At 67.7% G+C, this 55,327-nt stretch carries 56 protein-coding genes and 1 pseudogene (2 of these 57 only partly in view); 45 read left to right on the top strand and 12 right to left on the bottom strand.

Going from position 1 to position 55,327, the window contains the following annotated elements:
* Positions 1 to 14 carry the final stretch of a LysR family transcriptional regulator gene (locus tag AC5JCN_RS09585; RefSeq protein ID WP_495754961.1) on the top strand. Its footprint begins 889 nt before the window's first position, so 14 of the gene's 903 nt are visible here — the last part of the coding sequence; the start codon falls outside the window, past its left edge; it ends in the stop codon at positions 12 to 14.
* Between the two features lie 27 nt (positions 15 to 41).
* Here the strand turns inward: AC5JCN_RS09585 and AC5JCN_RS09580 are convergent, their stop codons facing one another.
* Positions 42 to 953, bottom strand: coding sequence for a LysR family transcriptional regulator (locus AC5JCN_RS09580; protein ID WP_495754804.1), 912 nt, complete (start codon positions 951 to 953; stop codon positions 42 to 44).
* Between the two features lie 111 nt (positions 954 to 1,064).
* On the opposite strand from AC5JCN_RS09580, the gene AC5JCN_RS09575 reads away from it, so the two are divergent.
* From AC5JCN_RS09575 to AC5JCN_RS09560, 4 genes are read left to right on the top strand one after another with little or no spacing between them, the layout of a single operon-like run.
* On the top strand, positions 1,065 to 2,129 hold the full coding sequence (locus AC5JCN_RS09575) for an SDR family oxidoreductase (protein ID WP_495754803.1): 1,065 nt from the start codon (positions 1,065 to 1,067) through the stop codon (positions 2,127 to 2,129).
* Positions 2,126 to 2,941 carry an SDR family NAD(P)-dependent oxidoreductase gene (locus tag AC5JCN_RS09570; RefSeq protein ID WP_495754802.1) on the top strand — a complete coding sequence of 272 codons (816 nt, stop codon included), beginning with the start codon at positions 2,126 to 2,128 and terminating at the stop codon, positions 2,939 to 2,941. The genes AC5JCN_RS09575 and AC5JCN_RS09570 overlap by 4 nt, the downstream gene beginning before the upstream one ends.
* A gap of 10 nt (positions 2,942 to 2,951) precedes the next feature.
* Entirely contained in the window at positions 2,952 to 3,338 is a 387-nt protein-coding gene (locus tag AC5JCN_RS09565; RefSeq protein WP_495754801.1) for a cupin domain-containing protein, read from the top strand.
* Between the two features lie 11 nt (positions 3,339 to 3,349).
* Entirely contained in the window at positions 3,350 to 4,132 is a 783-nt protein-coding gene (locus AC5JCN_RS09560) for an SDR family NAD(P)-dependent oxidoreductase (protein ID WP_495754800.1), read from the top strand.
* Positions 4,133 to 4,182: 50 nt separating this feature from the next.
* On the opposite strand, the gene AC5JCN_RS09555 is transcribed toward AC5JCN_RS09560, so the two are convergent.
* Positions 4,183 to 4,326 (bottom strand): hypothetical protein, encoded by a 144-nt coding sequence (locus AC5JCN_RS09555; RefSeq protein ID WP_495754799.1) that lies wholly within the window; start codon positions 4,324 to 4,326, stop codon positions 4,183 to 4,185.
* A 42-nt stretch (positions 4,327 to 4,368) separates the two neighbouring features.
* Here AC5JCN_RS09555 and AC5JCN_RS09550 point away from each other — a divergent pair, with 42 nt between their 5' ends.
* The 27 genes from AC5JCN_RS09550 (at position 4,369) to AC5JCN_RS09420 (ending at position 29,806) form a co-directional block, all read left to right on the top strand.
* Entirely contained in the window at positions 4,369 to 5,025 is a 657-nt protein-coding gene (locus AC5JCN_RS09550; protein WP_495754798.1) for a bifunctional 4-hydroxy-2-oxoglutarate aldolase/2-dehydro-3-deoxy-phosphogluconate aldolase, read from the top strand.
* 47 nt (positions 5,026 to 5,072) lie between these two features.
* On the top strand, positions 5,073 to 5,906 hold the full coding sequence (locus AC5JCN_RS09545) for an SDR family NAD(P)-dependent oxidoreductase (protein WP_495754797.1): 834 nt from the start codon (positions 5,073 to 5,075) through the stop codon (positions 5,904 to 5,906).
* Between the two features lie 4 nt (positions 5,907 to 5,910).
* Entirely contained in the window at positions 5,911 to 6,969 is a 1,059-nt protein-coding gene (locus AC5JCN_RS09540) for a zinc-dependent dehydrogenase (protein ID WP_495754796.1), read from the top strand.
* Positions 6,966 to 8,015 carry a galactitol-1-phosphate 5-dehydrogenase gene (locus AC5JCN_RS09535; RefSeq protein ID WP_495754795.1) on the top strand — a complete coding sequence of 350 codons (1,050 nt, stop codon included), beginning with the start codon at positions 6,966 to 6,968 and terminating at the stop codon, positions 8,013 to 8,015. The genes AC5JCN_RS09540 and AC5JCN_RS09535 overlap by 4 nt, the downstream gene beginning before the upstream one ends.
* Before the next feature lie 20 nt (positions 8,016 to 8,035).
* Positions 8,036 to 9,535: a glycerol kinase GlpK gene (gene glpK, locus AC5JCN_RS09530; protein WP_495754794.1), complete on the top strand. Its 1,500-nt coding sequence runs from the start codon at positions 8,036 to 8,038 to the stop codon at positions 9,533 to 9,535.
* Positions 9,536 to 9,542: 7 nt separating this feature from the next.
* Positions 9,543 to 10,490 carry a shikimate dehydrogenase family protein gene (locus AC5JCN_RS09525; RefSeq protein ID WP_495754793.1) on the top strand — a complete coding sequence of 316 codons (948 nt, stop codon included), beginning with the start codon at positions 9,543 to 9,545 and terminating at the stop codon, positions 10,488 to 10,490.
* A gap of 18 nt (positions 10,491 to 10,508) precedes the next feature.
* On the top strand, positions 10,509 to 11,084 hold the full coding sequence (locus tag AC5JCN_RS09520) for a glucose-6-phosphate isomerase family protein (protein ID WP_495754792.1): 576 nt from the start codon (positions 10,509 to 10,511) through the stop codon (positions 11,082 to 11,084).
* 11 nt (positions 11,085 to 11,095) lie between these two features.
* Positions 11,096 to 12,019 (top strand): phosphoglycerate dehydrogenase, encoded by a 924-nt coding sequence (locus AC5JCN_RS09515; RefSeq protein WP_495754791.1) that lies wholly within the window; start codon positions 11,096 to 11,098, stop codon positions 12,017 to 12,019.
* The gene (locus AC5JCN_RS09510) at positions 12,016 to 13,284 is read left to right on the top strand and encodes an MBL fold metallo-hydrolase (RefSeq protein WP_495754790.1); all 1,269 of its coding nucleotides are present in this window, start codon (positions 12,016 to 12,018) and stop codon (positions 13,282 to 13,284) included. The genes AC5JCN_RS09515 and AC5JCN_RS09510 overlap by 4 nt, the downstream gene beginning before the upstream one ends.
* Positions 13,285 to 13,299: 15 nt before the next feature.
* A complete protein-coding gene (locus AC5JCN_RS09505; RefSeq protein WP_495754789.1) occupies positions 13,300 to 14,085 on the top strand; it encodes an SDR family NAD(P)-dependent oxidoreductase in 786 nt (261 codons plus the stop codon).
* Positions 14,086 to 14,101: 16 nt separating this feature from the next.
* On the top strand, positions 14,102 to 14,980 hold the full coding sequence (locus AC5JCN_RS09500) for a sugar phosphate isomerase/epimerase family protein (protein WP_495754788.1): 879 nt from the start codon (positions 14,102 to 14,104) through the stop codon (positions 14,978 to 14,980).
* Between the two features lie 116 nt (positions 14,981 to 15,096).
* Positions 15,097 to 15,996, top strand: a complete 900-nt coding sequence (locus tag AC5JCN_RS09495; RefSeq protein ID WP_495754787.1) for a MurR/RpiR family transcriptional regulator — start codon at positions 15,097 to 15,099, stop codon at positions 15,994 to 15,996.
* Between the two features lie 336 nt (positions 15,997 to 16,332).
* The gene (locus tag AC5JCN_RS09490; RefSeq protein WP_495754786.1) at positions 16,333 to 17,475 is read left to right on the top strand and encodes an ABC transporter ATP-binding protein; all 1,143 of its coding nucleotides are present in this window, start codon (positions 16,333 to 16,335) and stop codon (positions 17,473 to 17,475) included.
* A gap of 69 nt (positions 17,476 to 17,544) precedes the next feature.
* Positions 17,545 to 18,972, top strand: coding sequence for an ABC transporter substrate-binding protein (locus AC5JCN_RS09485; RefSeq protein WP_495754785.1), 1,428 nt, complete (start codon positions 17,545 to 17,547; stop codon positions 18,970 to 18,972).
* Between the two features lie 65 nt (positions 18,973 to 19,037).
* Positions 19,038 to 20,000, top strand: coding sequence for a carbohydrate ABC transporter permease (locus AC5JCN_RS09480; protein WP_495754784.1), 963 nt, complete (start codon positions 19,038 to 19,040; stop codon positions 19,998 to 20,000).
* 11 nt (positions 20,001 to 20,011) lie between these two features.
* Complete coding sequence (locus AC5JCN_RS09475; RefSeq protein ID WP_495754783.1) at positions 20,012 to 20,869, top strand: carbohydrate ABC transporter permease; 858 nt, start codon at positions 20,012 to 20,014, stop codon at positions 20,867 to 20,869.
* A gap of 24 nt (positions 20,870 to 20,893) precedes the next feature.
* Positions 20,894 to 22,039, top strand: a complete 1,146-nt coding sequence (locus AC5JCN_RS09470) for an ABC transporter ATP-binding protein (RefSeq protein WP_495754782.1) — start codon at positions 20,894 to 20,896, stop codon at positions 22,037 to 22,039.
* Entirely contained in the window at positions 22,036 to 22,278 is a 243-nt protein-coding gene (locus AC5JCN_RS09465; RefSeq protein WP_495754781.1) for a hypothetical protein, read from the top strand. The genes AC5JCN_RS09470 and AC5JCN_RS09465 overlap by 4 nt, the downstream gene beginning before the upstream one ends.
* Before the next feature lie 3 nt (positions 22,279 to 22,281).
* Entirely contained in the window at positions 22,282 to 23,292 is a 1,011-nt protein-coding gene (locus AC5JCN_RS09460; RefSeq protein WP_495754780.1) for an ABC transporter ATP-binding protein, read from the top strand.
* The gene (locus tag AC5JCN_RS09455) at positions 23,256 to 24,044 is read left to right on the top strand and encodes an SDR family NAD(P)-dependent oxidoreductase (protein WP_495754779.1); all 789 of its coding nucleotides are present in this window, start codon (positions 23,256 to 23,258) and stop codon (positions 24,042 to 24,044) included. Before AC5JCN_RS09460 ends, AC5JCN_RS09455 begins: the two co-directional genes overlap by 37 nt.
* A 20-nt stretch (positions 24,045 to 24,064) precedes the next feature.
* Positions 24,065 to 24,883: an ABC transporter permease gene (locus AC5JCN_RS09450; RefSeq protein ID WP_495754778.1), complete on the top strand. Its 819-nt coding sequence runs from the start codon at positions 24,065 to 24,067 to the stop codon at positions 24,881 to 24,883.
* Positions 24,880 to 26,127 carry a hypothetical protein gene (locus tag AC5JCN_RS09445; RefSeq protein ID WP_495754777.1) on the top strand — a complete coding sequence of 416 codons (1,248 nt, stop codon included), beginning with the start codon at positions 24,880 to 24,882 and terminating at the stop codon, positions 26,125 to 26,127. Before AC5JCN_RS09450 ends, AC5JCN_RS09445 begins: the two co-directional genes overlap by 4 nt.
* 219 nt (positions 26,128 to 26,346) lie before the next feature.
* Positions 26,347 to 26,721, top strand: a complete 375-nt coding sequence (locus AC5JCN_RS09440) for a hypothetical protein (RefSeq protein ID WP_495754776.1) — start codon at positions 26,347 to 26,349, stop codon at positions 26,719 to 26,721.
* Positions 26,718 to 27,581 (top strand): alpha/beta fold hydrolase, encoded by an 864-nt coding sequence (locus tag AC5JCN_RS09435; protein WP_495754775.1) that lies wholly within the window; start codon positions 26,718 to 26,720, stop codon positions 27,579 to 27,581. The genes AC5JCN_RS09440 and AC5JCN_RS09435 overlap by 4 nt, the downstream gene beginning before the upstream one ends.
* An 11-nt stretch (positions 27,582 to 27,592) precedes the next feature.
* Positions 27,593 to 28,438: a 3-oxoadipate:acetyl-CoA acetyltransferase gene (locus tag AC5JCN_RS09430; RefSeq protein ID WP_495754774.1), complete on the top strand. Its 846-nt coding sequence runs from the start codon at positions 27,593 to 27,595 to the stop codon at positions 28,436 to 28,438.
* A gap of 19 nt (positions 28,439 to 28,457) precedes the next feature.
* Positions 28,458 to 29,159 (top strand): CoA transferase subunit A, encoded by a 702-nt coding sequence (locus AC5JCN_RS09425; RefSeq protein WP_495754773.1) that lies wholly within the window; start codon positions 28,458 to 28,460, stop codon positions 29,157 to 29,159.
* A 17-nt stretch (positions 29,160 to 29,176) separates the two neighbouring features.
* Positions 29,177 to 29,806 carry a 3-oxoacid CoA-transferase subunit B gene (locus AC5JCN_RS09420; RefSeq protein ID WP_495754772.1) on the top strand — a complete coding sequence of 210 codons (630 nt, stop codon included), beginning with the start codon at positions 29,177 to 29,179 and terminating at the stop codon, positions 29,804 to 29,806.
* A 170-nt stretch (positions 29,807 to 29,976) separates the two neighbouring features.
* On the opposite strand, the gene AC5JCN_RS09415 is transcribed toward AC5JCN_RS09420, so the two are convergent.
* A complete protein-coding gene (locus AC5JCN_RS09415) occupies positions 29,977 to 30,885 on the bottom strand; it encodes a LysR family transcriptional regulator (protein ID WP_495754771.1) in 909 nt (302 codons plus the stop codon).
* A 205-nt stretch (positions 30,886 to 31,090) separates the two neighbouring features.
* Here AC5JCN_RS09415 and benA point away from each other — a divergent pair, with 205 nt between their 5' ends.
* The 7 genes from benA (at position 31,091) to AC5JCN_RS09380 (ending at position 38,633) form a co-directional block, all read left to right on the top strand.
* Entirely contained in the window at positions 31,091 to 32,434 is a 1,344-nt protein-coding gene (benA, locus tag AC5JCN_RS09410; RefSeq protein ID WP_495754770.1) for a benzoate 1,2-dioxygenase large subunit, read from the top strand.
* 82 nt (positions 32,435 to 32,516) lie between these two features.
* A complete protein-coding gene (benB, locus tag AC5JCN_RS09405; RefSeq protein ID WP_495754960.1) occupies positions 32,517 to 33,023 on the top strand; it encodes a benzoate 1,2-dioxygenase small subunit in 507 nt (168 codons plus the stop codon).
* A gap of 16 nt (positions 33,024 to 33,039) precedes the next feature.
* Complete coding sequence (gene benC / locus AC5JCN_RS09400; RefSeq protein WP_495754769.1) at positions 33,040 to 34,062, top strand: benzoate 1,2-dioxygenase electron transfer component BenC; 1,023 nt, start codon at positions 33,040 to 33,042, stop codon at positions 34,060 to 34,062.
* Positions 34,059 to 34,892, top strand: coding sequence for a 1,6-dihydroxycyclohexa-2,4-diene-1-carboxylate dehydrogenase (locus AC5JCN_RS09395; RefSeq protein ID WP_495754768.1), 834 nt, complete (start codon positions 34,059 to 34,061; stop codon positions 34,890 to 34,892). Before benC ends, AC5JCN_RS09395 begins: the two co-directional genes overlap by 4 nt.
* A gap of 81 nt (positions 34,893 to 34,973) precedes the next feature.
* A complete protein-coding gene (gene catA / locus AC5JCN_RS09390) occupies positions 34,974 to 35,903 on the top strand; it encodes a catechol 1,2-dioxygenase (protein WP_495754767.1) in 930 nt (309 codons plus the stop codon).
* 91 nt (positions 35,904 to 35,994) lie between these two features.
* Positions 35,995 to 37,155, top strand: a complete 1,161-nt coding sequence (locus AC5JCN_RS09385; protein WP_495754766.1) for a muconate/chloromuconate family cycloisomerase — start codon at positions 35,995 to 35,997, stop codon at positions 37,153 to 37,155.
* Between the two features lie 110 nt (positions 37,156 to 37,265).
* Positions 37,266 to 38,633 carry an MFS transporter gene (locus tag AC5JCN_RS09380; RefSeq protein WP_495754765.1) on the top strand — a complete coding sequence of 456 codons (1,368 nt, stop codon included), beginning with the start codon at positions 37,266 to 37,268 and terminating at the stop codon, positions 38,631 to 38,633.
* Between the two features lie 224 nt (positions 38,634 to 38,857).
* Here the strand turns inward: AC5JCN_RS09380 and AC5JCN_RS09375 are convergent, their stop codons facing one another.
* The gene (locus tag AC5JCN_RS09375) at positions 38,858 to 39,835 is read right to left on the bottom strand and encodes an NADP-dependent oxidoreductase (protein ID WP_495754764.1); all 978 of its coding nucleotides are present in this window, start codon (positions 39,833 to 39,835) and stop codon (positions 38,858 to 38,860) included.
* Between the two features lie 87 nt (positions 39,836 to 39,922).
* On the bottom strand, positions 39,923 to 40,441 hold the full coding sequence (locus AC5JCN_RS09370; RefSeq protein WP_495754763.1) for a nuclear transport factor 2 family protein: 519 nt from the start codon (positions 40,439 to 40,441) through the stop codon (positions 39,923 to 39,925).
* A 154-nt stretch (positions 40,442 to 40,595) separates the two neighbouring features.
* Here AC5JCN_RS09370 and AC5JCN_RS09365 point away from each other — a divergent pair, with 154 nt between their 5' ends.
* Positions 40,596 to 41,522 carry a LysR family transcriptional regulator gene (locus AC5JCN_RS09365; protein WP_495754762.1) on the top strand — a complete coding sequence of 309 codons (927 nt, stop codon included), beginning with the start codon at positions 40,596 to 40,598 and terminating at the stop codon, positions 41,520 to 41,522.
* A gap of 125 nt (positions 41,523 to 41,647) precedes the next feature.
* Here the strand turns inward: AC5JCN_RS09365 and AC5JCN_RS09360 are convergent, their stop codons facing one another.
* Complete coding sequence (locus AC5JCN_RS09360; protein WP_495754761.1) at positions 41,648 to 42,556, bottom strand: LysR family transcriptional regulator; 909 nt, start codon at positions 42,554 to 42,556, stop codon at positions 41,648 to 41,650.
* A 99-nt stretch (positions 42,557 to 42,655) separates the two neighbouring features.
* On the opposite strand from AC5JCN_RS09360, the gene AC5JCN_RS09355 reads away from it, so the two are divergent.
* Together AC5JCN_RS09355 and AC5JCN_RS09350 are read left to right on the top strand one after the other, a co-directional pair.
* Positions 42,656 to 42,973 carry a nuclear transport factor 2 family protein gene (locus tag AC5JCN_RS09355; RefSeq protein WP_495754760.1) on the top strand — a complete coding sequence of 106 codons (318 nt, stop codon included), beginning with the start codon at positions 42,656 to 42,658 and terminating at the stop codon, positions 42,971 to 42,973.
* Positions 42,973 to 43,107: pseudogene (locus AC5JCN_RS09350) on the top strand (short-chain dehydrogenase); the annotation flags it as partial. The gene AC5JCN_RS09355 and the pseudogene AC5JCN_RS09350, both read left to right, overlap by 1 nt.
* Positions 43,108 to 43,709: 602 nt before the next feature.
* On the opposite strand, the gene AC5JCN_RS09345 reads toward AC5JCN_RS09350, so the two are convergent.
* Complete coding sequence (locus AC5JCN_RS09345) at positions 43,710 to 43,958, bottom strand: DUF2442 domain-containing protein (RefSeq protein WP_495754759.1); 249 nt, start codon at positions 43,956 to 43,958, stop codon at positions 43,710 to 43,712.
* A 1,123-nt stretch (positions 43,959 to 45,081) separates the two neighbouring features.
* Positions 45,082 to 48,873, bottom strand: coding sequence for a vitamin B12-dependent ribonucleotide reductase (locus AC5JCN_RS09340; RefSeq protein ID WP_495754758.1), 3,792 nt, complete (start codon positions 48,871 to 48,873; stop codon positions 45,082 to 45,084).
* A 592-nt stretch (positions 48,874 to 49,465) separates the two neighbouring features.
* Here AC5JCN_RS09340 and AC5JCN_RS09335 point away from each other — a divergent pair.
* From AC5JCN_RS09335 to AC5JCN_RS09325, 3 genes are all read left to right on the top strand, one after another.
* Complete coding sequence (locus tag AC5JCN_RS09335; RefSeq protein WP_495754757.1) at positions 49,466 to 49,876, top strand: NADH:ubiquinone oxidoreductase subunit NDUFA12; 411 nt, start codon at positions 49,466 to 49,468, stop codon at positions 49,874 to 49,876.
* A 158-nt stretch (positions 49,877 to 50,034) separates the two neighbouring features.
* Positions 50,035 to 51,546, top strand: a complete 1,512-nt coding sequence (locus AC5JCN_RS09330; RefSeq protein ID WP_495754756.1) for a DUF6165 family protein — start codon at positions 50,035 to 50,037, stop codon at positions 51,544 to 51,546.
* Positions 51,547 to 51,646: 100 nt separating this feature from the next.
* Positions 51,647 to 52,336 (top strand): DUF2155 domain-containing protein, encoded by a 690-nt coding sequence (locus tag AC5JCN_RS09325; protein WP_495754755.1) that lies wholly within the window; start codon positions 51,647 to 51,649, stop codon positions 52,334 to 52,336.
* Between the two features lie 24 nt (positions 52,337 to 52,360).
* Here the strand turns inward: AC5JCN_RS09325 and aat are convergent, their stop codons facing one another.
* The 4 genes in view from aat to aroQ are tightly spaced (at most 48 nt apart) and all read right to left on the bottom strand, a layout consistent with a single transcriptional unit that may run on beyond the window.
* Complete coding sequence (gene aat, locus AC5JCN_RS09320; RefSeq protein WP_495754754.1) at positions 52,361 to 53,011, bottom strand: leucyl/phenylalanyl-tRNA--protein transferase; 651 nt, start codon at positions 53,009 to 53,011, stop codon at positions 52,361 to 52,363.
* Between the two features lie 48 nt (positions 53,012 to 53,059).
* Positions 53,060 to 54,415 carry an acetyl-CoA carboxylase biotin carboxylase subunit gene (gene accC / locus AC5JCN_RS09315; RefSeq protein WP_495754753.1) on the bottom strand — a complete coding sequence of 452 codons (1,356 nt, stop codon included), beginning with the start codon at positions 54,413 to 54,415 and terminating at the stop codon, positions 53,060 to 53,062.
* Positions 54,415 to 54,894, bottom strand: a complete 480-nt coding sequence (gene accB, locus AC5JCN_RS09310) for an acetyl-CoA carboxylase biotin carboxyl carrier protein (RefSeq protein ID WP_495754959.1) — start codon at positions 54,892 to 54,894, stop codon at positions 54,415 to 54,417. Before accB ends, accC begins: the two co-directional genes overlap by 1 nt.
* 36 nt (positions 54,895 to 54,930) lie before the next feature.
* Positions 54,931 to 55,327, bottom strand: partial view of a type II 3-dehydroquinate dehydratase gene (gene aroQ / locus AC5JCN_RS09305; protein WP_495754752.1) — the 3' portion only. It continues 53 nt past the right edge of the window; only the last 397 of its 450 coding nucleotides appear in the window; its start codon lies beyond the right edge, outside the window; the stop codon is at positions 54,931 to 54,933.

Genomic DNA, 55,327 nt, shown 5'->3' with positions numbered 1-55,327 from the left:
AGGAGAGGGGCTGATTGGAGCAAATCCTCTCGGGCGACCGGTCATGGGCGCCGGCGTGCCGCCATGTCGGGCACGCGCGCGGCGATGAAATCGATGAAGACGCGAATCCGGTCCGACAAATGGGCGCGGTCAACGAAGAGCGCCTGGACGGGTTCCTGGTCGCCGGGGTTGAACTCTTCCAGCAATGCAATCAGCCGGCCGGCCTCGATGTCCGGCCCGACGTGGAAAGCCGACAGGCGCGCGATCCCGACGCCGGCGAGGGCCATCTGGCGCACCGCCTCGCCATTGTCGAGCCTGAGCGTCCCTCCCGCCAGGTGGTTGCACGCGGCACCTGACGGGTCGCGAAACGGCCAGACATCCAGGTTTCGCCGTAGGTTGAAGCCGAGGCAATCGTGTCGCGTGAGCTGAGACGGTGAGCCGGGGCGGCCGCGACGTTCCAGATAGGCCGGCGATGCCACGACGTGGCGGGGCGAGCTGAGCAGCTTGCGCGCCCGAAGCGTCGTGTCGCCAAGGTGGCCGGTGCGGATGGCCACGTCGGCCTGGGCCTGGATGAGGTCCACCGTCCGGTCGGACTGCGAGAGATCCACCGTGATCGCCGGATGGAGCCGCAGGAATTCAGGCAAGATCGGCATCAGGTAGTGCTGTGCAAAGGGAATGTTGCAGTTTACGCGCAGCAGGCCCTTGGGGCTGCCGCGTGAGGTGGCGAGTTCCTCGGCCTCCTCGATGTCCTTCAGGATGCTCCGGGCGCGGTCGTAGTACCGCTCGCCCTCGACGGTCAGGGCCAGTCCTCGCGCCGAGCGGCGCATCAGTGTCACGCCCAGGCGTGCCTCCAGCCGCGCCAGGAGCTTGCTGACTGCCGAGGGCGAGAGATGCAGCGCGTGAGCGGCCAAGGTCAGGCTGCCGGCTTCCACCACGCGGGCGAAGACCTCCATTTCGCCGCTCCGGTTCAGCACGAAACCCTCATGCGTGAATTTCCTTCACTCTCGATGTGTCCATTCGGCGCTTCCGGAAATCATGCGATGAGATTTGCTAGGCGGCCAGATGTCATTGCAAGGGGACCGCCCATGTACCGAAGGCGCGCATTGATCGTCGGCGTCACGGGGATCGTGGGGCTCAACGTTGCCGAGCAACTTCAGGCGCAAGGGGGATGGGAGATCCACGGGCTGTCGCGCCGCCCACCGCTCGGCCAGTCCTCGATACTGTGGCGGTCGGTGGACCTGCTGGATCCCGGGTCTTGCGACAAGATCGAGGATCTCGATCCGACACACATCTTCTACTGCACCTGGACGCTAGGCCGAAGTGAAGACGAGAATATTCGTCTCAATGGCCAGATGCTCCGCAATATTCTGGCTCCGTTCGAGCGCAAGAGCGCTCTTGCCCATGTCGGCATCGTTACCGGGGCAAAGCACTATCTGGGGCCCTTCGAGGATTATGGGAAGGTCACGCCGGTCACCCCGTTCAGGGAGGATGCACCAAGACTGCCGAAGAAGAATTTCTACTACGAACTCGAAGACATCGTCATGGCGAGTGCTGCCCGGCACGGGTTTTCCTGGACGGTTCATCGCGCTCACACGATCATCGGCTACGCCGTCGGCAACCTCATGAACATCGGTGCCACGCTCGCCTGCTACGCCAGTCTCTGCAAAGCGCGTGGCGAGCCCATGATCTTTCCCGGGTCCCCCACGGCCTGGGCGGGACTGAACGACATTACCGATGCCCGCCTTCTCGCCCGGCAGATCATATGGGCCGGCACCGAGCCCAATGCCGCCGACGAGGCCTTCAATGCCGTGAACGGCGACGTTTTTCGCTGGAACCGGCTGTGGCGGGTCATTGCCGCCTATTTCGGCGTCGAGGTGGTCGAGGATCCTCGCATGTTCAGCCCGCTGGCGCCCCGGATGGCGGATATGGGCGCCGACTGGGATGCCATCGTCCAGCGTCATGCCTTGCAGCCCCAACCCCTCTCGTCGCTGGCCTCCGCCTGGCATACCGACCTCGACCTGGGGCGGCCGATGGAATGCGTGCACTCGATGGCCAAGGCGCGATCCCTGGGTTTCAATTCCGTGCAGGACAGCGAGCAGTCGTTCATCGACGTGTTCGACCGGCTCCGGGCCGAGAGGATCGTGCCGTGACAGGACCGGGTCCCGGCTTCCACGACCTGGCCGGCAAGGTCGTGATTGTGACGGGCGCGGGTTCCGGCATCGGGCTGGAGACGGCGCGCCATTTTCTCGCGGCCGGGGCCAAGGTCGTGGGCGCCGGGCTGATGCTCGATCGCTTCGCCGCGACCCGGGTGCTCGGGCCGATCCAGGCCGTCGAGGCGGACCTGACCGAGGCAGGCTCCGCCGCCCGCATCGTCGCCGCCGCGCTCGATGCCTTCGGGAGGGTCGACATCCTCTTCAACAATGCGGGGGTCGCGCCGGCGCGAACCGATTTCCTGTCGGTCAGCGACGCCGAGTGGGAGGCGACGCTCGGCCTCAACCTGATGGGGTATGTCCGCATGGCGCGAGCCGTCCTGCCGCCCATGCTGAATCAGGGGTGCGGCGTCATGATTCACTGCGGATCGGAGGCCGGGGTGAAGCCCCATCCTCTCCTGCCTGACTACTCCGTGTCGAAGGCAGCGGTGGCAATGCTGTCGAAGGTCCTTTCGCGCGACTATACGCGCTCCGGCGTGCGCTCGAACGTCGTGGCTCCAGCCCATGTCCGGACGGAGCTTTGGGACGCGCCGGGCGGCTTTCTCGACTCCCTGGCCGACCACTACGGGATCGACCGCACGGACCGCGACGGAGCCGTGGCCGCCTTCCTCGCCGACAGCGGCCTGCCCGCCGGCCGTCTCGGTCGGCCGGAGGATGTGGCCCGCGCCGTTCTCTACCTTTCCTCCGACGTGTCGGACTACGTCTCGGGTATCGTGCTGGGCGTGGACGGAGGCGTGGTTCCGACGATCTAGCGAGGCGATCATGACAGAGCATCACGTGGGCTGGACGCCCGACCTGCACGCGGAACTGGCGCGCCAGTCGATGAACGGTCGCGTCGGGCAGGACCTCTTGTCGGAGACCGATGCGGTGCGGGTCTGGCGCATCGAACTGCGCCCCGGCGAGAGGGTGGGGTTCCACCGGCACGTGCTGAACTACTTCTGGGTCGCCATCAACGCCGGCCGTTCGCGCTCTCATGATGGATCGGGCGCGACGCGCGAGACCAGCTACCTGGCCGGCGACGTCCGGCACTTCACGTTCGGGGCCGGTGAATCCATGGTTCATGATCTGGAGAACACCGGGGACACGACCCTGATTTTCACGACGGTCGAATTCAAGAACTCGCCGAACGCACCCTTGCCGCTGGCCTGACGGGGGAAGCGATGGACTACAAGCTGACAGGGAAGCATGTTCTCGTCACAGGCGGAGCGACGGGGATCGGGTTGGCGATCGCCAAGGCGTTCCTGGCCGAGGGCGCCGTCGCGACGATCAGTGGCCTGGAGCCGGCCGACGTCGTCGCCGCGCTCGCCACCCTCGGGTCCGGCGCGCAGGGCATGGCCTGCGACCTGACCCGGACCGAGGACGCCGTTGCACTTGTCGACCTCGCGCGGGCGCGCGCACCGGTCGACATCCTCGTCAACAATGTCGGGATCTTCGAAGTCCGGCCTTTCTTCGAGACGACGGATGCGGACTGGTTTCGCTTCTTCGATGTCAACGTGATGAGCGGCGTCCGCATGTCCCGTCTGCTCATGCAGGACATGCTCGAGCGGGGAGAGGGCAGCATCGTCTTCGTCTCCTCCGAGAGCGCGGTGAAGCCGCAGCCCTGGATGCCGCACTATGGCGCTATGAAGACATGTCTTCTGGGGTTGTCGCGCGCACTCGCGGAGCTAACGCGCGGCACGCGGGTGAGGGTCAACACCATCCTGCCCGGTCCCACGGCGACGGCCGCCGTTAGCGCCTACCACGACGAGATTGCCCGGACGAACGGCCTGTCCCGGGAGGAAGTCGTCGCGCGATATTTTGACGAGACCGAACCCACCTCGTTGATCCGTCGGATGATCGCGCCCGAGGAGATCGCCGCCAGCGTCGTGCATCTCGCAGCCAGCCCGCATCTGAACGGGATGGCGATGCGGGCCGAGGGCGGAACGATCCGGAGTGTCCTGTGACCCGCTGCGGCCTGGCCCCGCGACGCGCCTCGCCCAGCGGACAGGGGAGGTTACTCCGCGACAACGGTGACGATCTCGTTGAGTGTCGTCTCCAGATCAACCGCCAGAATGGCTGAGTGGCGCTGGCTCGCCGCTCTCAGGCTGCCCTCGGAACGAAATGATTTCGATATCCATTGCGCAGCAAGAAATTTCATTTTATATCCGCTCATAGGCAACGACTGAGATTGGGCAGTTGGATGAACAGTCCGGCAACAGGCGGTTTCGCGGCCATCGAAGCACGCATCCGCGCGACGCGCCTGCTGCCGGTCGTGGTCGTCGAGGACGCCGATCACTCGGTGCCCCTGGCGAAGGCCCTGGCGGCCGGGGGGCTGCCCGTCGCGGAGGTCACGTTCCGCACGGCCGCGGCGGCGGAGGTCATACGTCGCATTCGCGACGCGGTGCCGGAGATGCTTGTGGGCGCTGGCACGGTGTTGACTGCCCAGCAGGTCCGTGAGGCGCGCCTTGCCGGAGCCACTTTCCTGGTCACGCCCGGATTCAACCCCGCCACGGTGGAGGCGGCAGCCGCCGAAGGCATGCCGATCGTGCCCGGCATCAACAATCCCACCGGCGTGGAGCAGGCCATGGCGCATGGCCTCGACACGGTGAAGTTCTTCCCTGCCGAGGCGAGCGGCGGCGTCGCCTTCCTCAAGGCGCTGACGGGTCCCTATGCGGGCATGAAGTTCGTGCCCACGGGCGGCATCGGACCGGGCAACCTGTCGTCGTGGCTGGCCCTGCCGGCGGTGCTGGCCTGTGGCGGCTCCTGGATGGTCGACCCCGCGCTCGTGCGGGCCGGCCGCTTCGACGAGATCACCCGCCTGACGGCCGAGGCCGTGGCCTTGGCCCGGCGAGCCTGACATTCACCGGCCGCGGCCGGCTCGACGACCCTGAACGGAGAACCACCATGGCGAACAACACACTCTCGGAGGGACTGTCGCTGGCAGGGAAGTCCTGCATCGTGACCGGTGCCGCATCCGGGATCGGGGAAGCCGTGGCGCGGATCTACGCCCAGAACGGGGCGAAGGTCGCGATGATCGATTTCGACCGTGCGCGCCTGGACAAGGTATCGTCCGAGATTGCCGCCGAGGGTGGCACTGTCCTGCCGATTTTCGCCGACGTCACCGAAGAGGACACTGTTCGCCGGTTCTTCAAGCAGGTTCACGATGCCTGGGGCTCGATCGACGTGATCGTGAACTCGGCCGGCCGCGACAGTCTGGCTCCGCCCGTCACGCAAGTCACCCTCGACGAATGGAACAAGACGATCGGACCGAACCTCACGGCGGTCTTCCTGTGCTGCCGCGAGGCCTTCCTCTACATGGAAAAGCAGTCGACGGGCGGCCGCATCATCAACATGGGCTCCTCGTCCACCCGCGTCGCCTCGGGCCCGGGACACAGCCCTTACCGAGCCTCCAAGCACGGCATGCTCGGGTTTTCCAAGAACATCCTGCTGGAAGGCAAGGACAAGAAGATCGGCGTCACGGTGCTCAATCCGAGCCACGTCAAGACGCCGATGACCGAGATCATCGACAAGGGTCTCTATGATGGAGACCTGCCCGCCTACCTCGACGGCTGGCTGGACGAAAAGGAGATGAAGGAGGGCATTCACGCCAGCTGCATCGAAGTCGACAGCGTGGCCTGGCTCGCCCTCTTCGTGGCCACCCGCACGCCGGACGTGACGATCCCCACGATCAGCCTTTACCCCACGCACAAGGCCCATCGCTACGGCATGGAGGTCTGAGCGGATGAAGGCGGCCGTCTACAAGGGGCAGGGCCGCGTGACGCTGGATGAGCGGCCCGTGCCGGTGCCCGGCCCGGACGAGCTGTCGATCCGGGTCCATGCCGCATCGATCTGCGGCACCGACCTGAAGATCATCCGCGGCGGGCACTTCCGGGTCGGCCCTGACGAGACCCGCGTGCTCGGCCACGAACTGGCCGGCGAGATCATCGAGGTCGGCTCACAGGTCAAGCACTGGCGGGTCGGAAACCGCGTCTCGGTCGTGCCGAACATCGGCTGCGGGGCGTGCGAGATGTGCCGCAAGGGCCTGAACAACATGTGCCCGGACTACGATGCCTTTGGCATCAACATCGACGGCGGTTTCCAGCAGGTCATGACGGTGACGGCGCCTGCACTGCGGGGCGGCAACCTCGTCGCGATCCCGGAGTCGATGTCCTACCTCGAGGCGTCGCTGGTCGAGCCCCTGTCCTGCTGTTTTAATGCCTGGAAAGACCTCCACGTGACCCCCGAAGACCGGGTGCTTGTCCTCGGCACCGGGCCGATCGCGGGGCTCTTCCTGCAGCTGGCCCGTGCCTATGGGGCGCGGCAGGCGATTGTCGTGGGGCGGCGTGCCGCCCGGGTCGCGGAGATTGCGGCCTTCGGCGCCACGGACACCGTCGATTCCAGCCGGTGCGATCCAGTCGAGGAGGTGATGCGCCTGACGGGCGGCTACGGCGTCGACGTGGCGCTGACCTGCGCGCCCGCGCCGGAGCTGCAGGGGCAGGCCATCGCCTGCCTGGCGCGTTTCGGCCGCATGAACTTCTTCTCGGGCCTGACCAAGGGGATGAAGGCCGAGATCGACACGAACAAGGTGCACTACTGGAGCCTCAAGCTCCTGGGCTCGACGGGCTCCAGCCTCGACGACTACGGACGTGCGCTGACCCTCGTCGAAACCGGCAAGATCCACGTGACCGGGCTCGTCAGCCACCGCTTCGGCATGGACGACGCGGTCGCCGCCTTCGACCACGCCCTCTCCGGCCAGGGCCTGAAGACCGTGATCTTCCCCCAGAAGGATACGCTGCAATGAGGGCCGCGGTGCTGCACGCCCCGGGCGACCTGCGGGTCGAGAATGTCCCGCTTCCCGACATCGGCGCGGACGATGTGCTCGTCCGTGTGATGGCCGCCGGCATCTGCGGGTCCGACATCGGGCGGGTCATGGTGACCGGCACATACCGGTTCCCGACGATCCCGGGGCATGAGTTCGCCGGTCGCGTCGAACGCGTCGGCGCCAACGTCGCCCACCTCGCTCCGGGCGAACGGGTGGCCGTGGCGCCTCTGATGCCCTGCCGGGACTGCGCCTGGTGCAGGGCCGGCCAGTTCTCGCTCTGCGACACGTATGATTTCATGGGGTCGCGCAGCGATGGGGCGTTCGCGGAGTTCATCTGCGCCCCGGCCAGCAACGTGCTGAAAGTGCCGGACGGCGTCAGCGACGAGGTCGCCGCGACGATCGAGCCCGCAGCCATCATCCTGCACGGCATTCACAAGCTCGACGTCTCGCTGGGCGATGCGGTGGCCGTGGTGGGTTGCGGGGCGCTCGGCTACTTCGCCCTGCAGTTCGCCAAGCTGTCCGGCGCGCAGCCCCTCATCGCAATCGACGTGGACGAGGACAAGCTGGCGCTCGCCCGCGAGATCGGGGCGGACGTCTGCATCAACCCGGCGAAGGAGGACGCGGTCGCGGCCGTGAAGGCGGCAACCGGCGGCAGCGGCGTGCGGATCGCCCTCGAATGCGCCGGCTCCGGCGCCGGGCGCGACCTGTCGATCCTGGTCACGGCCAAGCAGGGCACGGTGATGCTCTACGGTACGGCCTATGGCGACGTGGTGCTTGCGGAGAAGGCGTTCGCGCGTCTCGTGCGCGACGAGCTCCAGGTTGTGGGATCGTGGAATTCCTATTCGCTGCCGTTCCCGGGCAAGGAGTGGTTCGACGTCATGGAGCTTCTGGCCAACGGCCGTCTCGTCGTCGATCCGCTCATCACGCACCGCGCGAGCCTCGACGAAGCGCCTGCCATCTTCAAGGCGCTGAAGGCGCGCAGCTTCGGCCCCTACCACAAGATCATGTTCAAGCCGAACGGCTGATCATCCAGGGGGAGGACCCAATGCCGTCGAAATACGTGATGGCCCTCGACGAAGGAACGTCGAGCGCGCGCGCCATCCTGTTCGATCGCGCCGGCAACGTCGCGGCGCTCGCCCAGCGGGAGTTCCAGCAGATCTACCCACAGCCGGGATGGGTCGAGCACGACGCGGTCGAGATCTGGACCACCCAGCTGCTCGTGGCGCGCGAGGCCATGGCCCAGGCAGGCGCTGAGCCTGGCGACATCGCCGCGATCGGGATCACCAACCAGCGCGAGACGAGCGTCGTCTGGGACCGCGCCACCGGCCGCCCCCTGCACAATGCCCTTGTCTGGCAGGACCGCCGCACCGCCGGGGTGTGCGACGCGCTCAAGGAGCGTGGGCTCGAACCCTACGTGAAGGAGACCACGGGCCTCGTCATCGACGCCTACTTCTCCGGCACCAAGATCGCCTGGGTGCTCGACAACGTCCCCGGCGCCCGGGCCAGGGCGGAGCGCGGCGAGCTCGCCGCCGGCACGATCGACAGCTGGCTGATCTGGAACCTCACCGGCGGCAAGGTCCACGTCACCGACGCCTCCAACGCATCGCGCACCCTGCTGTTCAACATCCGGACGGGCGAGTGGGACGACCGGCTCCTCAAGGAGCTGAACGTGCCCCGCGCCGTGCTCCCGCAAGTCCGCGACAGCTCCGAGGTCTACGGCCTTGCGGAGGCGTCCCTGCTCGGGGGATCCATCCCCGTCGCGTCCTCGATCGGCGACCAGCAGGGCGCACTGTTCGGCCAGTCGTGCTTCGCCCCCGGCATGGTCAAGGCGACCTACGGGACGGGTGGATCCCTGATGATGAACGCGGGCCGCACGCCGCTGCCCTCCCAGACGGGCCTGCTCACGACCGTGGCCTGGCGCATCGACGGGCGGATTGAATATGCCCTCGAGGGATTGCTCTTCACCGTTGGGTCCGTCGTGCAATGGCTGCGCGACGAGCTGAAGCTGATCCACCACGCTGCCGAGACGGAACAGTCGGCGGCCCATGTCCCCGACACGAACGGCGTCTACATCGTGCCGGCCTTCACCGGCCTGTCCGCGCCCTGGTGGGACCAGTACGCGAGGGGCACGATCGTCGGGATCACCCGCGGTGCCAACCGCGACCACCTGATCCGCGCCGCGCTGGAGAGCATGGCCTACCAGATCCGCGACGTGATCGGCTGCATGGAGCGTGACGCCGGCATTTCCGTCGCCGACCTCAAGGTGGACGGTGGTGCGGCCATGAACAATTTCGTCATGCAGTTCCAGGCCGACCAGCTCGGCGTCAGGGTGCTGCGGCCGAAGGTCGTCGACACCACGGCGCGCGGCGCCGCCTTCCTGGCGGGACTGGCGACCGGGTTCTGGCGGGACAAGGACGACCTGGGTTCCGCCTTCACGCTCGACCGCGAGTTCGTGCCCAACGCGGACCGGGCCGACCAGGACCGTCTCTATGCCGGCTGGTGCCGCGCCGTCGACCGGGCGCGCGACTGGGCCGAACACACGTGAGCCGCTCATGACCTATCAGCCCGCCGAACGCCGCACGATGTACTTCATCGGCGTGACCACCGGAAAATCCTCGATCATGAAGGTCTTCCCGGCCTGGTCGGATCATCTCGGCCTCGACGCCGTGATGAAGGGGATCGACTTCGCCCCCAATTCCGACCCCGCCGCCTACCGGGAGGCCGTCGCTTTCATCAAGCGCGACCCGCTCTCGCTGGGGGCGCTGGTGACGACGCACAAGGTCAACCTGCTGAAGGCCTCGCGAGACCTGTTCGACGACCTCGATTCCTATGCCGAGACGCTGCACGAGGTCAGCTCGATCTCCAAGCGCGGCAGCCGGCTCGCGGGTCATGCCAAGGACCCCATCACCGCCGGCGTGAGCCTGGAGGCGATCGTTCCCGCGGGATACTGGGCCGAGACGGGAGCGCACCTGTGCATCCTGGGCTCGGGCGGATCATCGCTCGCACTCACGCTCTACCTCCATACCAAAAAGGCCTCCGGCGGCGACGTACCGGCCCGGATCGTGGTGACCGCCCGGCGCGAGGCAAGCCTCGCGGAGATGCGGCACGTCCACCAGCAGATTGGCTTTTCCATTCCGATCGACTACCGGCTCGCGCCCTCGCCCGCGGAGGGAGACGCCATCGTCGGCGCCTTGCCGCCGCGCTCGATGGTGATCAACGCCACGGGCCTGGGGAAGGACGCGCCGGGCTCGCCGCTCACCGATGCCGTGCGCTTTCCCGAGGGCGGACTTGTCTGGGAATTCAACTACCGGGGCGACCTCGTCTTCCTCGACCAGGGGAGGGCCGCTGCCGCGGCACGCAGCCTCACGGTCCATGACGGCTGGGTCTATTTCATCCACGGCTGGACGCGCGTCGTCGCCGAAGTCTTCGACATCGACATCCCGATGTCCGGCCCCGCCTTCGACACGCTGGGCCGCATCGCCCGCGACGCTTCACGCTGATCTGAGGGAGCACCCGCCATGTCCGACATGACTCCGACCGCCTTCGACTTCGACACCGTGACCGGCCTGTCCCGGACCGCGAAGCCCATCGCACGACCCTTGTCGGCTCTCAGGGGATACTTCCACGACGCGGCCGCCTTCGAGGCCGCGGTCGCCCAGAGCGACCCGCTCGTCTACGAGTACTTCGACATGGGCGTGCCGGAGACCACCGGAAACGTCGCCTACGGGACGACGTCGGTCAAGCCGGGCAGGATCGGCGACGAATACTTCATGACGAAGGGCCATTTCCATACGGTCCTGGACACGGCCGAGATCTACTACTGCCTGTCCGGCCATGGCGGCATGATGATGGAGACGCCGGAAGGCAAGGTGGAGTGGCGCGAGATGAAGCGCGGCGACGCCGTCTACGTTCCGGGACGCTGGGCGCATCGCTCGATCAACATCTCGTCGACCGAGCCCTTCGTGATGTTCTTCGCCTTCCCCGGTCATGCGGGGCACGACTACGGCACCATCGCCACCATGGGCTTCCGCAAGCTGCTTGTCGAGCGCGACGGCAAGCCCGTGATGGTCGACAATCCCCGCTGGACCGGCTGACGGACGCGACCATGCCGGGCAAGATCGCCGTCACGCCGCGCTCTCTGTCGGGCGCCGGTCATCCCGCCCTGTCGCTGCTGAGCGAGCGGGGCTACGAGATCGTCTATCCGTCGCCGGGCAAGCTCCCCAGCGAGGACGAGCTGCTGCACAGCGTCCCGGGTTGCGTGGGCTGGCTCGCCGGAGTCGAGCCGATCAGCCCGCGCGTGCTGGCCGCTGCGGAGGGTCTCAGGGTTATCAGCCGGAACGGGACCGGCGTGGACAACATCGACCTCGACTTTGCGCGCTCGCGCGGGATCGCCGTCGAGCGGGCGAACGGCGCCAATGCCCGTGGCGTCGCCGAACTGGCCATCACGCTGATGCTGTCCGCCTTCCGGGCGGTGCCCTGGTCGGACGGGCACCTGCGAAAGGGCGACTGGCAGCGCCGGATCGGCATCGAGGCGCAAGGCCGGACGCTGGCCGTGATCGGCTGCGGGGCGATCGGGCGGGAGGTCGTCGACCTCGCGCTGGGGCTTGGCATGTGGGTCGTCGGGCATGATCCCGCGCCCTCGAATTCCTTTGCCCGCCCCGGCTTCCGCTTCGCCTCGCTGCAGGAGGCCCTCACCGGCGCGGACGCGATCACGCTGCACTGCCCGCCCGGCGAGCGACCCATTCTCGACGGAGCCATGCTGGCGCAGCTGAAGAAGGGCGTGGCCATCGTCAATACGGCCCGCGCCGAGCTGATCGACGAGGAGGCCCTCGTGGCAGCGCTCGACACGGGCCAGGTGGGCAGCCTGGCGACGGATGTCTACCGCCGCGAGCCGCCCGAGCCCTCGGCCCTGACGACGCACGAGCGCGTCATCCTTACCCCGCATGTCGGCGGCTTTACCGAGGAGAGCGTGGAGCGGGCGACCCGCGTAGCCGTCGAGAATCTCCTGCGGGTCCTGGAGCCGCGATGAGCGTGCTGCCCGCCCGGCCCTGGAGAGATTCCCCCGCGTTGGCGGCGGGCCCCGAGGGCGCGGTGCTGGGCTGGCTGGGACAGGCAGGCTTCCTCATCGCCCTGGGTGGCCAGATAATCGTTGTCGACCCCTATCTCTCCGACAGCCTGGCCGAGAAGTACCGGGGGACACGCTTCCCGCACGAGAGGATGATGCCGCCGCCGGTGGCACCCTCCGCCCTGCGGGACGTGGACTGGCTGCTGTGCACCCACGGGCACACCGACCATATGGACCCCGGCACGATCGCCCCCCTGCTCGCCGCCAGCTCCGGTGCGCGGGTGCTGGCGCCCCGGGCCGAGCGGGTGCGCGCCATCGAGCGCGGCGTGCCGCCGGACAGGCTGGTGCTGATCGATGCCGGCGAGACGGTGGATCTCGCTCCCGGCGTGAGTGCGACAGCCATGCCTGCGGCCCACGAGCAGATGACGCGCACGCCCGAGGGTCATTCCTTCCTGGGCTTTGTGCTGCGCGGCCGAGGCGTGACGATCTGGCATTCCGGCGACACGGTTCCATGGCCGGGGCAGGCCGAGTGGCTGTCGCCCTTTCGCGTGGACCTCGCCCTGCTTCCGGTCAACGGCCGCGATGCGCTGCGCGCCGCCAACGGCGTTCCCGGCAATCTGACCCTCGAGGAGGCTGTCGCCCTCGCCGACGCCATCGGAGCGCGGGCAATGCTGGGCCACCACTTCGGGCTGTTCGACTTCAACACGCTGGATCCGGTTGACGGGCGACGGCGCCTCGCCGGCCTGGCCAGCCGGGCGGATGCCATGCTGGCGGAGACCGGCGTGCTCTGGGACCTCTCGCCCGTCCCGCACGACCGCCTGTCCATCCTCATGGTCTGCAGGGGGAACATCTACCGGTCGCCGCTCGCCGCGGGCATGCTCGCCGCACGATCCACCTGTTGCCATGTCGAGAGTGCGGCCGTGATGGACTGGAATCGGTCGGGCATCCGCCTGTCCTCCCACCGCGCCCGGCAGGTCAGCGCGCAGGACTTCAATCGCTTCGACCTGATCCTGGGGATGGACCGGGAGAGCCTCGCGGCCCTGCAGGCCCTGCGTCCGCCGGCCTGCCGGGCGCGGCTGGGATTGCTGGGCGCGTATCTGGAGCCGGGGAGCATGCCCGACATCGAGGACCCCTGGGGCGGGGACCAGTTGGCCCTTGAGGCCGTGGACGACGACATCGCCAGGGCGACCGCGAGGCTCGCCCGCCTCGTCGGCGCGGCGACAACCTGAACGCGGGAGAGAGCCATGGATTTCGGAGTGAAGGGCAAGGTCGTGGTGGTCACGGGCGGCGCCACGGGCATCGGCCACGCCATCGCGCGCGCGTTCCACGAGGAGGGGGCCACGGTCGTCATCAACGGCCGCAACCAGGCCAAGCTCGACGCCGCCTGCGCCGCCATCGGGGCCAACGCCCGGGGTGTCGTCGCCGACCTGCTGACCGCGGAAGGCACGGAGCGCCTCTCCACCTTTGCGCGCGGGATCGGGCCCGTGTCCTTCCTCGTCAACAACATCGGCGTCTTCGACGTGAACGACTTCTTCGAGGTGACCGACGAACGCTGGGCCGAGTACTTCCAGCACAACGTCATGACTGCCGTGCGCATCTCCCGCATCGTCCTGAAGGACATGCTGGCGCGCAACGAAGGAGCCGTGTGCTTCATCTCCTCGGAGGCCGCCATCCGCTCCATCGGCAACATGGTGCCGTACTCCGTCACCAAGACGGCCATGCTCGGGCTGTCCCGCTCGCTGGCCGAACTGACGCGGGGCACCGAGGTCCGGGTGACCAGCTACATGCCGGGCACGACGGCGACCGAATCCGTGCAGGGCTATTTCGAGGGGCTGTCCAGGGAGCAGGGGAGGAGCGTGGAGGAGTGCCTCGCCGACTTCTACCGGACCGTGCAGCCCTCGAACCTCACGCAGCGCCTCATCGACCCCGCCATGCATGGACGGGGCGTGGTCCAGCTGATGACGAACACCGCCATGAACGGCGTCTGCCATCGGGCCGACGGCGGCACGATCCGCTCGATCTTCGGCTGAGCAGGGGAGGGGAACAATGTCCGGCAAACTGGGTGTCCATGCGCTCCTGTTCACCGACCAGTGGGACGAGGCCCACGCGACGGCCTCCTGCCGCGCGGCGGCGGAGATCGGCTTCGACCTCATCGAGGTCCTCATGTTCGACCCCTACGCGCTCGACCTGCCGCTGACGCGGCGCGCTGTGCGGGACGCCGGGATCGAGCTCCGGCTGGGCATGGCGCTGGGTGCCGCCTCGGACATCTCCTCGGACGATCCCGAGACTGCCGCGAGAGGGGAGGCGACCGTGGGCCGCGCCCTCGAAATCGCTTCCGAGCTCGGGGCACCGGCGGTCAGCGGCATCACCTACGCCGCCTTCGCCAGTTATGCTGCCCCGCCCACTGCCGCCCAGCGGGCGCGCGTGGTGGCCAGCCTGGGGCGCCTCGACCGCAGGGCCGGCGAGCTCGGGGTCAAGCTCGGGCTCGAGCCGGTCAACCGCTACGAGAGCTTCATGGTCAACACGCTGGACGAGGCGGCTGCCATGATCCGGGATGCTGGCGGCCGGCACATGTTCATCCACATGGACACGTTTCATATGAACATCGAGGAGGGCGACATCGGCGCCGCCATCCGGCGCAACGCGGCGCTGCTCGGCTACGCCCACGTCGCCGACAGCAGCCGCGGCGCTCTCGGCGGTGGCCACTTCGACATCAAGGGATACTTCTGCGCATTGGCCGACGCCGGCTACACCGGCGACTACACGGTGGAGAGCTTTTCCTCGAAGGTGCTCTCGCCGGCGCTGGTGGGGGGCGTGCGGCTTTGGCGCGAGGCCTGGTCCGACCCGATGCAGGCGGCGAGGACCGCGCTGGAAGCCCTGCGCAGCGCCCGGACCACGGCCGGCCTTGCCATCGCGACATGGTAGGGCGATGGGCCTTGGCGCATAGCGATAAGCCGCCGCGAGGGTGCCAGCAGGAAATTCTTTTCGGAAGTCCATGCCCTGTATAGAATTTGCCCGAGTCCTGGAAAGGGAGTTCGCGGGTGGCCGGTGGCAAGGAGGTTAAGCAAGGGATCCTGGCGCGGATCCGGTGGCGATCGGCCTACATGAACCCCGCCCTGCGCCGGATCGCCGACCGTGTCATGCGGGCGCCGGAGGAGGTGAAGTCCATCTCCATCAAGGATCTCGCCGTCCAGTGCGAGGTCTCGGAATCCACCGTCACGCGTTTCGTGCGCGAGATCGAGGTGCCGAGCTTCCAGCAGTTCAAGATCCTCATCGCCGAGGAACTGTCGCAAGGCGGGTCGCCGCGTCTCGCCGCCGTCGACCGTCATGTCTACGAAGACATCACGGACGACGACGACACCGCATCGGTCATCTCCAAGGTGGCGGCGCGCTATGCCATGACGGTCGAGGACACGAAGGCCGGCCTCTCCGCCGATCAGCTGCAGAAGGCTGCCGAGGTGATCGACCAGGCGGACTTCCTCGCTTTCTTCGCCATGGGCGCGTCTCTTCTCTGCGTTGAGAGCGCAATCCTGCGTTTCATGCGGGTCGGCAAGCGCTGCTGCTTTTTCCGCGATCTCGGAATCCGGCAGATCTCGACGTCCACGCTGGGTCCGCAATCCCTTGCGATCGGGGTCTCGAACTCGGGGCGGACGATCTCCACCGTCGATTCCCTGCGCGAGGCGAAGGCCCAGGGTGCCAAGACCCTGGCCATCACGTCCTTTCCCGACTCGCCCATCGTCCGGCACGCGGACATCTGCCTGTTCACGCCCACGGTCACGGGTGTCGTGGGACGGGCGGACTATCATGAATCCATGGTCTCGAAGATTGCCCAGCTCCAGGTGATCGACGTCCTCTACTCCCTCTACGCGGTCCGCAACTTCGGGAGCGCGATCGAAGGGCTCGAGCGCACGGCCGACGTCACGGCCCTCACGCGCTACTGAGGCAGTGCGTCCGAACTACGCGTGACATGTCCCGCCAGACAGGCCCCGCGCCGCGTGCTGTGAGGGTCGCGGGCCGCGCCCTCGATCGCGCCGGCCACGTCGAACGAAACCTCCTTCCGCACCATCGTAGGAAATTTTTTTCGTTGCGTTTCCAGTCGGGGGAAATTACTTTTATTTTTGTCACTGGAGCTGTGTCCTCATTCGATGGGGCCGCTCGGGCAGACCTCGGCAGCCCCAGGGACGGCAGTGAGGCAGGCAAGGAAGGCGCGAACGAACGCGCCGAGGCGACCCGGGCTCGCGAAGCAGCCCGACCGGTCGCCGGGGTGGAAGGGAGCCATGGCGGAACTTCGGATCGAGACGGTGAGCAAGACCTACAAGGACGGCCATGCCGCCCTGAAGGGTGTCAGCTTCGCCGTCGACGACCGTGAGGCCGTCTTCCTGCTGGGGCCCTCAGGAGCGGGGAAGACGACCACCCTGCGCCTCGTGGCGGGCCTGGAGGACGTGACGGCCGGGCGCGTCCACATCGGCGGCCGCGACGTGACCCACCTGACGCCGCGCGAGCGCAAGCTCGCCATGGTCTACGACAAGCATTCCCTCTTTCCCCACATGACGATCTTCGAGAACCTCGCCTATCCCCTGCGGGTCCGGCGGATGGCCGAGAGCCAGATCAGGGAGCGCGTCGCTGAAATCGCCGCGACGTTGCAGATCGACCAGCTCATGGCGCGCTACCCCTCTCAGTTATCGGGTGGGCAGCAGCAGCGCGTCGCCATCGGCCGGGCGCTGGTCCGCGATGCGAACTGCTACCTGCTGGACGAGCCGATCTCGCATCTCGACGCGAAGCTGCGCGCCCGGATGCGCGTCGAGTTCAAGCGCCTGCAGCGCGACTACAAGGCGACGATGCTCTACGTCAGCCACGACCAGCTCGAGGCCATGACGATGGCCGACCGCATCGTGCTGATCAACCAGGGCGAGATCGAGCAGATCGCGGCGCCCCAGACGCTCTTCGACAAGCCTGACACGATCTTCGCGGCCACCTTCATCGGCGAGCCGGCGATGAACACGCTGCAGGCCGAACTCGGCGAGCGGGACGGGCAGCCTGCACTGCTGATCGGGGACGGGATCGTGCCTCTCGACAGCGCCTGGCTGAAGGCCGGCGTTTCACTGCGCCTGGGGCAGCGCTTCGTGGCGGGAATCCGTCCGCAGCACATCGCCCTCTGCGCGCCGGACCTGGGCGCCGCCGGCGTGCTGCGCGGGCGCATCTTCGCGGTGGAGACGCTTGGCTCTCGCGTCATCTTCGATGTCGACCTGGCAGGCACCATCCTGCGCGTCATGACGTCGGTCGACGCCGCGCGGCTCCATCCGGAGACGATCGGAGCACCCATCGCGGCGAAGATCGATCCCGACTTCGTCTACCTGTTCGACGAGGCCAGCGGCCGGACCATGCGGCAGGCCCGCTTCACCCTGCAGATGACATCCTGAATCCAGCACCGCCCTACGAAGGGCGGGTTGTGATGTGTCCAGAACGAGAACTCACGAGGGGAGGAAAACGTGACGACCATCGGACTTGCGAAGACCATCACGGCAGCCTGCGCGCTGACGCTGATGGCCTCGACCGCCGCCCTGGCGCAGACAGCCGCCCAGAAGGCCCTCGCGGGCCAGGAGATCCGGTTCCTGCAGCCGTCGATGCCGCAGTTCGCGGCACTCGGGAAGTTCATTCCCGAGTTCGAGAAGAAGTACGGCATCAAGGTCATCGTCGAGGAGGTGCCGTTCGACCAGTACCGGCAGAAGTCCCTCGTCCAGATGCAGCAGGGAACCGGCACCTACGACATCTACGCCGTCGACGTCATGTGGCTTGCCGAGTATGCGGCCGCGGGCTTCCTCGATCCCCTCATGCCCTACGTCAAGAACGCCGACCTGACCGCGGCGGACTACGACATCAATGACTTCCTGCCGCGCGTCATCAGCGGCACGGGCGTCTACAACGACACGCTCTACACGATCCCGCTCGGGGCCGGGCCGGTGGGCACAACCTTCCGCAAGGACGTCGCCGAGGCCGCGGGCTTCAAGCTCCCGGAGCGGTTCTCGCCGGAGTTCACGACGCAGTACATGTTCGACGCCGCCAAGAAGGTGAACAAGCCCGAGTCCGGCATGATCGGCTTCGCCAACATCCCCGGCCGGTGGTTCTGGGGTGTCACCTACCTGCCTTACCTCTATGCCTTCCAGACGGCGGAGACAAAGGGCAACGAGTACCTCGACAAGGACTGGAAAGTCACGATCAACAACAAGCACACAGTCGATTCCATCGACTACTTCGTCAGCCTGAAGCAATTCATGCCGGCTGACAGCGCGAACTGGGGGATCGGCGAGGCAACCGCCGTCTACCAGTCCGGTGGCGCGTTCGGCACCTGGAACTACCAGGACTTCATCAAGGGCTTCTTCGAGGATCCCGCGACGCAGGCGAAAGTGGCCGGCAAGAACGTCCACCTGCATACGCCGGCCGGCCCCGACGGCCAGATCGACCCCTGGTTCGGCGCGTGGTCCTTCGGCCTGTCCAAGGACTCCGCCAAGAAGCAGGCCGCCTGGACCTTCGTCCAGTGGATGACCTCCAAGGACGTGCAGGAGCGCGCCACGCAGTTCGGCGCCGGGCCCTCGCGCCATTCGACCTACAAGTCGGAGACGCTGGCCAAGTACCAGCCGTGGTGGCTGTCGGTCTACCAGTTCATGCTCAAGGACACGAACCCCGACGAGCGCGTGCGCATCCCCGAGTGGGCCGAGATCTCCGACATCATGGGCGAGGAAGGCAACAAGGTGTGGATCGGTCAGATCGACTCCAAGACGGCCGCCGCGAACATGGAGAAGCGGATGACCGAGGCCATGAAGAAGGGCGGCTACTACGTGAAGGGCCGAAAGGACCTGCCGCCGCAGAACTGGCGCAACATGAGCTACTACGACCGCATGCCGGCGCAGTGGAACTGATGTCCTGACCTCGGATCCGGGCTCCCTGGAGCTCGGATCTCCCCGTCCGTTCCGAGAGGCCTGAGATGTCCGAAGCCGCCTCCCTCGCGACCGCCGCCGCCCCGGTACGCCGGCGGGGGCTGCTGTCCAGGGTGGGACCTTCCAACCGGAAGGTCTTCCCGTGGCTGCTCATGGCACCCACGCTGATCATCCTCTTCTCGATCGGGATCTATCCGTTTCTCTATGCGCTCTACATCGCCGGGCACAATGTCGTCCTGTCGAAGCCCTACATGCCCCGGTACTTCGTCGGCCTCGACCAGTACCATGCGGTCATCCAGGACAAGGACTTCTGGCAGGCGCTCGGCACCACCGTCTGGTTCACGGTCGAGGCGGTGTTCCTGGAGTTCTGGCTGGGGCTGGGGCTTGCTCTCCTCTTCCAGCGCCAGATCAGGGGCGAGAGCGTCTTCCGCCTGCTGATCCTCATTCCGATGATCCTGCCGCCTCTCGTGGCGGCGCTCATCTGGCGCTACATGTTCTATCCCGGGGCGGGACTCGTCAGCTACTACGTGGGCGGCATCACCCGGGCCTTCGGATGGGGCGACGTGCCCTTTCTCTCCGATCCCCACATCGCCTTCCAGACGCTCGTCTTCGTCGACGTCTGGGAGTGGACGCCCTTCATGTTCCTGATGATGTCGGCGGGCCTCGCCTCCATCCCGCGGCAGCCCTACGAGGCCGCGGAGATCGACGGGGCCTCTGCCTGGCGCGTGTTCTGGACGATCACGATGCCCCTCCTGCGGCCCGCCATCCTCATCGCGGTTATCATCCGCACGATGGATGCGTTCCGCACCTACGAGCTCATCGTCATCATGACGCGCGGTGGGCCGGGCAACGCCACCACCACGCTCAACGTCTACCTGACCAAGACCGGACTGGAATTCTTTGATGCGTCTAAGGCGGCGGCGATCTCGCTGCTGATGATGATGGTGATCATTCTCATGAGCTTCGTGTTCATCCGCGTCTTCCGGTCCCGCACCGAAGTCGCGGAGTGAGGACCCCGGCCATGAAAACCCTCAACGTCACCATCGTCTCGCCCGATGCCCCGCCCCGGCAGAGCAACTGGTGGGTCTACCTCGTGCTGGCCGGCATCTGCGCCATCAACGTCATTCCCTACCTGTGGATGGTGCTGACGGGCTTCATGAACGGGGCATCCGCCTCCGCGACCTCGCCGCAATGGATCTTCACGCCGTCCCTCGACGCCTTCCGCTACCTGATCCTCGAAAAGGGGATCATGACGAACTTCATGCACAGCGTGGTCGTGGCGGTGGGATCGACGTTCTTCTCGGTCACCATCGGCATGTTCTGCGCCTATGCCATCGCGCGTCACGACTTCGTCGGCCGGGACGACGTGAGCTTCTGGGTGCTGACCAACCGCATGATGCCGCCGGTGGCCGTTCTCATCCCGATCTTCGTCACGTTCCAGACGCTGAAGCTCCTCGACACCCTGGTGGGGCTGATCATCCTCTACACCGCCATGCAGCTGCCCTTCGTCGTCTGGATGCTGACCGGCTACTTCCGGGACATTCCCCGCCGCTACGAGGAGTCGGCGATGGTCGATGGGGACACCTGGTTCCAGGCCTTCCGCAAGGTGACCCTCCCGCTGATGGCGCCCTCGATCACGGCCACGGCGATTTTCGTGATGATCCTGTCGTGGAACGAGTTTGCGTTCGCGACCTTCCTGACCGCCACCAACGCCAAGACCATGCCGCCGGCGATCATGGCGTACTCGATCGGCGCCGACATCGCCTGGAACATCCTCGGCGCCGCCGTGGTGCTCATCACCGTGCCCCTCGTGCTCTTCGTCCTGATCATGCAGCGCCAGCTCATCAGCGGCCTGTCCCAGGGCGTGGTGAAGAAGTGACGTCCGGGAGAGCAGGGGCCGGTCATGGCTGAGATCCGCATCACCCGGCTGCAGAAGGAGTTCGGCAGCTTCACCGCCGTCCGCGACGTCAACATCACGGTCGACGACGGCGAGTTCGTCTTCCTGCTCGGCCCGTCGGGCTGCGGCAAGACCACGACGCTGCGCATGATCGCCGGACTGGAGATGCCCACGTCCGGCCTGATCGAGATCGCGAGCCGCAACGTCACCTACCTGCGCCCGCGCTACCGCAACGTCGGCATGGTCTTCCAGGACTACGGCCTCTACCGGCACATGACGGTGTTCGGAAACATCGCCTATCCCCTCGAGGTGCGCCGGCTGGCGAAGGACGACATCGCCCGGAAGGTCGGCGACGTCGCCCGCACGATGCAGATCGACGGCATCCTCGGCAAGAAGCCGGACCAGCTCTCGGCGGGCCAGCTGCAGCGCGTGGCCATCGCCCGGATGCTGGTGCGCGACGCCGACGTCTTCCTGATGGACGAGCCCATGTCCCACCTGGACGCGCAGCTGCGCGGGCAGATGCGGGCCGAGCTCCGCCACATCCAGAAGACCATCGGCACGACCACGATCTTCGTGACGCACGACCAGCTCGAGGCCATGACGATGGCCGACCGGATCATCGTCATGAAGGACGGCGAGATGCTGCAGTTCGCCACCCCGCGCGAGATCTTCGAGGCTCCCTCGACGGAGTTCGTGGCGACCTTCGTCGGCGAGCCGCAGATGAACGTGATCGACGCCACGCTGAGGCGGTCGGACACGGGGCTGGTCGCCGATTGCGAGGCGTTCGCGGTGCCCCTGTTGCGCGACTGGTCGGAGCAGCATGGCCTCGTCGCGAAGGACGGCGCGCGGGTCCGCCTCGGGGTCCGGCCGGAGCATGTCCGCCTCGCGGGAGCGGTCGACGCGTCCCATCCGGTCCCGGTGACGCTCGCCTCGTTCGAGCCGACGGGTGCGGAGAACCTCTACCTCGTCCAGGCCGGGCGCTTCGAGATCACCACGCGCACCTCCACCACGGATTCGGCCGGCCTCGGCAAGACCGAGGGCACGCCGCTGGCAATGGGGTTCGACCCCGCCTGGATCTGTCTGTTCGACCCGAAGGACGGCCGGACGATCGCCCAGGCCGCGGGAAGCCTGCGGGGGAGGACCGGGCCATGAAGAACTGGGTGCTCACGCTCGTCATCATCAGCTTCCTCACGGGATCCTGCACGGTCATGGCCGGGGACACCTCGCCATGGCCGGCGATGGTGGTGGCCGTGGTCCTCATCCTCGCCCTGAAGGTCTGGAACGATCGCCGGAAGGTGCTGGCCTGGCCGATGGAGTTCCTGCTGATCGCGGCGGTGACGATGATCGTCGTCAACCTCGCCCGCCTCTACATCATCGAACTGCCGGCCTGAGTGATGGGCGACGAGGTCCTCCAGGTCAGCGGGCTGGTGAAGTCGTTCGGGGCGCGGCGCGTTCTGGACGGCGTCGACATGTCCGTCCCGCGCGGCCAGATCGTCGGCTTCCTCGGCCCCAACGGGGCCGGCAAGACGACGGTCATGAGCATCGCAACGGGCCTGCTGGCGCAAGACGCCGGAGAGGTCCGGCTCTTCGGCGTCTCCGGCGGAGCGCGCCGGCCCGCCATCCGCATGCGCATCGGCTACCTCCAGGAAAAACCCCGGCTCTATCCTGAGATGTCGGCGCGCGACTACCTGACCCTCTTCGCGCGGCTGCATGGCGTGGCCCGCCCCGCCGTGCGCGTGGAGCAACTGCTGGAGCGGCTCGGCCTGGCGGATGCCGGGGGGCGGCCGCTCGCGACCTATTCGCGCGGCATGCAGCAGCGGGCCTGCCTGGCGCGGGTGCTGCTGCACGAGCCCGAGTTCCTCATCCTCGACGAGCCCACCCTGGGGCTCGACCCGTCGGGCGTCGCCGACATGCGCACGATTTTCAGGGAGTTGCGCGACCAGGGCCTGACGCTGCTGTTCTCCTCCCACCAGCTCGCCGAGATGGAGCGCATCTGCGACGGGGTGGTGCTCCTGTCCGGGGGCCGCGTCCTGGCCCAGGGCCGTCCCGAAGACCTCCTGCCGGCCGCCGGCGCCGGCGAAGGGCTCCGCGTGGAAACCTTCGAGGCGATCGGCTCCGTGATGGACACCATCCGGCGGATCGCGGGCGTCGAGGCCGCCCGCGAAACGGGGGCCAACGTGGCGGAGATCCTGTGGCGGCCGGATCCTTCGCGCAGCGAGAGGGACCGCCGAGCCGACCTTGCCCGCGCCCTGACCGCGGCGGGTCTCACCGTGCTGTCGGTCGGCACCGCACCCCCAACCCTCGAAGACCTGTTCCTGACGCTGACGCGGGGCGGGCCGAATCCACAACACCATCAGGGAGAGCCGTCATGGACCTCGGCTATACGAACAAGCGCTGCCTCGTGACGGCGTCCACGGGTGGCCTCGGCTTCGCCATCGCGAAGGCCATGGCCGCGGAGGGGGCCACGGTGGTCATCAACGGCCGCTCGCAGGCGGGGATCGCCGCCAGCATCGAGCGCATCGCGAAGGCCGTGCCGGCAGCGAGGCTGGAAGGCGTGGTCGGAAACAGCGGGACCGCAGACGGCTGCGACGAGCTCATTGCGGGTTGCTCCGACGTCGACGTCCTCGTCCTGAACCTCGGCATCTACGAAGCCGTCGACATCTACAAGGCGGGCGACGACCGCTGGTACGAGCTCATCGAGGTCAACGTGATGTCCGGTGTCCGGCTGGCCCGGCATTTCATTCCGAAGATGCTCGCGCGCAATGCGGGACGGGTGATCTTCATGGCCAGCGAGAGCGGCATCAACCCGGCCCCCGAGATGCCGGCCTATTCCGCCACCAAGACGATGCAGCTCTCGCTGTCGCGCAACCTTGCCGAGACGACCAAGGGCACCGACGTCACCGTCAACTCCGTCCTGCCGGGACCCTGCCGCACCGAGGGCGTAGCCAAGCTGATCGAGGGGCTCTACCCGGGCGTCCCCACGGCCGAGGCCGAGCGGCGCTTCGTCGCCGACAACCGGCCGACCTCCCTGATCCAGCGCCTGTCGCGGCCCGAGGAGGTGGCGGACTTCGTCACCTTCCTGGGCAGCGACCGCACCGGCATCGTCAACGGGGCGGCGCTGCGCATCGACGGCGGCCTGATCCGGACCGTGTTCTAGTGGCAATTCCTGCAGCGGCGGTGCTCCCTGGACCCCTGGTCGTCACGGGCCTGCTGGCGCGGCGAGAGTTGCTGGCGCGGATCGGCTCGGCCTGGTTCTGGATCACCGCGAGCCTGATCTGCGTCATCGCCTGGCTGTACGGGGCAGGCTTCCAGCAGACCTTCGAGACGGAGAGCGTCCTCGTCACGACGGATCCGCTGATGACGCTCAACGTGCTGATCGTGGTGTTCCTGAGCGTGGTCCTGGCTCTCCGGCTCGCGGCGAGCCTCGCAGGCGAGCGGGAGCACCGCACTCTCGAGGTGCTGCTGGTGGGGCCGGCCTCCTGGGGTGAGATCGTGGCCGCGAAGTTCCTGGTCGAGCTGTGCGTGATGGCGCTGCTCGTCGTCGTGTACCTCGCCTACCTGCTGCTCGCGCAGCCCCTGGGGGCGGGCGTCATCGCCCCGCGCGACACGCTGGGGCTCCTGGCCATGCCGGTCTTCGCGCTGCCGGTCCTGGCGCTCGGCCTGCTGGTCGCCGCATGGGCCCGGACGGTGCGCGCGGCGGTCGTAAGCCTGACCGGCGTGCTGGGCCTCCTCGCCGCCTTCGAGGTTGGCCTTTGGCTGCTGGAGGCGAGGGCGCCGGACCAGATCGAACTGACGGAGCTGCAGGTCCGCAGCGCGCTCGAGGCGGCAGCTCCCGTCCTCGCATGGGTGTCGGCCCCCGGCCAGCTCGCCGGGCTGGCGAAGGCGCTGGCCCAGAACGCTGCCCCGACCGGCGCCGCGGCGCTGTGGTCGCTGGGCCTGACCGCCTGCACGCTCGGCCTCGCCACCGCCGTCGCCCGATTGAGAGGGCCGGCGTGATGCGCATCCACCGGCTCGCCTTGCTGTCCCTGGTGCCGGCCCTCCTGCTGGTCTCCCCCGCGAAGGCGCTCGAGCCCCAGCGGCGCGAGGCGGTCGTCGCCAGCATGCGGGTGTGGGACGGGGATCAGTTCAAGGAGGCGCTGCTGCCCTCGAGCGTGCCCGAGATGACGCTGATCGCGGGCCAGGCCAGCGCGGTGGTTTTCGTCCGGACGCAGGAGTATTTCTGGCCGCTCTCGCGGCAGGTCTATGTCGATTTCGATACGCAGCGCGACGTTCTGGACGGCCGGCTGCGGATCGAAAAGGACGGCGTGGTCGTGGCCGAGGAGCCGCTGCAGTCCTACTCCGTGCTCTACCCCGAAGGCGCCATCAAGGGCGACGGACGCCTGCTGTGGGGCGCGGAGGCGGAGGCTGCCTACGTCGCAGAGCAGCAGGCCCAGAGCGACTTTGCGCAGCGCACCGACGCGGCCATGCGCGCCCGGGCCGAGTATGAGCGGCGCCTGTCCCGAAGTGCGGCCACACGCGACGAGGGCGAGCCGCCGGAAGAGGTGTCGCCTCCGCCGCCGCTGCCCGAGCCGAGCTTGCGGCTCGTGACCAGGCCGGCCATGGGGTTCCGGATCGACCGTCCGCCGGGGCGCTACCGGATGGCCGTCGTTCGCGACGGCGTGGCCGTGCCCGGCACCGAACGCTCGTTGCGCGTGGTGCCGGCGGGCGGGGGGCCCGACATCGTGGCCGACGTGTTCCCGGAGGAGCGATGGACGCGGCCACTCACCGCCAACAGCGCCCGATCGCGCATCTATGCGAGGCCCGGATCGACCTTTTTCCTGACCTTGGCGGAGGCCTCGCGCTTCGACGAGGCCGACTACCTGCCGGTGGTCTCGCCGCAGGCGCCGGCCGTCGCGGGGCGGGAAATATGGGTGCGGCGCAGACCGTCAGGCCTCGCGGCCATCGGGCGTGACGGCGAGGCCCTCGCCCTCGACCGGCTCAAGGTCGAGCAGACCCAGGGGTCGAGCTTCGGCTACAAGGTCCGGCGCGCCGCCGCCGGCGAAGCAGCCGACCTCACGGCCTTCGCCATCGTGGTGCCGGCCGCGGATGACGCCACCCGGATCCAACTGACCGCGCCGGCCCCGTCCTTCCACCGCGAAGTTGTCCCGGTCGGCCCGCGCAACGCTCTCCTCGGCTTGGCGCTGGCCCTGATCCCGGCCGTCTTCGCCGGCGCTCTGGCCGCACGGCGGCGGAGGGGCTAAGTCACCCCCCGCCAGCCACGATTGCCACGTCACCAAACCGCTGCCGGGGCACAAGAGGTTCTGCACGGTCCGGCCGTCACGGAGCCCGAGATCATCCGCTACCTATTCCCGCTGGGTATGCAGACATACCCGGCGCGGCATTGCTCCCGGTCGGTCGGACCGTCACCCTTTGCGCCAACGATCTCTTGGGCCACGGGCCTTGCGCGAGGGGGGAACGTGATGCTGGAGAGATTCCAGGCCATGCAACGACAGCTCGACGACGCGCCGCACCTGCTGCGGCTCGGCCGGCTCTTCTCCGAGACCGTGCTGGTCGAGGTCGATGGGAGCGAGGTCTATCTCGTCTTCGAGAAGGGACGGCTCGTCTCCGTCACGCCCGGGCCAAGCCGCAAGACGCCATGGCGCTTCGCGCTGCGCACGGACGCCGCTGCCTTGCAGGCCTTCTGGCAGGCGCGGCCCGCGCCGGGTTTCCACGACATTTTCGGGCTCGTGAAGATCGGCCGCGGGCGGATCGACGGAGACATTCTCGCGCTCGTCAAGAACCTCCGGTTCTTCAAGGACTTCATGGCGCTGGCGCGCCAGGGAGCGACGGCATGAGCGCGATCCTGGAGCCCGTCGTCGGGCGCTACATGACCGTTGACATCGGCGGCCGCGCCCAGCGCATCTACTTCGAGGAAGCCGGCCAGGGGCGTCCTGTCCTCTGCCTGCATACGGCCGGTGCGGACACGCGCCAGTGGCGGCACGTCCTCAACGACCGGGGCCTGACGGCATCGAACCGCTTCATCGCCTTCGACATGCCCTGGCACGGCAAGTCGCTGCCGCCGGAGGGTTTCCAGACCGACGAATACCTCCTGACGACGGAGGCCTACATGGCGACCGTGCTGGCGGTGGTTACGGCGCTGGGCCTGGAGCGCCCCGTCCTCGCCGGCTGCTCCATGGGCGGGCGGATCGCGCTGCAACTCGCCGCGCTCCACCCAGGCGCCTTCTCGGGCTTCATCGCCATCGAAGCCTCGGATTTCCAGCCTGCATGGTACGACATCGACTGGTTCCACCGGCCCGACGCCCATGGCGGCGAAATGGGCGCGGCACTCGTCTCGGCCAACATCTCCCCTTACGCCCCGGACGCCGAGCGCTGGAACACGCTCTGGATGTTCATGCAGTCCGGCCCCGGCGTGTTCCGCGCCGACCTCAGCTTCTACACGACGGACGACAGCCTCGTGCGGCGCCTCGGACAGATCGATACGAGCCGCACGCCGGTTCATCTCCTCGTCGGCGCCTACGACCTGACCTGCACGCCGGAAGATGCGGCGCGCACGGCGGCTTCCATCCCCGGCGCGACGCTGACGGTGATGGACGAGCTCGGCCACTTCCCGATGAGCGAGCACCCCGTGGGGTTCCGCGCTTTCTTCGCCGACGCGCTGGACCGCATGCCCGCGGCTGGCCGGGCGGCAGCCTGACGAGACCCGCCATGACGACGTCCCCTGACACTCCCTGCATTATCTGCGTGGCGATCACGGGATCGCTGCCGACCAAGGAGAACAACCCGGCGGTGCCGATCAGCATCACCGAGCAGGTCGAGAGCACGCAGGAAGCCTTCGAGGCCGGTGCCTCCATCGCGCATTGCCATGTGCGCGACGACGAGGGCAGGCCGACGTCCGATCCCGAGCGTTTCGCCCGCCTGAAGGAGGGACTGGAGAAGCACTGCCCCGGCATGATCGTGCAGCTCTCCACCGGCGGGCGCTCGGGCGCGGGCAAGGCGCGTGGCGGCATGCTGCCCTTGCGTCCCGACATAGCCTCGCTGTCGGTGGGCTCCAACAACTTCCCCACCCGCGTCTACGAGAACCCGCCCGACCTCGTGGACTGGCTCGCCTCCGAGATGAAGGTTTACGGCGTGAAGCCGGAGATCGAGGCCTTCGACCTCTCACACATCGTGCAGGCCACGCGCATGCAGTCGGACGGGCGCCTGGTGGGTCCGCTCTACGTGCAGTTCGTCATGGGCGTGAAGAACGCGATGCCCGCCGACGAGCGCATCTTCGACTTCTACATCGAGACGCTGAAGCGCCTGGCGCCGGACGCGACATGGTGCGCCGCCGGCATCGGGCCGGAGCAGATCCGCGTCAACGAGTGGTGCATCGCCAAGGGCGGTCACACGCGCACCGGCCTGGAGGACAATGTCCGCCTCGACCGCGATCGGCTGGCCCCGTCCAACGCCGTGCTGGTCGGGCGGGCGGTGGAGCTCTGCGAGAAGTACGAACGCCCCGCCGCCACCTGGCGACAGGCGCGCGACATCCTCGGCCTGCGCCCCGCGGCCTGACCTCAACGGACAACGGACCATGAAGGACAAGACCTATCCGAGCGCCACGGCCGCCCTGGACGGCCTTCTCTTCGACGGTATGACGATCGCTGCCGGCGGCTTCGGCCTGTGCGGCATCCCGGAGTTGCTGATCGCGGCGATCCGCGACGCCGGTACCACGGATCTCACCGTGGCTTCCAACAATGCGGGCGTCGATGGCTTCGGCCTGGGCGTGCTGCTGGAGAGCCGGCAGGTGCGCAAGATGATCTCGTCCTATGTGGGAGAGAACGCCGAGTTCATGCGGCAATACCTCGCCGGGGAGCTCGAGCTGGAATTCAACCCCCAGGGCACGCTGGCCGAGCGCATGCGCGCGGGCGGGGCAGGGATCCCCGGCTTCTACACGGCAACTGGCGTCGGCACCGTCGTGGCGGAGGGCAAGGAGCACAAGGACTTCGACGGGAAGACCTTCGTGCTGGAGCGCGCCATCGTCGCCGACCTCTCCATCGTCAAGGCCTGGAAGGCGGACGAGTCCGGCAACCTCGTCTTCCGCAAGACCGCCCGCAACTTCAATCCGCCGGCGGCGAGCTGCGGCAGGGTCTGCGTGGCGGAGGTCGAGGAGATCGTGCCTCCCGGCGCTCTCGACCCCGACGAGATCCACCTGCCGGGCATCTACGTGCACCGGCTGATCCAGGGCGAACACGAGAAGCGCATCGAGCAGCGCACCGTGCGCAAAGCCGCCTGAGCGAGGGAGAGAACATCATGGCCTGGACCCGCGACCAGATGGCCGCCCGCGCCGCGCAGGAGCTGCGCGACGGTTGGTACGTCAACCTCGGCATCGGCATCCCCACGCTGGTGTCCAACTACATCCCGGAGGGCGTGCAGGTAACCCTGCAGTCGGAAAACGGCATGCTCGGCATGGGGCCGTTCCCCGTCGAGGGCGAGGAGGACGCCGACCTCATCAACGCGGGCAAGCAGACCATCACAGAGCTGCCGCAGACCGCCTATTTCGACAGCGCGCAGAGCTTCGCGATGATCCGCGGCGGCAAGATCGCCATGGCGATCCTGGGCGGCATGGAGGTGTCGGAGGAGGGCGACCTCGCCAACTGGATGGTGCCCGGCAAGCTCGTCAAGGGCATGGGCGGCGCGATGGACCTGGTGGCCGGCGTCGGGCGCGTCGTCGTCGTCATGGATCACACCAGCAAGGCCGGCGAGAGCAAGGTCCTGCGCCGCTGCACCCTGCCGCTCACCGGCAAGGGCGTGGTGGACCGCATCATCACAAACCTCGGCGTGCTGGACGTCACGCCCGAAGGCCTGGCGATCGTCGAGTTAGCGGAGGGCGTCAGCGAGGCGGAACTGCGCAGCGCGACGCAGGCCAGGCTGGTGAATTGAGACGCGGCAGCCTGTCTGTGACGGGCAGGTCCGCGCCGATCCCTCACCGTGTCATCCCCGGCGCGCCGAAGGCGCGGGAAGGGGATCCAGACTCCTGAGAGGTGGCCCCTGGATCCCCTTCCCGGCGCTTCGCGCCGCCGGGGATGACACGGTCCTCTTGGCGATCGACGTTACTTCCCGAACGGAATTCCCTCCCTCACGTAGATGTCCTTGATCAGCTTGAGGATAAGCTTCAGCTCCGGCGACTTGTCGTCCCAGCGCGAGGACATGATCGCGGGCGAGGTCGCGTCGGGTTCGTCGAGCCCGCGATAGACGACCTTGTCGCGCCGCAGCCGCTGCACGCTGGCCGGCACGGGACAGCAGCCGATGCCTGCGGCGACCAAGCCCAGTGCGCCCTGCAGCTCCTTGATCTCCATGCAGCCCTGCGGCCTCACTCCCGCCGCATGGACGAGGCTCAGCACCCGGTCCGCGTAGCTCGGGCGCGGGTGCTTGGGATAGACGATGACCGTCTCGCCCTCGAGATCGGCGAGGCGCATTGGTGTGTCGCCCTCTGCGAGCCTGTGTCCGACCGGCACGGCCACCACGATCGGCTCGTTGCGGAGCAGCTGGTGACGCAGGGCCGTGTCCTGCATCGGCAGCCGGCCGAAGCCGACGTCGATCCGGCCCTCCTTCAGGGCCGCTGCCTGCTCGAAGGTGGTCAGCTCCAGCAGGTTCATGTCCACTTCGGGCCGCGCCGCCCGGTACGAGCGTATGACCTCCGGCAGGTAGCCGTAGAGCGTGGACGCCACGAAGCCGATGCCGATCCTGCTGCGCTTGGCCTCCTGGAAGTGGCGGAGCACCTGCGGGATGGCGTCGAACTTCTCGAGCGTCTGGACAGCCTGCTCATAGACCAGCTGGCCGGCCTCGGTGAGGCTCCAGGGCCGCGTGCCGCGCTTGATGAGCGTCGCCCCCAGTTCCGCCTCGAGCTGCTGGATCTGCCGGCTCAGCGGCGGCTGTGCGACGTGCAGGCGCTCGGCCGCACGCGTGAAGCTCCGCTCCTCCGCCACGGCGACGAAATACCGGAGATGCCGCAGCTCCATCATACCTCCCGGGTATTGCTTTTTGCTTCTTCGATCTTGGACCGAAGGCAGGCAGCAAAACTACAACGGATGACAAGAGGAAACCAACCCGTGGGGTATGCCTCTGCCGGACATGAGCAGGGCCGCGCTTCACGAGCGCTCCACGCAGTGCGGCAGAGACGGCATCGGTAAGCCGCTGCACCCCCTTGCACAGGAGGAGAGCGCCATGCTGGACAAGGTTCGCGCATCGATCGAGAGCGCCGTTCAGGACGATCCCCGCGAGGGTCATTTCCGCTGCCGCCGCGACATCTTCAGCGATCCCGCGCTCTTCGAGCTCGAGATGAAGACCATCTTCGAGGGCAACTGGATCTACCTCGCCCATGAGAGCCAGGTCGCCAACAACAACGACTACTTCACGACCTATATGGGTCGTCAGCCGATCTTCATCGCGCGGGACCGCAAGGGCGAGCTCAACGCCTTCATCAATGCCTGCAGCCACCGCGGCGCCATGCTCTGCCGCCACAAGCGCGGCAACAAGTCCACCTATACCTGCCCCTTCCATGGCTGGACCTTCGGCAACACGGGCAAGCTGCTCAAGGTGAAGGACCCCGAGGGCGCAGGCTATCCCGCGACCTTCAACCGCGACGGCTCGCACGACCTCACCAAGGTGGCGCGCTTCGAGTCCTATCGAGGCTTCCTCTTCGGCAGCCTCAACCCCGACGTGAAGCCCCTGAAGGAGCACCTCGGCGAGGCCGCGAAGATCATCGACATGATCGTCGACCAGTCGCCTGAGGGCCTGGAGGTGCTGCGCGGCTCGTCCACCTACGTCTATGACGGAAACTGGAAGCTGCAGACCGAGAACGGCGCGGACGGCTACCACGTCACCGCCACGCACTGGAACTACGCGGCCACCACGAGCCGCCGCAAGGACACCGAGAAGGGCGACGACGTCCGCGCCATGGACGCCGGCGGCTGGGCCAAGCAGGGCGGCGGCTTCTACTCGTTCGAGCACGGCCATCTGCTGCTGTGGACCAACTGGGCCAACCCGCAGGACCGGCCGAACTGGGATCGCCGCGCGGAACTGGCCGCCAGCTTCGGCCAGGCGACGGCCGACTGGATGGTGCAGCGCTCGCGCAATCTCTGCCTCTACCCCAACGTCTACCTGATGGACCAGTTCTCCTCGCAGATCCGGACCTATCGGCCCATCTCCGTCGATAAAACCGAGGTGACGATCTACTGCATCGCGCCGAAGGGCGAGAGCGCCGAGGCGCGCGCCCACCGCATCCGCCAGTACGAGGACTTCTTCAACGCCTCGGGCATGGCCACTCCCGACGATCTCGAGGAGTTCCGCTCCTGCCAGATCGGCTACGGCGGCAGTGCGGCGCAGTGGAACGACCTCTCCCGCGGCGCCGAGCACTGGATCCCGGGCGCCGACGAGGCCGCCGACGCCATCGGGCTAAAGCCCGTGCTCAGCGGCAAGCGCGCCGAGGACGAGGGCCTCTTCGCCGTCCAGCATCGCTACTGGATGGAGACGATGCAGCAGGCCCTCGACACGGAAGAGGATGCCTGAGCCTCCCGCCGAGCCAACCCGTCTCGCCACGATCACCGACGACCCCGCCTTGCCCCTGCCGGCAAGGCCCCGGGAGGACGCCATGCCCACTTCCGACGCCATCACCACGTCCATTGACCGCATGCAGGAATTCCTCACCCGCGAGGCGCGCTACCTTGACGACAAGGACTGGGACAGCTGGCTCACCTGCTACGCCGCGGACGCCGAGTTCTGGATGCCCGCCTGGGACGACGACGACACGCTCACCGAGGATCCCCAGCGCGAAATATCGCTGATCTACTATCCCCACCGCGGGGGCCTCGAGGACCGCGTCTTCCGCATCAAGACCGAGCGCTCCAGCGCCACCAGCCTGCCGGAGCCGCGCACCTCCCACAACATCTCCAACGTGGAGGTGCTGGGCCACGACGGCGAGCGCGTGGACGTGCGCTTCAACTGGGTGACGTTCAACTATCGCTACAAGACCGTCGACACCTACTTCGGCACGTCGTTCTACTCGATCGACATGGGTCCAGAGCCCAAGATCCGCAAGAAAAAGGTCGTCCTGAAGAACGACTACATTCACCACGTCATCGACGTCTATCACATCTGACCGGGACGCGAGGACGATGACCCATACGATCGCGCTCAACTTCGAGGACGGCGTCACGCGCTTCGTGGCGTGTCCCTCATCCGAGACGGTGGCCGACGCGTCCTATCGCGCCGGCATCAACATCCCTCTCGACTGCCGCGACGGCGCCTGCGGCACCTGCAAGGCGTTCTGCGAATCCGGCAGCTTCGATGCTGGAGTTTATATCGAGGACGCGCTCACCGAGGACGAGGCGAAGCAGGGCTTCTGCCTGCCGTGCCAGATGAAGCCCAAATCCGACCTCGTGGTGCGGATCGCGGCGGCCTCCACGGCCTGCAAGGTCCGCCCGGTCAGCCACGGCGCCACTGTGGCCGCCGTGCGCGAGGCGTCGCCGACCACCTACGAGCTGGCGCTGAGCCTGGAGAACCCCGCCGGCATCGCCTTCCTCCCGGGACAATACGTCAACCTCGATGTGCCCGGCACGGGCCTGTCGCGCGCCTATTCGTTCAGTTCGCGGCCCGGATCGCAGGAGGTGAGCTTTCTCATCCGCAGGATCCCCGGCGGGATGATGAGCACCTGGCTCGCCGCCGCAAAGCCCGGCGCTGCGGTCACCTTCACCGGCCCCTTTGGCAGCTTCTACCTGCGTGACGTGGTCCGCCCCGTGCTGATGCTGGCGGGTGGCACCGGACTCGCCCCCTTCCTCGCCATGCTGGAGCAGCTTGCGCCGGCCGGGCTCTCTCACCCCGTGCACATGGTCTACGGCGTCACCCGCGACGAAGACCTCGTCGGGACCGAGCGCCTCGACGCCTTCGCTGCCGTCTTGCCCGGCTTCAGCTGGCAAGCCTGCGTCGCCGACGAGGCCAGCGCCTATCCTCGCAAGGGCTACATCACGAGCTTCGTCGCCGACCGCCACCTGAACGACGGCGACGTCGACGTCTACCTCTGCGGCCCTCCGGCGATGGTGGAGGCGGTTCGCCAGTCCTTCGCGACAAGGGGCGTGGCGCCCGTGAGCTTCCACGCCGAGAAGTTCAACCCGAGCCTCCCGCTTGCAGGTGCCGCATGAGCACCGCGGCCCAGCCCTCCGTCTACCCCGGCCGCTTCGCCGGCAAGGTGGCTCTCGTCACCGGTGCCGCCCAGGGCATCGGCCGCGAGGCCGCCATGCGGCTCGCCCGCGAGGGAGCCCGCGTCGTGGCGGGAGATCGCTCGGACCTCGTGTACGAGCTGATCCACGAAATCGAGGCGATGGGCGGCAAGGCCGTCGCCGTCGTCACCGACTTCGAGCGCTACGAGGGCGCGACGCTCCTCGTCCGCATGGCGGTCGAGCGCTTCGGCCGGGCCGACATCCTCGTCAACAACGTCGGCGGCACGATCTGGGCGAAGCCATTCGTGCACTACGAGGAAGCGCAGATCGAGAAGGAGATCCAGCGCTCGCTGTTCCCGACCTTGTGGTGCTCGCGGGCCGTGCTGCCGCAGATGATCGGGCAGGGCGGCGGGGCGATCGTGAACGTCTCCTCCATCGCCACGCGTGGCCTGCATCGCGTGCCCTACGGGGCGGCCAAGGGCGGCGTCAACGCCATCACGGCCTGCCTCGCCTGGGAAGTCGCCGAACAGGGCATCCGGGTGAATGCCGTCGCGACCGGCGGCACCGAGGCTCCGCCTCGCCGGGTCGCAAGGCAGGAGGGCATCCCCCTCGGCACGCAGGAAAAGGCAGGCGAAGCCCAGGCTGCTGCTGCTTGGTACCAGACGCTCGTCGACCAGACCCTGCAGTCTAGCCTCATGCACCGCTACGGCAGCATCGCCGAGCAGGTGGCCGCCATCCTGTTCCTCGCATCCGACGAGGCCTCCTACATCACGGGCGTCACTCTGCCCGTGGCGGGCGGCGACCTCGGCTGACCCATCCCGGCCAAGGCCGGTTCCCGAAACCCGACGCATCCTGCGCCGTCGACCACAACAAGCGCAGCCAAGGAGGACACCATGACCACCTCTCTTCTTGCCCGCCCGGAGTTCCGCGAGCTCCTCACCAGGGTCGCCGGGCTCGACAACGACAAGGGCGACGAGCGCCTGAAGCGCATCGTGCTGCGCGTCTCCGAGCACATCTGCTCGGTCATCGAGGAGTTCGACGTGAGCCCCTCGGAGTTCTGGTCGGCGATGGCCTACCTCACCGAGCTCGGCCAGGCCAACGAGGTCGGCCTGCTGGTGCCGGGCCTCGGCGTCGAGACCTTCCTCGACATGCGCATGGACGAAGCCGAGAAGCGCGCCGGGCTCGAGGGCGGCACGCCCCGCACCATCGAGGGCCCGCTCTACATCGCCGACGCTCCGCTTGCCACGGGCGAGGCCCGCCTCGACCAGGATCCCGAGCAGGGCGAGGTCTTGTTCATGGAGGGCGTCGTGACGGACAAGGACGGCGCGCCGATCGCCGGAGCCGTCGTCGACGTCTGGCACGCCAACACGAGGGGCGGCTACTCCTTCTTCGATCCGTCGCAGTCCAAGTACAACCTGCGCCGCCGCATCGAGACCGATGCCGAGGGCCGCTACCGCTTCCGGAGCATCATGCCGTCCGGCTATGCCTGCCCGCCCAACGGCGCCACGCAGAAGCTGCTCGACGCGCTGGGCCGCCACGGCCACCGTCCTGCGCACATCCACTTCTTCGTGACGGCGCCGAGCTACCGGAAGCTGACGACGCAGATCAACATCGATGGCGACGAGTACCTGCACGACGACTTCGCCTTCGCCACGCGTGACGAACTGATCCCGCCGGTCGTCCGCCACGCCGATGCCGACGCGATCACTGCCCGCGGCCTCAACGAGCCTTTCTCGACGATCACCTTCAACTTCATGCTCCACCGCGAGGCGGACGTGCTGCCCGACACGACCGTGGAACGCCCCCACGCCCAGGCGGCGTGATCCGGCCCGGCCCCGTGGCACCCCCCTCCCGCCACGGGGCCGACCTCGCATCCACACGCTCACCCGCGCCCCACCGACCCCGAGTGCCGCCATGCTGAATCCCGACCGCGCCCCGGTGCTCGACACCGCCGACGACCTGGCGATCCGCTCCATCACCGCCACCATCGTCGATGTGCCGACCGTGCGCCGGCACAAGCTCTCGAATACGTCCGTCACCGCGCAGAACGTGGTCATCGTGCAGGTCCTGCTGGAGAACGGCGTGGAGGGCATCGGCGAGGCCGCCACCCTGGGCGGACCGCGCTGGAGCGAGGAGAGCGTCGAGAGCATCAAGGCGACGATCGACGGCTACCTTGCGCCTGCCCTTCGGGGATGCCGGGCGGACCGCTTCGAGGCCGTCGCCATTCGGATGGGGGAGGCCGCCAAGCGCAACAACGCCGCCAAGGCCGCTGTTGAGACGGCGCTCTTCGACGCCGTCGGCAAGTCCGTCGGCCTGCCCGTGCACGCCCTGCTCGGCGGGGCCGTGCGCGAGAGCTTCCCCGTCCTGTGGACGCTGGCTTCCGGCGATCCCGCCCAGGAGATCGAGGAGGCGCAGGGCAAGCTCGCGGCGCGACTGCACCGCACCTTCAAGGTCAAGATCGGCGCCCAGGCGCCGGAGGCCGACCTGGCGCGCCTGCGCCGCATCGCGACGGCGCTTGCCGATCAGGCGACGCTGATCGTCGACGTCAACCAGGGCTGGGACGAGACCACGGCAGTCCGGCACATGCCGGAGTTGGCCGCCATCGGCATCAAGCTCGTCGAGCAGCCGCTTCCCGCCTGGAACGTCGAAGGCCTCGCCCGGCTCCGGCGGCGTGGCGATGTCCCGCCCATCCTGGCCGACGAGTGCGTGTTCGATGCCCACGACATGCTGGCCGTCGCCAAGATCCACGCCGCAGACGCCGTCTCGCTGAAGCTCGTCAAGCATGGCGGCCTCCTGGCCCTGCGCAAGGTGGCTGCTGTGGCCGCGGCTGCGGGCATCGCCAATTACGGAGGCTGCCTGCTGGAGAGCTCGGTGGGCGCGGCCGCCCACCTGCATGCGTTCGCGACCCTTCCCCGCCTTGAATGGGGCGTAGAGCATTTCGGGCCACAAATCCTCGTCGACGACCTCGTTTCCGAGCCGCTGGCCTTCGCTGACTTTGAAGTGAAGCTTCCCGACGGACCGGGCCTCGGCCTCACGCTCGATCACGACAAGCTCCGCCGCTTCGCCCGCGTCTGATCGGCGCAGCTCCGTTCCGGACCTGTCCGGCCTCCTTCACCCGAACCCGCCGTCAGAAGCGGGACCGGCACGGCCTATCCGTGCGCAATCGCCCAGAGGAAAACCGGACCATGTCCTTCCCCCCAGGCCCCTTCCCGACAAGCATCAACGTCCAGGACTTCATCAACCGCCAGCCCTTGTCGCGCTTCCAGCTGACCGTGGTGGCCCTGTGCTTCCTCGTCGTCGCCGTCGACGGCTTCGACACGGCGGCCATCGGCTACATCGCCCCGGCGCTGAAGGCGCAGTGGAAGGTGACGCCGGCGCAACTCGGCTCACTCTTCGGGGCCGGGCTCTTCGGCCTCATGGCCGGGGCCTTCGTCTTCGGTCCGCTCGCCGATCGCGTGGGCCGCAAGGCCGTGCTCGTGGGCTCCACCCTGTTCTTCGGGCTGGCGAGCCTTGCATCAGCCACCGCGAGTTCGGTGGAGACGCTGACGTTCTGGCGCTTCGTCACCGGCATCGGCCTTGGCGGCGCCATGCCAGCCGCCATCACCCTGACCTCGGAGTACTGCCCGGAGCGCATCCGCTCCCGGCTCGTCACTGGCATGTTCTGCGGCTTCACCATCGGCGCGGCGCTCGGTGGCCTGGCCGCCGCCAACATCGTGGCCGACTGGGGCTGGCAGGGCGTTCTGGCGCTTGGCGGGATCCTGCCTTTGGCGCTGACTATCGCACTCCTCGCTCTGCTGCCGGAATCCGTCGGCTATCTCGTGCTGAAGGGCGGCCAGGACGAGCGGATCGCCACGATCCTCTCCCGGATCGCGCAGGAGCCTGGGCTCGGCGAAGCGCGCTTCGTGGAGGGGGCCCGTGCGCCGGGCTCCCCGGTCACCCGGCTCTTCGCCGACGGCCGCCTCGCCGGCACGCTGCTGCTGTGGGTCACCTTCTTCATGAGCCTGCTGGTCTTCTACCTGCTGACGAGCTGGCTGCCGACTCTGCTGGCCGCGTCCGGCCAGTCGATCAAGTCTGCGTCGCTCTTCGCGCTGGTCCTGCCGGTGGGAAGCACCGTGGGCGCGATTGTGATCGGCCTCTTGATGGACCGCTTCAATCCACATGTGGTGCTGTCGTTCTCCTACGCGCTGGCCGCGGGCTTCATCCTCCTGCTCGGCCATGCCACGGCCTCGCCCCTCCTGTTGATCGCCGCGGTGTTCGGCGCCGGCGTCGGGACGGGCGGTTCGCAGGTCGGCATCAACGCGCTCGCGGCGGTCTTCTATCCCACCGCGAGCCGGGCCACAGGCGTCAGCTGGGCCAACGCGGTCGGCCGCACCGGCTCGGTTGTCGGCTCCATGATAGGCGGTGTCCTGCTCTCCATGGGCTGGGACCTCGCCAGCGTCTTCGCCGTAGCCGCGATCCCAGCCGGCTTGGCGGCGCTCGCCGTCTTCGCTAAGGGCGCGGTCGGCTCCAGCCGGTCTTCGACGGCCGCGCCCGCAACTGTTCCCGCGGAATAGGGCGGCGATCCGTCCTGTTCCTCTCCCAAAGCCGACCGGCCAGGTCACCATGCGTGATCTGGCCTCAACCTCGTCCACGCTCGAGTCTGGCCATCCGCAACCTCATCGAGGGTCTGCGTCGCACCAGCAGGCTCAAGGTCTGCTCCTGGCGTACAGGAGAACATGACTGCTGACGCGAACCGTTGGCTCACGAGACTTTCGAAAACGCGGATGCCGGTTGCTCGTCATGGGGCATGCCCGGTCTGGTGATGGACCACGACGATCTTGCCGCGCGCGTGACCATCGCGGAGAGTGAGGTAGGCCTGCGGCACTTCGGAATAGGCGAAGCGGAGGGTCACGGTCGACGAGAGCTGTCCCTCGGTAAGGTGGTCGACGAGCTGCTGGAGGTCCCTTGCCGACGGCTGCAGGCGGACATAGTGGACGTCCACGCCCTCGCCGAAGGCGCTGGCGTCAGGCCCCATGAGCGTCGAGATGAGCCTGCCGCCCCGGCGAATGGCGCGCGCGACGGGAAGAAGGGCATCGAACTGATCGACGAGGTCGACAATCACGTCGACGCCACCAGGGTGGCTGGCGAGGATCGCCGCGACCGTGTCATCACGGGAATAGTCCACCACCTCGTCTGCGCCGTGAGCACGAACGAGGTCCTCGTCCTGGGCCGTCGCCGTGGCGATCACCCGGGCACCGCTCCGTTTCGCCAGTTGCGCGAGCAGGAGCCCGATCCCTCCTGTCGCCCCGATGATCGCCACCGTCTGGCCGGGCCGAAGATCAGCCTCCCGCAGGATGGCCAACGCCGTCATCCCGGCTTCCGGAAGGCTGGCGAGATCGGCAGCCGGGACTGTGCGGGGCGCCAGAACCATCGCGCTTTCGCTGTCGCACAGCACGTGCGTGGCCATTGCGCCGTGGGCCGGCGTCATGGCCACCACGCGGTCGCCGACACGCAGGTTCTTCACCTGCGGCCCAATGGCCGTGATCCTGCCGCACACGTCGCTTCCCGGCACGAAGGGGAAGGACACTGGCATGAACTGCGCCAGCACGCCGCTGATCAGTTTCAGGTCGAGCGGGTTGAGCGATGCCGCCTCCACCTCCACGACGACCTGTGCCCCCGCCGGCGAAGGCACGCCCATGGAGGTACGGCGAAGGTCGTCGACCGCCCCGTAAGCGTTGATCGCCCAGGCGCTACCGCCCGGCCCTGTGTCAGACATTGTTCGCTCCTGTCTCGATCGGATGGCATGACTGTTCGGCCGGCTCCGACGAGCGTCGGCAACCAAGGGCCGGTCCGGCGCGGCAGGTCACTTCTGCCCCTGCAAACCCTTGATGATTGGATCGACGTTGGGATCCGCGGCCAGCGTGCGGCGCGCGAACTTCCAGTGCCCGTCCCGCTTCACCAGTTCGTCGGTGAAGGTCGCGGTCCCGGTCACGGCCAGGGCCCTTCGGTCGAAGACCGTGAGGTAGCAGAACATCGTCGCATGATCGCCCATGACGCTGATCTCGTGGTTGGTGACGACGTGCCGCTTGTCCTTGGCGAAGGTCGCCAGCATGAACGCGTGCGCCTTGCGCAGTCCTTCGGGGCCCTTCGAGGTGCCCCAAAAGCCGACGAGTTCGCCATCGTTCGTGAAGGTCGCGACGAACTTCCCGGCATCCTCGGCGTCGAGCGAATTGTCGAAATGCGCACTCAGCTCGACGATCTCGGCCCTGTCCGCGGCCTCGAGCGCCCTGGCCATGTCGGTATGTGCCGTCTGTGCCCGAAGCGACGGCACTGAAACGGTCAGTGCAGCAGCGACGAGCAGCCACGTTGCCATGCGAAGCATAGAGACTCCTTTCGATGCGAAGCGCGGAAGCGGAAAGCCGGCGTGGGCTCTGGACGTCCTGGCTTTCGCCCGGCCGGGGCGCGGTGCGAAGCCGACCCTACGAATGGCGATACATTTCTTCAAATTTATTGTCTGAACGGCTATGCTTCACGGCATGAACATATCCAGCTTTGACTTCAACCGCGCCAAGGCTCTGCACTACCTGCTCGAGGAAGCCCATGTCGGGCGAGCCGCGGGAATCCTGGGCATTACCGCGGCCGCCGCGAGCAATGCCCTCCGGCGACTGCGGGAGGACTTGGGGGATCCGCTCCTGGTGAAGAGAGGCCGCGGACTGGTGAGAACGCGCATGGGAGAGGAGCTTCGCGGCCCGGCGCGCGACGTCGTCGCCGCTGCGCAGGTTCTTTTGCGCACCGCGACGCCGTTCGAGCCGAAGGCGTTCGAAGGGGAGCTTCCCATCGCGTTGGCTGAGCATGTGGCAGCGATGCTGCTGCCCCGGCTGGACAGGCTGGCTCGGGAGCGGGCGCCGCTGGCGATCCTGGCGATTTCCGCCGTTCCGCTCGACATCGCGGACTGGCTGAAGAAGTCAGGAGGCGTCCTGGTCGGGCTTGCCGGACCTTTCGCGGCCACCACCGACGGAGATGCCCTCGTCTCCGAGGACTTCTACCTGGAGCGGTACGTCTGCGCGATGCGCCGCGGCCATCCGCTTGCAGACCAGAGGATGGGCGAGGAAGCCTACACGGCGCAGGAGCACATCCTCGTCGTTCCCCGTGGTCTGACGAAAAGAAGCGACGTTGACGTCGCCCTCGATGCGAAGGGTCTGTCGCGCCGGGTGGCACGAACCGTACCCAGCTTCACCCTTGCGATCCCTCTTGTCCTCCAGTCGGATCTCATCATCACCATGCCCGAGCGCAGCGCCCATCAGTTCCGCGGGAGCGAACTCCTCATCAAGCCGATGCCGTTCGACCTGCCTGCGGGCGTCATGAAGTTGATCCTGCACCCCGCCCACAAGGAAGACGGTCGTACCGCCTTCCTGGGCGCGCTGCTGCGGGATGCGTTCGACGATGTGCCGCGTCCACCCTGACGCGGCGCCACAAGACCGGTGGGCCTCGCCGGCGGCAAGACCGTTCGCCGCGCGATGCCGAGAAGGCAATCGAGAACCTCGCGGCGTGACAGGGCGAGGCCGCGCCTCGATGATGGCCGCCGACCTCAGTCGGCTGGCGCAGACGCGCCGAGCTCACGGGCCATGCCGACCAGGGCCTTGAACGCGGCCGATGGGTTCTTCCTGGACGGATAGTACAGGCAGAGGGGCGCCATCGGCGGCGTCCAGTCTTCCAGGAGACGAACGAGCCGGCCCGCGACGATGTCCTCGCGTACGTCGGACTCGATGACGTAGCCGATGCCGAAATCGGCAAGCACGGCGCGCCTCACCAGGCTCACCTCGTCCAGCGTGAGGCGGCCGGCGACATCCATCTGGAGCGGCTCGCCGTCCTTCTCGAACCGCCAGCGATAGAGGCTGCCGTCGGGCAGGCGGACCCTGATGCAGGCGTGGCCGAGCAGGTCCGGCGGAACCCTGGGCTCGCCATGGGCCCGGAGATAGGCCGGCGAGGCGACGACTGCGTTGCGCCGGGGCAGCCCGAGCGGAACCGCGATCATGTCGGTGGGCACGAGATCGAGGCCGCGGATGCCGAGGTCAAAGCCGTCCGCGACGATGTCGACGAGCCGGCCTTCGGTCACGAGGTCGACCTGGACGTCCGGATAGCGGCTCAGGAACTCCAGAAGCAGCGGCGCGAAAATCTCGCGCGCCGCGGCCGCAAAGGCGTTGATCCGCAGTGTGCCGGACGGCGTGGCCTGATGCGAGCGCGCCCCGTCAATCGCTGCGTGGATGTCCTGCAACGCGGGAGCGACCTGGGCCACGAAGGTCCGCCCCGCATCGGTCAGCGAGACGCTCCGCGTCGTCCGGTTGAACAGCCGCACCCCGAGATCCCGCTCCAGCTTGGCAATCGCGTTGCTCAGCGCCGTCGTCGAGAGCCCGAGCTCCAGGGCCGCCGCGCGGAAGGAGCCTTTCCGGGCGATGGCCAGGACCGCTTCTAACTCGATCAGCCCGGGCCTGCTCATTGTCCCGCTTTTCGCAATATCACATCCAGCTTTGTGCCGATGATCGCGACAAAGGTCCACCTTAGATTGCGTCTACCGGATCATTCGCAGGAGACCACGATGACAATGCCCGACAGCGTAAGGACCTTCTTCGACGCCGAGCGCGTGGGTCCCGAGGCCTTGGCGGCCGCCTTCCTGGACGATGCCGTCGTGAGGGACGAACACACGCGCCGCGAGGGCCTCGCCGCCATCCGCGAATGGTGGACGGCCGCCAGGAGGAAGTACCAGCACACGGCGATGCCCATCGAGGTGACGGGAACGGGCGACACCGTTTCCGTCTGCGCCGTGGTGACGGGCCGGTTCCCCGGCAGCCCGGCGACGCTGACCTACGCCTTTACTCTGCGCGATGAGAAGATCGCCGCGCTGGAGATCGGCTGATGGCCGACTTCCTGAAGCTGCACGGCAAGCGCGTCCTCGTCTCCGGCGGAACGAAGGGTGCCGGCGCTGCCACCGTCGCGCTCTTCCGCGAGCTCGGCGCGAAGGTGCTCACGGCCGCCCGCTCGAAACCCGAAGGGAGGGGGGATGCGACCCTGCCGAAACAGACCCCTCTGTCGCCTGCGGCGACATCTCCCCCCGGCGGGGAAGAGATTGGAGCGCGCTCGTCCTTGTCATCCCCGGCGGCCCGAAGGGCCGGGAAGGGGATCCAGCGCCTTTCCGTCACGTGGGGGCCTGCGCCCCATGGCCCGTGGATTCCCTTCCCCTCCGCCGCTGCGCGGCTCCGGCCGGGAATGACAGGGACGAGCCCGGGCAGCTTCGCGGGAAGCGCGGGTCAGGAGACCCGCGCACCGGGGCGGGCGCCGGAAACCCTCCCCCGCGAGCGGGGGAGGGTAGGGAGGGGGGACACGACCCTGCCGAAACAGACCCCCCTCTGTCGCCTGCGGCGACATCTCCCCCGCGGGCGGGGAAGAGATTGGAGCGCGCTCGTCCTTGTCATCCCCGGCGGCCCGAAGGGCCGGGAAGGGGATCCAGCGCCTTTCCGTCACGTGGGGGCCTGCGCCCCATGGCCCCTGGATTCCCTTCCCCTCCGCCGCTGCGCGGCTCCGGCCGGGAATGACAGGGGGAGCCCCGGCAGCTTCGGGGGAAGGGCGGCTCCGGAGACACGCGCTCCGGGGCGTCAGGCGGCGCGGCCGGAGGGGCGGGTGCGGTCGCCGCGCCCGGCGAGCAGGCCCTCAACGGCGATGTCCTCATCGAGGTCTTCCCAGTGGATTCCCAGCGGGCTCAGCGTCCAGCCCGCGAGCTGCTGCGGCGTGGCGGCGGCGAGACGCGGGAACCACGCCAGCGGCACGCCGATCGTGCGGCCGTCGGAGAGGGCGACCCACATTTGAGAGTCGTCGAAGTGGACCTCAACCGGCGAAATGGTCATTGCTCCCGGTCAAAAGAACCACCATGGTCTTGTGGCGGTCAGGCTCGCGGCGCGTTCAGCATTCGTCATGAAATGCATGCCGTAGAAAGGGCATAAATTCCGAAGCAGTCTCGCCCTGACTGGGACGTACAGTTGATAATCTCGTTTGATGCCTAAGGTGTCACAGGCTTCATTGTAGGCTATCGCGTCTGCTGCTCTGTATTCTGTGGGTTCCGAAGATGTAATCCGGATTATTTCAGATCTTAATCGCAAGAGATCATTATGGTTGGGGAGAGGTAGTGATCTAAGCTCTGCAAGCAGCTCATAGTACTTGCGTCGGAGATCGCCGTGGGTTCGGGCCTGACCTCTATAGTCGTATACAAGGTCAATCGCTGCCAACAGCGCTGATATTCCAGCGATTACACCGGCGCTTACAAAAGACTCTAACAACGATGAAACACCAGCTGTTCCAAGCGCTACGATACAAAGTAGTAAGAATCTGCTTTTCCACTCATAGTACCGTAGTCGTGCTGAGTGAAGGAAAGCATTCCGGACCAAGTCGAATTCAATAGTCCCAAGTGTCACGGCTTCTCCGGCGGAGGAGGCGGAGGCGCGGGACGTACTTGTACTGTTGTTCCCTGGGGCGGATTGTTCGTTTGGGCCGAGTTCGGTGCTGGTCGAGGACCCATACTCAGTATGTTCAACTCCGGGAGTGTGCGGCGAGCCTCCGGATTCTTTTCGCCGTTGTCGTCGGTCATTCAAATCTACTCCCCTTCGTAAGGCTCAATCACGAAACAGGTTGTACTCACAAATTGATGATGTCTGGCCTGAAACAGTGTTCTATTTGGGCTGAGGAGGGCGCTTTACGCCGAGGGACCCTTTTGTGTCCGGAGCGGGCCTACTTTTCGGGCTTACTTTTTTTTTGACTTATTATCGGGTGCTTGGGTCAAAGCAGATCCCGCGACGCTCTTAGCAGCTTTGGACGACTTAGGGTTTGCCAAGATCTTAGCTGCTTTGGAGGCAGCTGATTTGGATGTCTTCTCGTTCTTTGCCATAGATAGAATTCCTTCTGAAAATCGATGACGATAAGCAACCAGCGACAAGAATTCGGCGCGCACTAACGTGCGCGCCGAATCAGAATACCTCAACTGCACCCAGTCGTCGCCCCACAAGTATCGCACTTCAAACACGTCCCGTTGCGCACCAGCGTGAAGTTCCCGCACTCGCCGCAGCTGTCCCCCTGGTAGCCCTTCATCATCGCCTCGGCGCGGCGGGCGCCGGGGCCGCTGGGGGCGGGGGAGGGCGCTGCCTCCCTCGTCGCGGCGGGGCGGAAGGGGAGGTCGGCGAGGCCGGCCTCGTCCAGCACGCGGTCCACCTCCTCGGCGACGTCGGCCTTGAGGGCCACGGTCTCGCCGGGGCGAAGAGCCGAGTCGGCCTTCAGCGCGGTGGCGCCGGAGGTGGGAAAGCCCGCCTGCGTGCTGATGCCGCGCAGTTCGCCGCGGACGTCGTTGGCGGCGCCGCCCTCGATGGCGAGCAGGCTCGTCGGCTTGCCGCGCACGAGGCCTTTCGAGACGATGCGCGCGGCCTGCGGCGACACGTGGCCCGCCGGGGCCTTGCCCTCGTCCTCGCCCTTGCCGAGCGCGTCGTGGCCGATGGCGTCGGGCGAGACATGCGCGAGGTCGGCGCGGGCGAGGTAGGAGATGGCGAGCTCGCGGAAGACGTAGTCGAGGATCGACGTGGCGTTCTTGATCGCGTCGTTGCCCTGCACGAAGCCCGCCGGTTCGAAGCGGGTGAAGGTGAAGGCGTCGACATACTCCTCCAGCGGCACGCCGTATTGCAGGCCGAGCGAGATGGCGATGGCGAAGTTGTTCATCAGGCTGCGGAAGGCGGCGCCTTCCTTGTGCATGTCGATGAAGATCTCGCCGAGACGCCCGTCCTCGTACTCGCCGGTGCGCAGGTACACCTTGTGGCCGCCGACGATGGCCTTCTGCGTGTAGCCCTTGCGCCTGTCGGGCAGCTTTTCGCGCTCGCGCAGGCGCTCGATGCGCTCCACCACGCGCTCGACGATCTTCTCGGCCACCACCGCGGCGCGCGCGGCGCTGGGCTGGGCGACGAGAGCCTCGAGCGCCTCGTCCTCGTCCTCCTCCTCGTCGGCGATGAGCTGCGAGTTGAGGGGCTGCGACAGCTTGGAGCCGTCGCGGTAGAGGGCGTTGGCCTTCAGCGCCAGCTTCCACGACAGGAGGTAGGCGCTCTTGCAGTCCTCCACCGTGGCGTCGTTGGGCATGTTGATGGTCTTGGAGATCGCCCCCGAGATGAAGGGCTGCGCCGCCGCCATCATGCGGATGTGGCTCTCCACCGAGAGGTAGCGCTTGCCGATGCGCCCGCAGGGATTGGCGCAGTCGAAGACCGGGTAGTGCTCCTTGCGCAGGTGCGGCGCGCCTTCCAGCGTCATCGCCCCGCACACGTGGATGTTGGCCGCCTCGATCTCGGCCCGGGAGAAGCCGAGATGAGGCAGGAGCTCGAAGGAGGGGTCCGCCAACTTCTCCGCCGGCACCTTGAGGGTGCCGGTGAGGAAGTCCTCCCCGAGCGTCCATCTGTTGAACACGAACTTGATGTCGAAGGCGGAGGCGAGGTTCTTCTCGACCGCCTCGATCTCGGCGTCGCCGAGGCCCCGGGCCCGCAGCGTCGTGTGGTTGATGCCGGGCGCCTGGGCGAGCGAGGCGTGGCCGACGGCGTAGGCCTCGATCTCGGCGATCTCGGCTTCCGAATAGCCCAGCGTGCGCAGTGCCTCAGGCACGGCGCGGTTGATGATCTTGAAGTAGCCGCCGCCGGCGAGCTTCTTGAACTTCACCAGCGCGAAGTCGGGCTCGATGCCGGTGGTGTCGCAGTCCATGACGAGGCCGATCGTGCCGGTCGGCGCGATGACGGTGGACTGCGCGTTGCGGTAGCCGTGCTCCTCGCCGAGCGTGAGCGCCTGGTCCCAGGCGCGGCGGGCGGCCGTCACCAGCCGGTCGTCCGTGCAGTTCGCGTGGTCGAGCGGCACGGGGGCGACGTTCAGGCCCTCATAGCCGGCGGTCTCGCCATGGGCGGCGCGCCGGTGGTTGCGGATGACGCGCAGCATGTGCCGGGCGTTCTCCTTGTAGCCCGGGAAGGGACCGAGTTCCTTCGCCATCTCGGCGGAGGTAGCGTAGGCGACGCCGGTCATGACCGCGGTGAGCGCGCCGCAGATGGCACGGCCCTCGGGCGAGTCGTAGGGGATGCCGGAGGTCATCAGCAGGCCGCCGATGTTGGCGTAGCCGAGACCGAGCGTGCGGTAGCGGTAGGAGAGCTCGGCGATCTCCTTCGACGGGAACTGCGCCATCAGCACGGAGACCTCGAGGACCACCGTCCACAGGCGGACAGCGTGCTCGTAGTTCTCGATCTCGATGCGGCCGTCATCGCCGCGGAACTGCAGCAGGTTCAGCGAGGCGAGGTTGCAGGCGGTGTCGTCGAGGAACATGTACTCCGAGCACGGGTTCGACGCCCGGATCCGCCCCGCCGCCGGGCAGGTGTGCCAGTCGTTCATCGTCGTGTTGAAGTGCAGGCCGGGATCGGCCGAGGCCCATGCGGCGTAGCCGATCTTCTCCCACAGGTCGCGGGCCTTCAGCGTCTTCGACACCTTGCCGTCAGTGCGGCGCACGAGGCTCCAGTCCGCGTCCGTCTCAACGGCCCGCAGGAAGTCGTCGGACAGCGAGACGGAGTTGTTGGAGTTCTGGCCGGAGACGGTGAGGTAGGCCTCCGAATCCCAGTCGGTGTCGTAGGTGTCGAAGCGGATGTCCGTGTAGCCCTGCCGGGCGAACTGGATGACGCGCTTGATGTAGCTGTCGGGCACCATCGAGCGGCGCGCCGCCTTGATCTCGCGCTTCAGGGCGGGGTTCTTCTCCGGCTCGAAGCAGCTGTCGGCGGGGCCCTCGCAGTTCACGCAGGCCTTGAGGATCGCCTTCAGGTGCTTCTGGGTGATCTTGGAGCCGGTGACGAGGGCGGCGACCTTCTGCTCCTCCTTCACCTTCCAGTCGATATAGGCCTCGATGTCGGGATGGTCGGCGTCGACCACGACCATCTTGGCGGCGCGGCGCGTGGTGCCGCCCGACTTGATGGCGCCGGCCGCGCGGTCACCGATCTTCAGGAACGACATCAGGCCCGAGGAGCGCCCGCCGCCGGCCAGCCGCTCGCCCTCGCCGCGCAGGGCGGAGAAGTTGGAGCCCGTGCCGGAGCCGTACTTGAACAGGCGCGCCTCGCGCACCCACAAGTCCATGATGCCGCCCTCGTTGACGAGGTCGTCGGCGACGCCCTGGATGAAGCAGGCGTGCGGCTGCGGGTGCTCGTAGGAGGACTTCGACTTCACCAGCTTGCCGGTCTTGAAGTCGACGTAGAAGTGGCCCTGCGACGGCCCGTCGATGCCATAGGCCCAGTGCAGGCCGGTGTTGAACCATTGCGGCGAGTTGGGCGCCACCATCTGGCGGGCCAGCATGAAACGCAGCTCGTCGTGGAAGGCGTGCGCGTCTTCCTCGGAGGTGAAGTAGCCGCCCTTCCAGCCCCAGTAGGTCCAGCAGCCGGCAAGCCGGTCGAACACCTGCTTGGCGGACGCCTCGGAGCCGGTGCGCTCGGCCTCGGGCAGCTTGTCGAGCGCGGCCTCGTCGGCGACGGAGCGCCACAGCCAGGACGGGACGTCGTTCTCCTCGACCTTCTTCAGGCGCGCGGGGACGCCCGCCTTGCGGAAATACTTCTGGGCCAGCACGTCGGAGGCGACCTGGCTCCACGCGGCGGGAACCTCGATGTTCTCGGCGCGGAACACGATCGACCCGTCGGGATTGCGGATCTCGCTCGTCGCAGCGCGGAACGGAATGTCCGCGTAGGGTGACTGGCCGGAAGTGGTGTAGCGCCGCTCGATCCGCATCTGAAGTCCCCTTTGGCGGGCGGCAATCGCCCGCAGAGCCGGTTGAGACCCGGCCCCTTGCCCCGCTCTGTTGTGCCTCTGGTCTACGCCGCGGCGGTTCGACCGCCTTGATTACCGCGTCCCTGCGGCGCCGTTCCGCCGCCTGTGCCGGGTGGCGCTCCGTCTGCTCTCCGGTTCCTCTGGGCGAGGGGTCCGGTCAGCCGGTCACGGGCGCCGTGCGACACTCCGATGAAGCTAGCAAACGCTCTTCCCACGTCAAGGTTTTGTGCTTTCGCAAAATGGCCACACCACATCTTGTGACCAGCCTGTGAACATCGGGGACGGCTCGGGAATATCCGCAAGCTTCTGATTCAACCCCCGGATTCGCAACGGCCAAGCTGCGAACAAGGCGTTGTTAACCCTGATTGCACGCTCTGAGCGTGGCAGCCCTGCAACATGCGTATCCACCGGGCTTGCATCAACGGACGGAATCGGAGTGTGGGCGGCTGCCTGAACCTCGACGCCGCCGAGTGCTCCGGCTGGTGATCGTGCGTCCGGACTGGACAGGGCCAGCCGGCATCGCCATAGTCCGCGCGCAATCCGGACCCGACAAATGAAGACCTTCCTGCTGCGCTTTTTCACCTGGTGGAGCGGCACCACCGTCGGAACGAGCTTCTACACCTCGCGCTTCGGCGAGAAGGTGGGGCAGGACGAGTTCGGCAACACCTATTACCAGACGGCTGGCGGCAAGAAGGATCCGGCGCTCGGCTTCGTGCGGCGCTGGGTGGTCTATGCCGGTGAGACCGAGGCGACGCGCGTTCCGCCAGGCTGGCATGCCTGGTTGCGCCACACGCGCCAGGATTCGCCGGTCGAAGAGAACTACCAGCCGCGTTCCTGGGAACTGCCGGCCCGCCCGAATCCGACCGGCACACCCGCCGCCTATCGGCCGCCGGGCTCGACGCTCCGCTCCGGCGAGCGCTCTCCCGTCGCGCAGCCCGACTACGAGGCCTGGACGCCGGGCTGAGACATCACACGCGTCCCGCCTTGCGCTTTTTCAACTGTTCCACCATCTCTCCAGCGACGCGTTCACGCGCGTTCCATTGATTCGTGATCCCGGCAGAAGCCGCTTTATTCGACATTGTTTTTAGCCGGCCATGCCCGGTCATTCATTGCGAGGTCCAGATGGACGACCCCGCCGACATTGCGGAACTCGTTCCTGTCGAGCCCGTGCTTGCCATCACCGCGCAGGCCGATGCCGAATTCGTCGCGGGCCGCTTCGGCACCGCTATCGCGCTCTACCGGCTCGCTGCCGTGCTGGATCGTGAGGATCCTTCGTTGCGCTCGCGGCTCGCCCACGCGCTGTTCTGCGCCGAGGATTGGGACGCCGCGTGGCGGGCCTACGATATCCGATTCAAGCTCGCACCCGCGCCCGACGTCTCCCGGCGCATGTCCGACGGGACGAGCACGCCCTACCCGCGCTGGCGCTCGGGGCCGCCCCCGCGTCGCTTGATGGTGCTGCACGAGCAGGGGCTCGGCGACACGATCCAGTTCAGCCGGTTCATCCCCGACCTGGTGTCCCGCGGCCCTACCGTCGTGCTCGTCGTGCCCGCCGGCCTCGTGCCCATGATGACCCGGATGAGGCTGCCCATCGACGTGCGCCCCCTCGACAGCCGGACGTCCATGGCGGGGCTGGACGCCTGGGTTCCCCTGCTCGACCTGCCGAAGCTGCTGGCGCTTCCCCCCTCCGCCTACACCCCGGCGAAACCGTATCTCTCCGCCGATCCCGCCAAGGTCGCTCTGTGGCGCGAGCGCGTGGGGTCGCATGGGCTGAAGGTCGGGTTCGCCTGGGCCGGAAACCCCGACAACGCCGGGGATTATGGACGCTCCGCATTCCCGGCGATTCTCGAACCCCTGGCCTCGCTGCCGGGGATCCGCCTGTTCTGCCTGCAGAAGGGAGGCGAGGAGGTGGCGGCGCGCACGGCGCTTGGGTCGGTGCTGGAGCCTCTTGGCTCCGATTTCGATTCGGGGCCGGAAGCCTTTGCCGATACCGCCGGGCTTCTCGAAACACTGGACGCGGTCGTGACGGTGGACACTGCGCTCGCCCATCTCGCCGGGGCGCTGGGGCGGCCGGTGCACCTGCTGCTGAGGCGGCCCTGGGCGGACTGGCGATGGCTCGGCCGTGAGTCGGACACGCCCTGGTACCCCACCATGACGCTCTACCGCCAGGACAGGGCCGGCGACTGGAGCGGACCGGTGGCGCGGGCCGCGGCGGCGCTTGCTGTTGATTCGTCGGCCACTTCAGCGCGGGAACCGCAGCGCAAGCCGCTGGTGCCCGTCTCGGTGGGCGACCTGCTGGACCGCCTCACGATCCTGGAGATCAAGGCCAGCCGCCTGCGCCACGGCCCGGCGCTCGCCAATGTCCTGGCCGAGCTCGGCGAGGTGCGCGCCGTGATCGGCAAGGAGAACCTCGGCGGGCTCGACGAGCCGCTGTCGCGGCTGCGTGACGCGAATCTCGCATTGTGGGAACTCGAGAACGAGATCCGCGCCCGCGCGACGGAGGGGAGCTTCGACCAGGGCTATGTCGACCTCGCGCGCGGCATCCACACCGCCAACGACCGCCGGGCCGCCATCAAGCGGGAGATCAACGCGCTGACGGGCTCGGCGCTCGTCGAGGAGAAGTGGTACGGCGGCTAGCGGCGGCCGCCCTTTCTCCGCCCCACTTGCCATGGTAAGCCTCGCCGCGTCGTGCGCCGGCAACTTCCGCGCGCGGTCGCGGCGGGCTGGATAGGACCGGATGGGATCGAGCTTTTTCCCGCGCCGACGGGCGGGCCTCATGGCGGGTGCGGTGATGGCCGCAATGCTGGCCTCGGCCCCCGCGCTGGCCGACAAGATCAAGAATCCGACGGCGATCTTCGCGGGGCTCGACAAGATCACCGGCCGCATCATCTCCTTCGAGGTCTCCGTCGACGAGACGGTGCAGTTCGGCGCCCTGCAGCTGACGCCGCGCGTCTGCTACACGCGGCCGCCCACCGAGCCGCAGAACACGACGGCGTTCCTGGAGGTCGACGAGGTCACCTTCACCAACGAATATCGCCGCATCTTCAACGGCTGGGTGTTCGCGGCGAGCCCCGGCCTGCACGGCATCGAGCATCCCATCTACGACGTCTGGCTCACCGGCTGCAAAGGCGGCACCGAGGTGATCGCGGAGGCGCCCGATCCCGACCGCGTCGAACCGCCGAAGCCCGGCGAGGCGACCGCCAAGGCCGCCGCGGCCAGGAAGACCCCGGCCGCTCCTGCGCCCGCGACCACGAGCTCCGGGCAGATCGGCGTCACGGCGCCCCAGGGCGTTCCCGTCGCGCCGCGCAAGCCGACCCAGCGCTTCTATCCGACGGAGCCCAAAGGCAACCCGACGCCTGGGCCCGCGCCGGTCGAATCGGCTCCGCTGGATACGCCGCCGAGACCGCCGGGGACGATCCCGAACTGATTCCCGCCGCCGGCCGGCGCGGGCTCACCCGAGCAGCGCCAGCACCTTTTCGCCCGAGGGGCCCGGGTCCGCCGGCAGCCTGAAGAAGTCCGCCTCGCGGTCCGTGGCGTCGTCGAGCAGCAGCCGGTAGCGGGCCCGGGGAACCTCCACCGCGCCGAAGCGGGCGAGATGCGCCGTCACGAACTGGGTGTCGAGCAGCCTGTATCCCCCGGCCCGCAGCCGCGCCACGAGATGCACGAGAGCCACCTTCGAGGCGTCGCGCTCGCGGTGGAACATGCTCTCGCCGAAGAAGGCCGCCCCGAGCGAGACGCCGTAGAGGCCGCCGGCGAGCGTGCCGTCCTTCCATGCCTCCACCGTATGGGCGCGGCCGGCGTCGAAGAGGCGGCCATAGAGGTCGCGGATGCGGCTGTTGATCCAGGTCTGGCGCCGACCCGGCGCGGGCGCGGCACAGCCGGTGATGACGGCGTCGAAGTCGCTGTCGATGCGGATCTCGAACTCGCCGGACCGGATCGTCCGCGCCAGCCGCGAGGGCACGTGGAAGCCGTCCATCGGAATGATGCCGCGTTCGCGGGGCTCGACCCAGAAGAGCGATGGGTCGTCGGCGCTTTCGGCCATGGGAAAGATGCCGGCCGCGTAGGCCCGCAGCAGGAGTTCCGGCGTGATGGCGTCAGCCATGATGCTCGTCCCGCGGCCGAGGGTATCCGCCCTTGAGTGCGTCGTCCCTCAGCTCGGCTCCATACCCCCGGTGGAGAGAAAATTCTCCAGCCAATGAATATCATACAGGCCGTTCTGCATGTCCGGATTCCGCACCAGAGCGCGGAACAGGGGCACGGTGGTCTCGATCCCGTCGACGACGAACTCGTCGAGCGCCCGGCGCAGGCGCATCAGGCACTCGTTGCGCGTGCGGCCGTGGACGATCAGCTTGCCGACCAGCGAATCGTAGTGCGGCGGGATCGTGTAGCCCTGGTAAACGGCCGAATCGACGCGCACGCCGAGCCCGCCCGGCGGGTGGTAGTAGGCGATGCGGCCGGGAGACGGCCGGAAGGTGGCCGGGTGCTCGGCGTTGATGCGGCACTCGATGGCGTGGCCCGAGATGACCAGGTCTTCCTGTGTGAAGGAGAGCGGAGCGCCCGCGGCGATCCGGATCTGCTCGTTCACGAGGTCGATGCCGGTGATCATTTCCGTCACCGGGTGCTCCACCTGGATGCGGGTGTTCATCTCGATGAAGTAGAACTTGCCGTCCTCGTACAGGAACTCCACCGTCCCGGCGCCGACATACTGGAGCTCGCGCATGGCGTTTGCCACGGTCTCGCCGATGGTGCTGCGCATGTCGGAGTTCAGCGCGGGGGAGGGGCCTTCCTCCCACACCTTCTGGTGGCGGCGCTGCAGCGAGCAGTCGCGCTCGAACAGGTGGACGGCATTGCCGCGACCGTCGCCGAGCACCTGGATTTCGATGTGGCGGGGCTTCTCCAGATACTTCTCGAGGTAGACCGCGTCGTCGCCGAACGCCGCCTTGGCCTCGGTGCGGGCAGTCTGCAGGGCGTGCAGCAGGTCGTCGGGCGTGCGCGCCACCTTCATGCCGCGGCCACCGCCGCCGGCTGCGGCCTTCACCAGCACGGGGAAGCCGATATCCGCGGCGATGCGGGCCGCCTCGTCATCATCCGTGATGCCGCCCTCGGAACCGGGCACGCAGGGGATGCCGAGGCGCTTGGCGGTGCGCTTGGCCTCGATCTTGTCGCCCATGATGCGGATGTGCTCCGCCTTGGGGCCGATGAAATGGATGTTGTGGCTTTCCAGGATCTCGGCGAAGCGCGCATTCTCCGACAGGAAGCCGTAACCGGGATGCACGGCGTCAGCGCCGGTGATCTCGCATGCCGCCAGGAGAGCGGGAATGTTGAGGTAGCTGTCGCGCGCCGCGGGCGGGCCAATGCAGACGCTTTCGTCGGCGAGCCGCACATGCATGGCGTCGGCATCGGCGGTGGAATGCACCGCCACCGTGGAAATGCCGAGTTCCTTGGCGGCGCGCAGCACGCGCAGCGCGATCTCGCCGCGGTTGGCGATGAGGATCTTGTCGAACATTACTCGATGACCATCAGCGGCTCGCCATACTCCACCGGCTGGCCGTCCTCGACGAGGACCGCGGTGACGGTGCCGGCGCGCGGAGCGACGATGTCGTTGAAGGTCTTCATGGCCTCAACGAGCAGGATCTTGTCGCCGGCCTTCACCACCGAGCCGATCTCGACGAAGGCCTTGGCGTCCGGAGACGGGCGGCGGTAGGCGGTGCCCACCATCGGCGAGGTCACGGTGCCGGGATGCGCGAGGAGCTCGTCGCGTCCGCCCGTGACGACGGGCGGCGGGGCGACCACGCTGGCCGGGGCTGCGGCCGGAGCGGCGTAGGTCATCACGGACGGTGCCGCCTGCGGCGCGGCGGTGATCTGGCGGGCCACGCGGATGCGCAGGTCCCCCTTCTCGACCTCGATCTCGGTTAGTTCGGTCTCGGCCAGCAGGGTGGCGAGTTCACGCACCAGGGCGGGATCGATCGCTTGGTCTTTGCTCATCGTCTTGGACATCGTCGGTTTGGCCATGGCGAGCGCTCAGCGTCCTGCCGCGGCGGGCAAATGGGGGAGAATGGCTTCGAGCGCGAGTTCGTAGCTCGCGGCGCCGAAGCCGCAGATCACACCCTTTGCCACCGGGGAGATGTAGGAATGGTGGCGAAAGGTCTCGCGGGCGAAGACGTTGGACAGGTGCACCTCGATGGTCACCGCGCCGGCCGCCCGGATGGCGTCGTGCAGGGCGATCGAGGTGTGGGTGTAGGCGCCGGCATTGAGGAGAACGCCTGCTCCGGCCGCACCCGCCTCGTGGATCCAGGTGACGAGGTCACCCTCGTGATTCGACTGGCGGAAGACGAGGTCGACGCCCAGGCCGCGTGCCCGCTCGGTGATCCGCGCCTCGATGTCGGCCAGCGTCAGCGTGCCGTAGGTGGCAGGCTCC

It is taken from the genome of Alsobacter sp. (assembly GCF_059501845.1).
Note: the sequence above shows the minus strand (reverse complement) of the source record. Positions and strands in the feature narration are given on the sequence as shown.

Coding starts and splice junctions, on each gene's coding strand:
- AC5JCN_RS09560 (WP_495754800.1), top strand. CDS start 3,350: ATGGACTACAAGCTGACAGGGAAGCATGTTCTCGTCACAGGCGGAGCG.
- AC5JCN_RS09480 (WP_495754784.1), top strand. CDS start 19,038: ATGTCCGAAGCCGCCTCCCTCGCGACCGCCGCCGCCCCGGTACGCCGG.
- AC5JCN_RS09535 (WP_495754795.1), top strand. CDS start 6,966: ATGAGGGCCGCGGTGCTGCACGCCCCGGGCGACCTGCGGGTCGAGAAT.
- AC5JCN_RS09395 (WP_495754768.1), top strand. CDS start 34,059: ATGAGCACCGCGGCCCAGCCCTCCGTCTACCCCGGCCGCTTCGCCGGC.
- accB (WP_495754959.1), bottom strand. CDS start 54,894: ATGAGCAAAGACCAAGCGATCGATCCCGCCCTGGTGCGTGAACTCGCC.
- AC5JCN_RS09430 (WP_495754774.1), top strand. CDS start 27,593: ATGACGACGTCCCCTGACACTCCCTGCATTATCTGCGTGGCGATCACG.
- AC5JCN_RS09540 (WP_495754796.1), top strand. CDS start 5,911: ATGAAGGCGGCCGTCTACAAGGGGCAGGGCCGCGTGACGCTGGATGAG.
- AC5JCN_RS09490 (WP_495754786.1), top strand. CDS start 16,333: ATGGCGGAACTTCGGATCGAGACGGTGAGCAAGACCTACAAGGACGGC.
- AC5JCN_RS09420 (WP_495754772.1), top strand. CDS start 29,177: ATGGCCTGGACCCGCGACCAGATGGCCGCCCGCGCCGCGCAGGAGCTG.
- AC5JCN_RS09465 (WP_495754781.1), top strand. CDS start 22,036: ATGAAGAACTGGGTGCTCACGCTCGTCATCATCAGCTTCCTCACGGGA.
- AC5JCN_RS09380 (WP_495754765.1), top strand. CDS start 37,266: ATGTCCTTCCCCCCAGGCCCCTTCCCGACAAGCATCAACGTCCAGGAC.
- AC5JCN_RS09515 (WP_495754791.1), top strand. CDS start 11,096: ATGCCGGGCAAGATCGCCGTCACGCCGCGCTCTCTGTCGGGCGCCGGT.
- AC5JCN_RS09510 (WP_495754790.1), top strand. CDS start 12,016: ATGAGCGTGCTGCCCGCCCGGCCCTGGAGAGATTCCCCCGCGTTGGCG.
- benB (WP_495754960.1), top strand. CDS start 32,517: ATGCCCACTTCCGACGCCATCACCACGTCCATTGACCGCATGCAGGAA.
- AC5JCN_RS09500 (WP_495754788.1), top strand. CDS start 14,102: ATGTCCGGCAAACTGGGTGTCCATGCGCTCCTGTTCACCGACCAGTGG.
- aat (WP_495754754.1), bottom strand. CDS start 53,011: ATGGCTGACGCCATCACGCCGGAACTCCTGCTGCGGGCCTACGCGGCC.
- AC5JCN_RS09565 (WP_495754801.1), top strand. CDS start 2,952: ATGACAGAGCATCACGTGGGCTGGACGCCCGACCTGCACGCGGAACTG.
- AC5JCN_RS09455 (WP_495754779.1), top strand. CDS start 23,256: ATGGACCTCGGCTATACGAACAAGCGCTGCCTCGTGACGGCGTCCACG.
- AC5JCN_RS09505 (WP_495754789.1), top strand. CDS start 13,300: ATGGATTTCGGAGTGAAGGGCAAGGTCGTGGTGGTCACGGGCGGCGCC.
- AC5JCN_RS09375 (WP_495754764.1), bottom strand. CDS start 39,835: ATGTCTGACACAGGGCCGGGCGGTAGCGCCTGGGCGATCAACGCTTAC.
- AC5JCN_RS09545 (WP_495754797.1), top strand. CDS start 5,073: ATGGCGAACAACACACTCTCGGAGGGACTGTCGCTGGCAGGGAAGTCC.
- AC5JCN_RS09575 (WP_495754803.1), top strand. CDS start 1,065: ATGTACCGAAGGCGCGCATTGATCGTCGGCGTCACGGGGATCGTGGGG.
- AC5JCN_RS09555 (WP_495754799.1), bottom strand. CDS start 4,326: ATGAAATTTCTTGCTGCGCAATGGATATCGAAATCATTTCGTTCCGAG.
- AC5JCN_RS09475 (WP_495754783.1), top strand. CDS start 20,012: ATGAAAACCCTCAACGTCACCATCGTCTCGCCCGATGCCCCGCCCCGG.
- benC (WP_495754769.1), top strand. CDS start 33,040: ATGACCCATACGATCGCGCTCAACTTCGAGGACGGCGTCACGCGCTTC.
- AC5JCN_RS09345 (WP_495754759.1), bottom strand. CDS start 43,958: ATGACCATTTCGCCGGTTGAGGTCCACTTCGACGACTCTCAAATGTGG.
- catA (WP_495754767.1), top strand. CDS start 34,974: ATGACCACCTCTCTTCTTGCCCGCCCGGAGTTCCGCGAGCTCCTCACC.
- AC5JCN_RS09360 (WP_495754761.1), bottom strand. CDS start 42,556: ATGAGCAGGCCCGGGCTGATCGAGTTAGAAGCGGTCCTGGCCATCGCC.
- AC5JCN_RS09470 (WP_495754782.1), top strand. CDS start 20,894: ATGGCTGAGATCCGCATCACCCGGCTGCAGAAGGAGTTCGGCAGCTTC.
- AC5JCN_RS09435 (WP_495754775.1), top strand. CDS start 26,718: ATGAGCGCGATCCTGGAGCCCGTCGTCGGGCGCTACATGACCGTTGAC.
- AC5JCN_RS09425 (WP_495754773.1), top strand. CDS start 28,458: ATGAAGGACAAGACCTATCCGAGCGCCACGGCCGCCCTGGACGGCCTT.
- AC5JCN_RS09550 (WP_495754798.1), top strand. CDS start 4,369: ATGAACAGTCCGGCAACAGGCGGTTTCGCGGCCATCGAAGCACGCATC.
- AC5JCN_RS09355 (WP_495754760.1), top strand. CDS start 42,656: ATGACAATGCCCGACAGCGTAAGGACCTTCTTCGACGCCGAGCGCGTG.
- AC5JCN_RS09520 (WP_495754792.1), top strand. CDS start 10,509: ATGTCCGACATGACTCCGACCGCCTTCGACTTCGACACCGTGACCGGC.
- AC5JCN_RS09415 (WP_495754771.1), bottom strand. CDS start 30,885: ATGGAGCTGCGGCATCTCCGGTATTTCGTCGCCGTGGCGGAGGAGCGG.
- AC5JCN_RS09335 (WP_495754757.1), top strand. CDS start 49,466: ATGAAGACCTTCCTGCTGCGCTTTTTCACCTGGTGGAGCGGCACCACC.
- AC5JCN_RS09385 (WP_495754766.1), top strand. CDS start 35,995: ATGCTGAATCCCGACCGCGCCCCGGTGCTCGACACCGCCGACGACCTG.
- AC5JCN_RS09525 (WP_495754793.1), top strand. CDS start 9,543: ATGACCTATCAGCCCGCCGAACGCCGCACGATGTACTTCATCGGCGTG.
- accC (WP_495754753.1), bottom strand. CDS start 54,415: ATGTTCGACAAGATCCTCATCGCCAACCGCGGCGAGATCGCGCTGCGC.
- AC5JCN_RS09370 (WP_495754763.1), bottom strand. CDS start 40,441: ATGCTTCGCATGGCAACGTGGCTGCTCGTCGCTGCTGCACTGACCGTT.
- AC5JCN_RS09330 (WP_495754756.1), top strand. CDS start 50,035: ATGGACGACCCCGCCGACATTGCGGAACTCGTTCCTGTCGAGCCCGTG.
- glpK (WP_495754794.1), top strand. CDS start 8,036: ATGCCGTCGAAATACGTGATGGCCCTCGACGAAGGAACGTCGAGCGCG.
- AC5JCN_RS09325 (WP_495754755.1), top strand. CDS start 51,647: ATGGGATCGAGCTTTTTCCCGCGCCGACGGGCGGGCCTCATGGCGGGT.
- AC5JCN_RS09365 (WP_495754762.1), top strand. CDS start 40,596: ATGAACATATCCAGCTTTGACTTCAACCGCGCCAAGGCTCTGCACTAC.
- AC5JCN_RS09440 (WP_495754776.1), top strand. CDS start 26,347: ATGCTGGAGAGATTCCAGGCCATGCAACGACAGCTCGACGACGCGCCG.
- AC5JCN_RS09460 (WP_495754780.1), top strand. CDS start 22,282: ATGGGCGACGAGGTCCTCCAGGTCAGCGGGCTGGTGAAGTCGTTCGGG.
- benA (WP_495754770.1), top strand. CDS start 31,091: ATGCTGGACAAGGTTCGCGCATCGATCGAGAGCGCCGTTCAGGACGAT.
- AC5JCN_RS09340 (WP_495754758.1), bottom strand. CDS start 48,873: ATGCGGATCGAGCGGCGCTACACCACTTCCGGCCAGTCACCCTACGCG.